Origin of the sequence: Cellulomonas sp. H30R-01 (assembly GCF_010119915.1) — a bacterium.
Lineage (GTDB): Bacteria > Actinomycetota > Actinomycetes > Actinomycetales > Cellulomonadaceae > Cellulomonas > Cellulomonas algicola.
On record NZ_CP048210.1, the window covers coordinates 2,191,226 to 2,248,896 of the forward strand.

44 protein-coding genes (2 of these 44 running past the window's edge) are annotated in these 57,671 nt (G+C 74.2%); 23 read left to right on the top strand and 21 right to left on the bottom strand.

Annotation, left to right across the window (positions count from 1 at the left end; all coding sequences use genetic code 11):
- The 4 genes from GXP71_RS09755 to GXP71_RS09770 form a co-directional block, all read right to left on the bottom strand.
- Positions 1-918 carry the 5' portion of a glycosyltransferase family 4 protein gene (locus GXP71_RS09755; protein ID WP_238402706.1) on the bottom strand. Its footprint begins 474 nt before the window's first position, so only the first 918 of its 1,392 coding nucleotides appear in the window; the start codon lies at positions 916-918; its stop codon lies beyond the left edge, outside the window.
- Complete coding sequence (locus tag GXP71_RS09760) at positions 915-2,132, bottom strand: ABC transporter ATP-binding protein (protein WP_162352494.1); 1,218 nt, start codon at positions 2,130-2,132, stop codon at positions 915-917. Before GXP71_RS09760 ends, GXP71_RS09755 begins: the two co-directional genes overlap by 4 nt.
- Entirely contained in the window at positions 2,132-2,965 is an 834-nt protein-coding gene (locus GXP71_RS09765) for an ABC transporter permease (RefSeq protein ID WP_162352495.1), read from the bottom strand. Before GXP71_RS09765 ends, GXP71_RS09760 begins: the two co-directional genes overlap by 1 nt.
- A 123-nt stretch (positions 2,966-3,088) precedes the next feature.
- On the bottom strand, positions 3,089-5,869 hold the full coding sequence (locus GXP71_RS09770; RefSeq protein WP_162352496.1) for an N-acetylmuramoyl-L-alanine amidase: 2,781 nt from the start codon (positions 5,867-5,869) through the stop codon (positions 3,089-3,091).
- A gap of 239 nt (positions 5,870-6,108) precedes the next feature.
- Between GXP71_RS09770 and gmd the strand changes: the two genes are divergently transcribed.
- From gmd to GXP71_RS09810, 8 genes are all read left to right on the top strand, one after another.
- A complete protein-coding gene (gene gmd, locus GXP71_RS09775; RefSeq protein WP_162352498.1) occupies positions 6,109-7,155 on the top strand; it encodes a GDP-mannose 4,6-dehydratase in 1,047 nt (348 codons plus the stop codon).
- The gene (locus tag GXP71_RS09780; protein ID WP_162352499.1) at positions 7,152-8,096 is read left to right on the top strand and encodes a GDP-L-fucose synthase; all 945 of its coding nucleotides are present in this window, start codon (positions 7,152-7,154) and stop codon (positions 8,094-8,096) included. Before gmd ends, GXP71_RS09780 begins: the two co-directional genes overlap by 4 nt.
- Positions 8,093-9,289, top strand: a complete 1,197-nt coding sequence (locus GXP71_RS09785) for a DegT/DnrJ/EryC1/StrS aminotransferase family protein (protein WP_162352500.1) — start codon at positions 8,093-8,095, stop codon at positions 9,287-9,289. Before GXP71_RS09780 ends, GXP71_RS09785 begins: the two co-directional genes overlap by 4 nt.
- Entirely contained in the window at positions 9,286-10,413 is a 1,128-nt protein-coding gene (locus GXP71_RS09790; RefSeq protein ID WP_162352501.1) for a glycosyltransferase family 1 protein, read from the top strand. The genes GXP71_RS09785 and GXP71_RS09790 overlap by 4 nt, the downstream gene beginning before the upstream one ends.
- Positions 10,410-11,651, top strand: a complete 1,242-nt coding sequence (locus GXP71_RS09795; protein ID WP_162352503.1) for an oligosaccharide flippase family protein — start codon at positions 10,410-10,412, stop codon at positions 11,649-11,651. Before GXP71_RS09790 ends, GXP71_RS09795 begins: the two co-directional genes overlap by 4 nt.
- 133 nt (positions 11,652-11,784) lie before the next feature.
- A complete protein-coding gene (rfbB, locus tag GXP71_RS09800) occupies positions 11,785-12,780 on the top strand; it encodes a dTDP-glucose 4,6-dehydratase (RefSeq protein ID WP_162352504.1) in 996 nt (331 codons plus the stop codon).
- Between the two features lie 134 nt (positions 12,781-12,914).
- Positions 12,915-14,177, top strand: a complete 1,263-nt coding sequence (locus tag GXP71_RS09805; RefSeq protein WP_238402707.1) for an LCP family protein — start codon at positions 12,915-12,917, stop codon at positions 14,175-14,177.
- 607 nt (positions 14,178-14,784) lie between these two features.
- Positions 14,785-15,684, top strand: a complete 900-nt coding sequence (locus GXP71_RS09810; protein WP_162352505.1) for an LCP family protein — start codon at positions 14,785-14,787, stop codon at positions 15,682-15,684.
- Positions 15,685-15,772: 88 nt separating this feature from the next.
- Here the strand turns inward: GXP71_RS09810 and GXP71_RS09815 are convergent, their stop codons facing one another.
- From GXP71_RS09815 to GXP71_RS09825, 3 genes are all read right to left on the bottom strand, one after another.
- Positions 15,773-17,041 (bottom strand): acyltransferase, encoded by a 1,269-nt coding sequence (locus GXP71_RS09815; protein WP_162352506.1) that lies wholly within the window; start codon positions 17,039-17,041, stop codon positions 15,773-15,775.
- A 175-nt stretch (positions 17,042-17,216) separates the two neighbouring features.
- Positions 17,217-17,726: a 5-(carboxyamino)imidazole ribonucleotide mutase gene (purE, locus tag GXP71_RS09820; RefSeq protein WP_162354290.1), complete on the bottom strand. Its 510-nt coding sequence runs from the start codon at positions 17,724-17,726 to the stop codon at positions 17,217-17,219.
- A gap of 88 nt (positions 17,727-17,814) precedes the next feature.
- On the bottom strand, positions 17,815-18,975 hold the full coding sequence (locus GXP71_RS09825; RefSeq protein ID WP_162352507.1) for a 5-(carboxyamino)imidazole ribonucleotide synthase: 1,161 nt from the start codon (positions 18,973-18,975) through the stop codon (positions 17,815-17,817).
- A 153-nt stretch (positions 18,976-19,128) separates the two neighbouring features.
- Here GXP71_RS09825 and GXP71_RS09830 point away from each other — a divergent pair, with 153 nt between their 5' ends.
- Positions 19,129-19,638: a GtrA family protein gene (locus tag GXP71_RS09830; protein WP_124341176.1), complete on the top strand. Its 510-nt coding sequence runs from the start codon at positions 19,129-19,131 to the stop codon at positions 19,636-19,638.
- An 18-nt stretch (positions 19,639-19,656) separates the two neighbouring features.
- Here the strand turns inward: GXP71_RS09830 and manA are convergent, their stop codons facing one another.
- From manA to GXP71_RS09845, 3 genes are all read right to left on the bottom strand, one after another.
- Entirely contained in the window at positions 19,657-20,853 is a 1,197-nt protein-coding gene (gene manA, locus GXP71_RS09835) for a mannose-6-phosphate isomerase, class I (protein ID WP_162352508.1), read from the bottom strand.
- 130 nt (positions 20,854-20,983) lie between these two features.
- A complete protein-coding gene (locus tag GXP71_RS09840; RefSeq protein WP_124341174.1) occupies positions 20,984-22,306 on the bottom strand; it encodes an ATP-binding protein in 1,323 nt (440 codons plus the stop codon).
- Positions 22,307-22,309: 3 nt separating this feature from the next.
- Positions 22,310-23,002, bottom strand: a complete 693-nt coding sequence (locus tag GXP71_RS09845) for a response regulator transcription factor (protein ID WP_124341173.1) — start codon at positions 23,000-23,002, stop codon at positions 22,310-22,312.
- A gap of 211 nt (positions 23,003-23,213) precedes the next feature.
- Here GXP71_RS09845 and GXP71_RS09850 point away from each other — a divergent pair, with 211 nt between their 5' ends.
- From GXP71_RS09850 to GXP71_RS09870, 5 genes are all read left to right on the top strand, one after another.
- Entirely contained in the window at positions 23,214-24,575 is a 1,362-nt protein-coding gene (locus GXP71_RS09850) for a sensor histidine kinase (RefSeq protein ID WP_162352509.1), read from the top strand.
- On the top strand, positions 24,572-25,285 hold the full coding sequence (locus GXP71_RS09855; protein WP_162352510.1) for a response regulator transcription factor: 714 nt from the start codon (positions 24,572-24,574) through the stop codon (positions 25,283-25,285). The genes GXP71_RS09850 and GXP71_RS09855 overlap by 4 nt, the downstream gene beginning before the upstream one ends.
- Before the next feature lie 187 nt (positions 25,286-25,472).
- Complete coding sequence (locus GXP71_RS09860) at positions 25,473-26,291, top strand: ABC transporter ATP-binding protein (RefSeq protein ID WP_370521006.1); 819 nt, start codon at positions 25,473-25,475, stop codon at positions 26,289-26,291.
- The gene (locus GXP71_RS09865; protein ID WP_162352511.1) at positions 26,291-28,816 is read left to right on the top strand and encodes an FtsX-like permease family protein; all 2,526 of its coding nucleotides are present in this window, start codon (positions 26,291-26,293) and stop codon (positions 28,814-28,816) included. Before GXP71_RS09860 ends, GXP71_RS09865 begins: the two co-directional genes overlap by 1 nt.
- A gap of 99 nt (positions 28,817-28,915) precedes the next feature.
- Positions 28,916-33,838 carry an FtsK/SpoIIIE domain-containing protein gene (locus tag GXP71_RS09870; protein ID WP_162352512.1) on the top strand — a complete coding sequence of 1,641 codons (4,923 nt, stop codon included), beginning with the start codon at positions 28,916-28,918 and terminating at the stop codon, positions 33,836-33,838.
- Here GXP71_RS09870 and GXP71_RS09875 read toward each other — a convergent pair.
- Positions 33,802-34,128, bottom strand: coding sequence for a hypothetical protein (locus GXP71_RS09875; RefSeq protein WP_238402708.1), 327 nt, complete (start codon positions 34,126-34,128; stop codon positions 33,802-33,804). The two genes, GXP71_RS09870 and GXP71_RS09875, sit on opposite strands and share 37 nt — an antisense overlap.
- 396 nt (positions 34,129-34,524) lie before the next feature.
- Here GXP71_RS09875 and GXP71_RS09880 point away from each other — a divergent pair, with 396 nt between their 5' ends.
- Positions 34,525-34,773 carry a WhiB family transcriptional regulator gene (locus GXP71_RS09880; protein WP_013771685.1) on the top strand — a complete coding sequence of 83 codons (249 nt, stop codon included), beginning with the start codon at positions 34,525-34,527 and terminating at the stop codon, positions 34,771-34,773.
- Between the two features lie 297 nt (positions 34,774-35,070).
- Here the strand turns inward: GXP71_RS09880 and GXP71_RS09885 are convergent, their stop codons facing one another.
- Positions 35,071-36,555 (bottom strand): sensor histidine kinase, encoded by a 1,485-nt coding sequence (locus tag GXP71_RS09885; protein ID WP_162352514.1) that lies wholly within the window; start codon positions 36,553-36,555, stop codon positions 35,071-35,073.
- Positions 36,556-36,723: 168 nt separating this feature from the next.
- Between GXP71_RS09885 and GXP71_RS09890 the strand changes: the two genes are divergently transcribed.
- From GXP71_RS09890 to GXP71_RS09910, 5 genes are all read left to right on the top strand, one after another.
- Positions 36,724-37,245 carry a DUF2505 domain-containing protein gene (locus tag GXP71_RS09890; RefSeq protein WP_235843426.1) on the top strand — a complete coding sequence of 174 codons (522 nt, stop codon included), beginning with the start codon at positions 36,724-36,726 and terminating at the stop codon, positions 37,243-37,245.
- Between the two features lie 285 nt (positions 37,246-37,530).
- A complete protein-coding gene (locus tag GXP71_RS09895) occupies positions 37,531-38,838 on the top strand; it encodes an ABC transporter substrate-binding protein (protein WP_238402709.1) in 1,308 nt (435 codons plus the stop codon).
- Between the two features lie 84 nt (positions 38,839-38,922).
- Complete coding sequence (locus tag GXP71_RS09900; RefSeq protein WP_162352515.1) at positions 38,923-39,933, top strand: carbohydrate ABC transporter permease; 1,011 nt, start codon at positions 38,923-38,925, stop codon at positions 39,931-39,933.
- Positions 39,930-40,844 (top strand): carbohydrate ABC transporter permease, encoded by a 915-nt coding sequence (locus GXP71_RS09905; protein WP_162352516.1) that lies wholly within the window; start codon positions 39,930-39,932, stop codon positions 40,842-40,844. The genes GXP71_RS09900 and GXP71_RS09905 overlap by 4 nt, the downstream gene beginning before the upstream one ends.
- Positions 40,845-40,992: 148 nt before the next feature.
- Entirely contained in the window at positions 40,993-42,036 is a 1,044-nt protein-coding gene (locus tag GXP71_RS09910; protein ID WP_162352517.1) for a LacI family DNA-binding transcriptional regulator, read from the top strand.
- 225 nt (positions 42,037-42,261) lie between these two features.
- Here GXP71_RS09910 and GXP71_RS09915 read toward each other — a convergent pair whose 3' ends face one another.
- Entirely contained in the window at positions 42,262-45,765 is a 3,504-nt protein-coding gene (locus GXP71_RS09915) for a bifunctional proline dehydrogenase/L-glutamate gamma-semialdehyde dehydrogenase (RefSeq protein ID WP_162352518.1), read from the bottom strand.
- A 285-nt stretch (positions 45,766-46,050) separates the two neighbouring features.
- On the opposite strand from GXP71_RS09915, the gene GXP71_RS09920 reads away from it, so the two are divergent.
- The 3 genes from GXP71_RS09920 to GXP71_RS09930 all read left to right on the top strand — a co-directional run bounded on the left by GXP71_RS09920 (position 46,051) and on the right by GXP71_RS09930 (position 48,989).
- Positions 46,051-46,461 (top strand): hypothetical protein, encoded by a 411-nt coding sequence (locus GXP71_RS09920; protein WP_162352519.1) that lies wholly within the window; start codon positions 46,051-46,053, stop codon positions 46,459-46,461.
- An 87-nt stretch (positions 46,462-46,548) separates the two neighbouring features.
- The gene (locus tag GXP71_RS09925) at positions 46,549-47,817 is read left to right on the top strand and encodes a Glu/Leu/Phe/Val dehydrogenase (RefSeq protein WP_162352520.1); all 1,269 of its coding nucleotides are present in this window, start codon (positions 46,549-46,551) and stop codon (positions 47,815-47,817) included.
- Positions 47,818-47,912: 95 nt separating this feature from the next.
- Positions 47,913-48,989 carry an LLM class flavin-dependent oxidoreductase gene (locus GXP71_RS09930; protein WP_162352521.1) on the top strand — a complete coding sequence of 359 codons (1,077 nt, stop codon included), beginning with the start codon at positions 47,913-47,915 and terminating at the stop codon, positions 48,987-48,989.
- A 71-nt stretch (positions 48,990-49,060) separates the two neighbouring features.
- Here the strand turns inward: GXP71_RS09930 and GXP71_RS09935 are convergent, their stop codons facing one another.
- The 8 genes from GXP71_RS09935 to GXP71_RS09970 all read right to left on the bottom strand — a co-directional run.
- The gene (locus GXP71_RS09935; RefSeq protein ID WP_162352522.1) at positions 49,061-49,420 is read right to left on the bottom strand and encodes an META domain-containing protein; all 360 of its coding nucleotides are present in this window, start codon (positions 49,418-49,420) and stop codon (positions 49,061-49,063) included.
- A gap of 70 nt (positions 49,421-49,490) precedes the next feature.
- Positions 49,491-50,192 carry a hydrogen peroxide-dependent heme synthase gene (gene hemQ, locus GXP71_RS09940; protein WP_124342792.1) on the bottom strand — a complete coding sequence of 234 codons (702 nt, stop codon included), beginning with the start codon at positions 50,190-50,192 and terminating at the stop codon, positions 49,491-49,493.
- Between the two features lie 95 nt (positions 50,193-50,287).
- On the bottom strand, positions 50,288-51,499 hold the full coding sequence (locus tag GXP71_RS09945; protein ID WP_370521007.1) for a ferrochelatase: 1,212 nt from the start codon (positions 51,497-51,499) through the stop codon (positions 50,288-50,290).
- Positions 51,500-51,592: 93 nt separating this feature from the next.
- Entirely contained in the window at positions 51,593-52,576 is a 984-nt protein-coding gene (locus tag GXP71_RS09950) for a carbohydrate ABC transporter permease (protein WP_162352523.1), read from the bottom strand.
- Positions 52,573-53,541 carry a carbohydrate ABC transporter permease gene (locus tag GXP71_RS09955; protein WP_162352524.1) on the bottom strand — a complete coding sequence of 323 codons (969 nt, stop codon included), beginning with the start codon at positions 53,539-53,541 and terminating at the stop codon, positions 52,573-52,575. Before GXP71_RS09955 ends, GXP71_RS09950 begins: the two co-directional genes overlap by 4 nt.
- A 125-nt stretch (positions 53,542-53,666) precedes the next feature.
- Positions 53,667-55,046: an ABC transporter substrate-binding protein gene (locus tag GXP71_RS09960; RefSeq protein WP_162352525.1), complete on the bottom strand. Its 1,380-nt coding sequence runs from the start codon at positions 55,044-55,046 to the stop codon at positions 53,667-53,669.
- A gap of 87 nt (positions 55,047-55,133) precedes the next feature.
- Positions 55,134-56,783, bottom strand: coding sequence for a glycoside hydrolase family 13 protein (locus tag GXP71_RS09965; RefSeq protein ID WP_202924355.1), 1,650 nt, complete (start codon positions 56,781-56,783; stop codon positions 55,134-55,136).
- Between the two features lie 511 nt (positions 56,784-57,294).
- A protein-coding gene (locus GXP71_RS09970; RefSeq protein WP_162352527.1) for a LacI family DNA-binding transcriptional regulator crosses the window boundary here: on the bottom strand, positions 57,295-57,671 show its final stretch. It continues 643 nt past the right edge of the window; the window shows 377 of its 1,020 coding nt (coding positions 644-1,020); the start codon falls outside the window, past its right edge; its stop codon occupies positions 57,295-57,297.

Here is a 57,671-nt window from a genome sequence, read left to right on the forward strand (position 1 = left end):
GACACCGAGGTCGGCGTCGAGCAGGTAGTCGGCGCGGCGCTCGTACGGCACCCAGTCCTCGTTGAAGAAGACGTGCGTGCCGACCAGCCCGAGCTCGTCGGCGAGGTCCCGCAGCCGGACCGCCATCCGCATCTCGGGCACGTCGGGGTTCGGGTGCCGCATGCCGAGGAAGTAGAGGCGCAGCCGCGGCACGCGCTCCTTGAGCTGGTCGACGGCGCGCACGAGGGTCAGCGGGTCGAACCAGTTGTAGACCCCGCCGCCCCACAGGACGACGAGGTCGTCCTCGGCGATGCCCGGGACAACGCCCTTGATCGCGGGACCCGTCCGGCGGGGCTCGTCGTCGGCCACGCCGAACGGCACGACGCGCACGAGCTCCCGGAGAGTCGGGTCGGCGTCGTACGTGAGCGGGTTGAGGCGTCCCGCGGCGGCGAGGTGGCCGATCCACAGGTCGCGCTGCCGGCTCGACGCGCACAGGAACACGTCGCCGCGGCGCACCTGCGCGTCGAGCTCGCGCAGCGCGGACGCGAGCGACGCGTCCCGCTCCGGCAGCGGCCGGTCGCGCAGGACCTCGAGGCTCTCGATGTGGAAGGGGTCGTAGAGGTCGACGACGAGCACGACGTCGGCCTGCTGCAACCACGGGAACGTCGCCGCGACGTAGCCCTGCAGGACGACCACGTCCGCCCAGTCGACGGCCGCGCGGAAGTCGCCGATCTCGACGTGCGCGGCCTCGAACGTCGCGGCCGTGCGCGTGCACTCGCCGAACGTCACGAGGCGGACGTCGTGCGCGCCCGACAGGAACGTCGCGATCTCCCACGCACGGATCGCGGGACCCGCCATCTGCTCGGCGACGCGGTCCAGCGTCACGACCAGGACGCGGCTGCGCGACCCGCCCGTCGCGGGCGCGGGGACCGCGCTCACGCCCGACCGTCCGCGCCGTCACGCGCGGGGACCGGCTGCGTCCAGCGCGCCGGGAGCGCGAGGTAGCCGCCGGACCAGTGGCCGGCGCCCGGGTCGACCGTGAAGCGCGCGATGCCGCGCACGTGGTCGATCGAGTGCGTCGTGCTCGCGTCCGTCACCGCGGCGGTCACGATGTACTCCCCCGGGTGCAGCAGCACCGACGGCAGCTGGCACTCGAGCACGCCGTCGCCGCTCACGCGTCCGAGCGGTGCGCCGGCGTCGCGCGTGTTGGTCGCCGCGAGGTACGTCCCGTCGCGCGCCTCCACCGCGATGCCGATGACCGGTGCCTCGACCGGGGTCTGCGCCGTCCAGTGCAGCCGGACCCGCGCGGGCTCCCCCACGACCAGCCGCTCGTCGCCCGACGGCCGGCTGACCTCGGCCCGGGTGATCCGGATCTCGCCGCTGCCGGTGTGCTCGAGGCCGTCGACGAGCGCGAGGCCGGCCGCGGACCGCGTCGACCGCTCGTACTCCTCGAGGACGTCGACCGCGGACCCGGAGTCGCGCAGGTGGCCCTTCTCGAGCCACGCCGCGGCGTCGGCCATCGCCTTCACGGACGGCAGGGAGTGCGACACGATCACGACCGTGCGGCCCTCGCGGTTGAGGCTGCTGAACTTCTCCATGCACTTGGCCTGGAAGGCCGCGTCACCGACCGCGAGCACCTCGTCGACCAGGAGGATCTCCGGGTCCACGTTGATCGCCACCGCGAAGCCGAGCCGGACGTACATGCCCGACGAGTAGTTCTTCACGGGCTGGTCGATGAACTGCTCGACGCCGGAGAAGTCGACGATCTCGTCGAACTTGCGGTCGATCTCCTGGCGGGTCATGCCGAGGATCGAGCCGTTCAGGTAGACGTTGTCGCGCCCCGACAGCTCGGGGTGGAAGCCCGAGCCGACCTCGAGCAGCGCCGCGACCTTGCCGTGCATCGTGATCTGCCCGGCGTCCGGGACGAGGATCTGCGCCATGCACTTGAGCAGCGTGGACTTGCCCGACCCGTTGTCCCCGACGAGCGCGAAGGTCGACGACTCCGGGATCGCGAGGCTCACGTCGTCCAGCGCGAGGAAGTCCTCGTACGAGCCGCGCGAGCGGCGCATGACGGCCGACTTCAGGGTCTGGTTCCGCTCGTGGTAGACGCGGAAGCTCTTGGTGACGCCCTCGACGACGATCGCGTCGGTCATCAGAGGACCTCCGCCAGCCGGCGCTGGTGGCGGGTGAACACCCAGGAGCCCGCCGCGAGGGCGACGACCGCCCAGACGACGCACTCGACGGCCGTCCCCCACTCCGGCAGCCGGTTGTCGTACAGGAGGTTGCGGAACACCTCGGAGAAGCCCTCCATCGGGTTGAGCTTGTACAGGTCGAGGATCGTCACGTCGCCGAACACCGGGCCGGCGTCCTCCGCGCGGCGGGCGACCTCCGACAGCGGGTACAGGATCGGCGTCAGGTAGAACCAGACCTGGAACAGGATCGTCGTGAGGTGCTGCATGTCGCGGAAGTAGGCGTTCGCGATCGAGGCCAGCAGCGCGACGCCGAGCGAGAACGCCGCGAGGACGACCATCGCGACGAGCACGAGCGGCAGGTACAGGAACGGGCTCCCGCCGAACAGCACGATCGCGACGACGAGCACCGCCATCTCGATCGCCCACGTGTAGCTCAGCGCGAGCGTGCTCGAGACCACGAGCGCGGACCGCGGGAAGTACACCTTCTTGATGAGGTTCTCGTTGCCGACCAGCGACGCCATGCCGTTGGTCACCACGCCCGTGAAGAACGACCACGGCAGGAGCGCGCACATCAGCCAGATCGCGAAGACGTCGAGCCCGCTCGGGTCGCCGACGCCCGGCTGGATCCGGATGATGACCGAGAACACGAGCGTGTAGACGAACATCTGGGCGAGCGGGTTGGCGAGCGACCACAGCTGCCCGAGAGCGGTCCGCTTGTACTTGCCCTTGACCTCGCGGCGCGTCAGGTTGACGAGGAGCTCTCGCGACGCGCGCACGTCGGCGATCAGGCTCACAGGACCTCCGGGGAGTCGGCTTCCCGTCCGGCGCTCGACGACGTCCGGCGCCCGGGACGGCAGCCCAGGTTACCCGACTGCCGCGCACGGTCGGACGAGGTCGGACGGTACGCGGCAGTCGGGTCAGCCGAACCAGCCCTGCACGTCGACGATCACCTGGCTCGAGCCCTTGTCGTTGTACACGCGCACCTGACGGTCCGAGCCGAGCGGCACGACGGTCATCGCCGCCTGGTCCCGACCGCGCCCGGTGTTGAGGTCCGACGCCGTGGGCCGTGCGGTGCCCGGTCGCCACGCCGTCAGGAACGTCATGGGCGCGGTCTGCTGGGTCGCGGCGAGGGACAGGACGGCCGACTTCGCCTGCGCGGGCAGGGCCACCGAACCCAGCGGGAGGTCGCGTGCCTCGCCCTCCTGCAACGGGCTCGACGCGCGCGTGTCCGCCGCGCGGGCCGGGTCGATCGGCGTGAACCGCTGCGTCGCCGACGGCCCGAACCAGCCGATGACGTCCACGACGACGTCGGCGCGCGCGCCCTGCAGCGTGAGCGCGAGCCGCCCGTCGGCCGACAGCGGCACCACCGTGCGGTTGCTCACGTTGTCGCCGGGCAGGTGGTTGACGCTCGCGATGGTCGGGACGGTGCCGCCCGCGGGGTACGCGATGACGTTGCCGACCCCGCCGGGCATCACGGAGCTCACGTTCGCGAGGACCGCCGTGGCACCCGCGGGGACACCGCCGCGACCCGTGACCTGCACGGTGCGCGTGGTGCCGGCGCTCAGCGCGCCGCCGTCGCTGCGCGTGTCGATCATCCGCGCGCCCGCCGGCAACGGCTCGTAGCCGACGCCCGAGGAGCCGTCGACGAAGTAGCCGCTGACGTCGACGACCAGGTGCGTCGACCCGCTGTTGTTGTAGAGGCTGACCTTGCCCTGCCCACCGACGCCGACCAGGACGCCGGACGCGGCGGTGAGCCGCGGGTCCGCGTTGAAGGTCGACGACGAGGGCATCGGGCCGCCGGCCGGCCACACGCGCACGAACGTCATGGCCGACGGCGCGACGGCGGTCACGTTGAGCGCGACCGCCTTCGCGTCGGCAGGGACGCCGGCAACGCCCGCGACGGTGAGGTCGACGCGGCCGCCGGCACCGAGCGAGGCGCCCGCGGGACGCGTGTCGAGCAGGCGCGTGGGCGTCACCGGGACGAACCGCAGGTCGCCGGTGAGCGGCACCGACGGGACGGTCGGCGGGTTCGACGTGCCGGTGACGTCCACGCGGCCCGTCCACCCGACGGCGGGAGAGCCGTTGGCGGCGTCGACCACGTCGAGCGTGAGCCGGTACGGGCCGGGGCCGACCGGCGTGCCGGCGTCGTTGCGGCCGTTCCACGTCGCGATCGCGGTGCCGCCCGACGGCGGCGTCGCACCCGTGACCGTGCGCACCAGGACGCCCGTGCGCTCGTCCACGACGCGCAGGGTCCACGCCATCGTCGACGTGGTGCCGCCGTTGACCGAGACGGACCCGCCGACGGGGATGCTCGTGGCCGTGAGCGCGGGGTTGACGATCTGGCCGCCGATGAGGTCCCGTGCGCGCTGCTTGATCGCGCCGAGCACGGCGTACCCGCGCTCGCCGGGGCACGCCGTGAAGGCGACGTCGCGGTGCCCGATCACGACCGGGAGCGCGAGCCACGTCCCGGCGGGGTACCGCGAGTTCTCGCCGCCGAGGGTCGTGTAGCCGATCGTGCTGCCCGGGTCGCGGTGGTAGGACGCCATGCGCCACGCGATGAGCCGCGCGACGCTCTCCTGGACGCCGGCCGACGGCGTGATGCTGCTGTAGTCGCCGAGCATCGAGATGCCGACGGTCGCGGTGTTGAAGCCGCCCGCGTGCACGCCGATCACCGGCTGCGTGCCGGAGTTGTCGCGGCCCTCGTAGATGTTGCCCCACTTGTCGACGAGGAAGTTGTAGCCGATGTCGCACCAGCCGCGGGCGTCCTGGTGGTACTGCTGGTCGCCGCGGATCTGGGCCATCGCCTGCTCGACCGTCGAGTAGGTGTTCGGCCCGGCGGTGTGGTGCACGACCGTGGCCAGCAGGGTCGAGGCGACGTCGAGCGTGCAGCGCTGCGGCGCGGCGCCCCACCCCTCGCGCGTGATGATGGCGGGCTGCGCGACGGCGGTCGTCACCGCGGCGGGAACCGGGGTCGTCACCGCCGGCAGCACGGCGGTCGCCGCCCGGGCGGTGCTGCGCGACGACCTGTCGACGGACCGGTCGGTCGTGTCGCCGGTCGTGGCGGTCCGCGCCTCGTCGACGGGGCCGACCAGGGCGAGCCGCACGTCCTGCGCGGCCTCCGCCCCCGCGCCGAACGACAGCTGCACGTCCTCGGCACCGCCGATCCACACCGACTCGGTGCCGGCGCGCACGTCACGCGCCGCCTCGGCGGTGCCGGGGTCGGGCGCGACGCCGTCGCTCTCGAGCGGGACCCACCCGGACCACTCGCCGTCGGTCCGCGTGCGCACGCTGACCTCGACGTCCTGGGGTGCCGACGTCCACGACCAGGTCACGCCGAGCGTCTGGTAGGGGTCGACCGGCACGGAGTCCGTGACGGCGCGCGCGCCCACCTCGTCCGCCACGACGACGTCGGGCAGGGCCGCGGACACCTCGGGCTCGGCGACCCCGTCGGTCGGGGCGGGCGTGCCCGCCACCGCGACGGGCACCTCGTCGACCGCGAGGTCGACGAGCTCGGCGGGCGCGGGCGCGGCCGGGGCCGCAGCCGGTGCCGGCGCGGCGGCCGCGGGCAGCGTCCCGGCGGCAGGGAGCAGCAGCGCGACGCCCAGCACCCCGACGACGACGGGCCGCAGACGCCCCCGGCGGACGGGGACGCGACGGTCGGCACGTGCGTGCCCTGGGCTGCTGAGACGTGCGGACAACGGTTCCTCCTGGCGATCCCCCGGTCGCACCGGACACGGATCGGGTCCGCCCGGGCACTGCGGGCAGTCTCGGCGGCCTCCGCGGGCGGGTCAAGGACCGGCCCCGCGTGGCGGGCACCGCTCCCCCCTGCACCGGGCCGCGGCGTCCTCGCCGCCCACCGGCTCGTGGGAGGATCTGTGGCTGGTCTCGGGTCCGACGGCCCGGACGACCCCACCCGCGACGTAGATAGGCTGCCGCCATGAAGAAGGCACTGGTGACCGGTATCACCGGGCAGGACGGCTCGTACCTGGCCGAGCTGCTGCTCGGCAAGGGCTACGAGGTGCACGGGATCGTCCGCCGGTCCAGCACGTTCAGCACCGACCGCATCGAGCACGTCTACAAGGACCCGCACGACCCGGAGGCGCGCCTGTTCCTCCACTACGGCGACCTGAGCGACGGCACGGGCCTGCGGCACATCATCGAGAAGGTCGAGCCGGTCGAGGTCTACAACCTCGCCGCGCAGTCGCACGTGGGCGTGTCCTTCTTCCAGTCCGAGTACACGGCGGACGTCGACGCGCTCGGCACGCTGCGCCTGCTCGAGGCCATCCGCGACTACTCGCAGCGCACGGACCGGCAGGTCCGCTTCTACCAGGCCGGCACCTCGGAGCAGTTCGGCTCGACCCCGCCGCCGCAGTCCGAGACCTCGGTCATGCACCCGCGCAGCCCCTACGCGGTCGCGAAGCTCTTCTCGTACTGGCAGACCATCAACTACCGCGAGTCGTACGGGCTGTTCGCCTCGAACGGCATCCTGTTCAACCACGAGTCGGAGCGACGCGGCGAGACGTTCGTGACCCGCAAGATCACGCGTGCCGCGACCCGCATCTCGCTCGGCCTGCAGGACAAGCTGTACCTGGGCAACCTCGACGCCAAGCGCGACTGGGGCCACGCGCGGGACTACGTCGAGGCGATGTGGCTGATCCTGCAGCACGACACCCCCGACGACTTCGTCGTGGCGACCGGCCAGATGTACTCGGTCCGCGAGTTCGTGGAGAAGGTCTTCGGCCGCCTCGACCTCGACTGGGAGAAGCACGTCGAGATCGACCCGCGGTACTTCCGCCCCGCGGAGGTCGAGGCCCTGCAGGGCGACTCGACCAAGGCACGCACCGTGCTCGGCTGGGAGCCGAAGGTCGGCATCGACGAGCTCGTGCAGCTCATGGTGGACAACGACCTCGAGCTCGCCCGCCAGGAGCGCACGCTGCGCGACGCCGGGCACGTCGTGACCGGCCGGTCCGGGGCCAACGATTGACCCGTCGCGTCTACGTCGCCGGTCATCGTGGCCTGGTCGGCTCGGCGCTGGGTCGTGCGCTGCAGCGTCGTGGTGACGCGAGCGTCCACGGCACCGAGCGCGTCGACCTGCGCGACCGTGAGCAGACCTTCGCGGCCCTCGCCGCCGCCCGGCCCGACGTCGTGGTCCTCACGGCCGGGCGGGTCGGCGGCCTCGGCGCGAACCTCGCGCAGCCGGTCGAGTTCCTCGACGACAACCTGCTGATCCAGTCGAACGTGCTCGCGGCGAGCCTCGCGGCGGGCGTCGAGCGGCTGCTGTTCGTCGGCAGCGCCAACGCCTACCCCGCCGACGCGCCCCAGCCGATCACGGAGGCCGCGCTCGGCACCGCGGCGCTCGACCCGTCGACGCGGTCGTACGGCCTGGCGAAGCTCGTGGGCACCGCGCTGTGCGACGCGTACAGCGCGCAGCACGGCGTCACGTACCACTCGGTCATGCCGTGCAACCTGTACGGGCCCGGCGACCGGTTCGACCTGCGCACCGCGCACGTCGTCGCCGCGACGCTCCGCCGCTTCGGCGACGCGGTGGCGTCCGGCGCGCGCGAGGTCGTCGTCTGGGGCTCGGGCAACCAGCGCCGCCAGCTGCTCCTCGCCGACGACCTGGCGGAGGCCTGCCTGCTGCTGCTCGACCAGGAGCAGCCGCCGCCGGTGGTCAACGCCGGGCCGCGCGGCGACACCGCGATCCGCGAGATGGCCGAGCTCGCCGCCGGGATCGTCGGATTCGACGGTGCGATAACCTTTGACACCGCCAAGCCCGAGGGTGTCCTCCGTCGTGAGCTCGACACGACCCTCCTGCACGACCTCGGCTGGAGCCCTCGGCACTCGCTCGAGGACGGCATGCGCTCGACGTGGCAGTGGTACGTCGAGCAGGAACGACGAAACCCCGTAACGGAGAGCCCCGCATGACCACGCCCCAGCCCGAGACCCGCTATTCCCTGTCGCAGTCCTCGTGGGACGACGCCGAGTACGCCGCGCTGCAGCGGGTCATCGCGAGCGGTCAGTTCACCATGGCGGCCGAGACGGCCGAGTACGAGCGCGTGTTCGCGGAGTACCTCGACTCGCCGTACTGCGTGGCGGTGAACTCGGGCAGCACCGCGAACCTCCTCATGGCCGCCGCGCTGCGGTACCGCCAGGAGAACCCGCTCCAGCCGGGCGACGAGGTCATCGTGCCGGCGGTGTCGTGGCCGACGACGTACTACCCGCTCAGCCAGTACGGGCTGCGCCTGAAGTTCGTCGACATCGACGCCGAGACGCTCAACTACGACCTCGACGCGCTCGAGGCGGCGATCACCGACCGCACGCGCCTCGTCATGGTCGTGAACCTCCTGGGCAACGCGAACGACTTCGACCGCGTGCGCGCGATCTGCGAGCCGCGCGGCATCGAGTTCATCGAGGACAACTGCGAGTCGCTCGGCGCGACGTTCCAGGGTCGCCAGACCGGCACGCACGGGCTCATGGGCAGCTTCAGCGGGTTCTTCTCGCACCACATCTCCACGATGGAGGGTGGCGTGATCTGCACGGCCGACGAGGAGCTGTACCACATCCTCCTCACGCTGCGGGCGCACGGCTGGACGCGGAACCTGCCGAAGTTCAACCGCGTGACGGGCGAGAAGAGCGACAACCCGTTCGAGGAGTCGTTCAAGTTCGTCCTCCCCGGGTACAGCGTCCGGCCCCTCGAGATGAGCGCGGCGGTGGGCATCGAGCAGATCGCGAAGCTGCCCGGCTTCATCGCGGACCGCCGGCGCAACGCCGCGCAGTTCCTCGAGCTCATGGCGCGCTACCCGCAGCTCATGACGCAGCGTGAGATCGGCGAGGCCAGCTGGTTCGGGTTCAGCATGGTCGTGCGACCCGACGCCCCCTTCTCGCGCGCCGACCTGGTGCGGGCCTTCCAGGCCGCGGGCATCGAGTGCCGGCCCGTCGTCGCCGGCAACTTCGCGAAGAACCCCGTCATGCGGTGGCTCGACCACGAGGTCCACGGCGAGCTGACGAACGCCGACCTCATCGACACCAACGGCCTGTTCATCGGCAACCGCGAGGGCGACCTCGGTGCCGAGCTCGAGCTCCTCGGCTCGGTCCTCGACGAGCTGGTCGGGGCGTGACCGTGGCGACGCGTCCGCACGTCCTGGTGGACATGCTGTTCTGGACCGGTACCAAGGGCGGGATCGAGACCTACGCCCGGGAGCTGTACTCCGCGCTGCGGGACACCGACCGCTTCACGTTCACCGCGCTCGCGAGCACCGAGTTCGCCGCGTCCGACCCGACGTGGTTCCCGGGCCGGGTCGTGGACTCGGGGATCAGCGGCAACATCGCCGGTCTCAACCGGCTCCGCTGGTCGTGGGCCGAGCTGCAGGGCGTGTCGCGCTGGGCCGACCGCCTCCACGCCGACCTCATCCACTGCCCGTCGCTGCTCGGGCCGCGCGCGTCGCGCGTCCCCACGGTCGTGTCGATGCACGACCTGCTCTACTGGACGAACCCCGAGCACATGCCCTCGCAGGTCTTCGTCAAGCCGGCGCAGTGGATGGAGTCGATGGTCGCGAAGAACGCGACCCGGATGATCACCATCAGCCAGTCGTCGGCGCGCGACATCGACCGGTACCTGAAGTTCCCCCGCGAGCGGCTCGACATCATCCCGCTCGCCGGGTCGGTCCGGGAGTCCGCCGCGCGGCTGCGCACCGGCAGCACACCCGAGAACATGATCCTTGCGACGGGCAACCGGCTGGGTCACAAGAACTGGGGCTCGCTCATCCGCGCGCTCCCCCTCGTCCCCGAGGACGTCCGGCCCCGCCTCGTCGTGACGGGCAGCAAGGGCGACGACCCGCTCATCCCGATCGTCCAGGAGACCGGGATGCAGGACTGGGTCGACCTGCGCGGCTGGGTCACCAACGACGAGATGGACCGGCTCCTCGCGAGCGCCGGCGCGCTCGCGATCCCCTCGTTCCACGACGGGTTCTGCCTGCCGGCGCTCGACGCGATGCTCATCGGCCTGCCGGTCCTGCTGAGCGACATCCCGGTGTACCGCGAGGTCGGCGGCGACGCGGCGATCTACGTGGACCCGCACTCCCTGGAGTCGATCGCCGAGGGCATGACCGTCGTCGCGACCGACCCCGAGCGCATGCGACGCGCGGCCGAGCTGGGCCTCGCGCAGGCCGCGCGGTTCTCGTGGGAGTCCACCGCCGCGCGCACGCTCGACGTCTTCGACGAGGCGCTGGCACCCTCCGCATGAGCGACGTCGCGCAGTCGGCCCGGCTGCGCCGGCTCTCGCTGCTGTCGCTGATCGGCGGCGCGGCGTCCGGCGTCGGGATGTTCGCCCTGAACATCGTCGTCGCGCGCTCGACGACCCCGAGCGGCTTCGCCGACTTCGCGTTCTTCCTCGCGCTCTCGCAGGTGTGGTTCATCCTCGCGGTCGCGGGCCTCGAGCTCGCCGCGCCCCGGCTGCTCGCGGGCCGGTCCGACGAGGACCGGGCCGTCGTCATCGGCAGCGTGCTGGCGATCGCGTCGGTCCTGGCGGTCGTCGCGTGCGCGGTCGCGCTGGTCCTGGCCGACCCCCTGGCCGGCCTCACGAAGTCGTCGTGGCTGCTCGTCGTGCTCGCCGCGGCGTTCGGCGTCGCCACCGGGTGGCGTGCGATCGTCGAGCGGCTGACCGCCGCGCGCGGCCGTGTCGGTGCCGTCGCGGTCGTGAAGTTCGTCGAGGCCACGGTCATCGTCGTCGGCGCGGTCGCGGCGGTCCTCGCGCTCGGCGAGCCGTCGTGGAACGTGTTCGCCGGGATCGCCGTCGGCGCGGCGTCCCTCGCGGTGGCGTCCTACCTCGGCCTGCTCGCGCACCGGACCCCGCGCTGGCGCTCCGACGCCGCGACGCGGCGCCAGCTCGTGTCGTTCGCCCGGTACGCCGCGCCGACCACGGTGTTCGCCGTCGCGATCATGTACATCGACAAGTTCGCGCTGCGCATCGGCGCCTCGGACGTCGAGTACGCGCAGTACTCCGCCTACTTCTCCGGCTCGGTGCTGCTCGCCGTGCAGGCCGTCTTCGTCCTGCAGAGCATCGTGCTCCCCGCCACCGTGCGGGCGGAGTCCGGTGCCGAGGTCCGCCGGACGATCGTGCGCGCCCTGCCGCTCCTCGCGGTCGCGCTGCCTGTGCTCTACGTGTGCTCGGGGTGGGTCGTCGTCAAGGTCCTCGGGCCGAACTACCACTACCTGTTCACCGAGGGCCCGCTCTTCGCGGTCTGGGCGACGCTCTACACGATCAACATCCTCGGGATGACCGCGTGCGTGGGCCGCTCGTCGCGCGCGATGCGCCGCGAGTCCTTCGTCCTGGTGTGCCGCGTCGTCGTCGCTGCCCTCGTGCTCGGCACGCTCGTGGCCACCGGCACCATGAGCATCACGGCGGTCGTCCTCGTCATGGTCGCGCTCGAGGTGTGCGAGACGGTCAACGTGATGACGATGATGCGCCGCTACCTCGTCTGACCCGCGACGACGCCGCCGGTCCCCCTGCTGCCGGGGGACCGTCCCGCGGACGCCCCGGCCCTCGGGCCCGTGAGCCCGTCGTCGACCGGCCGCTAGGCTGAAGTCCCCCACCGACCATCCGGAGGTCCTTCCCGTGCACGTGCTCGTCACCGGCGGAGCCGGTTTCATCGGCTCGAACTTCGTCCACCAGACGGTGCGCGAGCGTCCCGACGTCCGCGTCACCGTGCTCGACGCGCTGACCTACGCGGGCGACGAGCGGAGCCTCGACCCGGTCGACGGCAAGGTCGTGTTCGCCAAGGGCGACATCGCGGACCCCGACATCGTCGACAGCCTCGTCAAGGACGTCGACCTCGTCGTGCACTTCGCGGCCGAGTCCCACAACGACAACTCGCTGCACGACCCGTGGCCGTTCCTGCGGACGAACGTCATCGGCACGTACCAGCTGCTGGAGGCAGTCCGCCGCCACGGCGTGCGCTTCCACCACATCTCGACCGACGAGGTCTACGGCGACCTCAAGCTCGACGACCCGGCCAAGTTCACGCCGGAGACGCCGTACAACCCGTCGTCGCCGTACAGCTCGACCAAGGCGTCCTCCGACCTCCTGGTGCGGGCCTGGGCGCGCAGCTTCGGCGTGCAGGCCACGATCTCGAACTGCTCGAACAACTACGGGCCGTACCAGCACGTCGAGAAGTTCATCCCGCGCCAGATCACGAACGTCATCGACGGCGTCCGCCCCAAGCTCTACGGCAAGGGCGAGAACGTGCGCGACTGGATCCACGTCGACGACCACAACAACGCGGTGTGGGCCATCATCGAGCGCGGCCGCATCGGCGAGACGTACCTCATCGGTGCCGACGGCGAGGAGAACAACAAGACCGTCGTCGAGGACATCCTCGAGATCATGGGACAGCCCCGCGACGCGTACGACCTCGTGAGCGACCGCCCCGGGCACGACATGCGCTACGCGATCGACGCGACCAAGCTGCGCGACGAGCTCGGCTGGACGCCCCGGTACGAGAACTTCCGCGCGGGCCTCGAGGCGACCGTCGCGTGGTACCGCGAGAACGAGGCCTGGTGGCGTCCGCGCAAGGACGCCACGGAGGCGAAGTACGCCCAGCTCGGCCGCTGATCGCACGGCCGCGCCGCCATCGCCCGCAGCCCGGGGTGGCGGCGCGGTCGCGGGCCGATGATCTGCACAGATCCTCCACGGCACGCGTGCGACGGCTCTGCGCCGAGCGCCTGCGACGCACCTAGCATGACGGGGTGACCAGTCGCCACGTCGCCGTCCCGCGCCCTCGTGCGGCCCGGCACGCCCGCAACCCGCGCACGCACCGGGTCATGCGGGGCGTCGCCCTCACGACCGTCGCGCTCCTCGCCTTCGGCGTCGCCGGCGCTGCCGCGGCGTTCACCCGCCTCCAGGGCAACATGGACCGCGTCGACATCTCGGCGCTCGTGGGCCCGACCCCGCAGGTGACCCGCACGCCGGACCCGGACGACCCGAACAAGGGCCTGCCGGTCAACATCCTGGTGCTCGGCTCCGACCAGCGCGACGGCGTGAACGCCGAGATCGGCGGCTCCGTCGCCGGCATGCGTTCCGACACCACGATCCTCGTGCACATCTCCGCCGACCGGCAGCGCGTCGAGGCGATCTCGATCCCCCGGGACTCCCTCGTCGACATCCCGTCCTGCACGATGTCCAACGGCAAGACGTCGCGCGCGACGCACGGCATGTTCAACACCGCGTTCGCGACGGGCTGGGACATGGGCGGCGACATGGCGTCGGCGGCGGCCTGCACGATCCGCACGGTGCAGGAGAACACGGGCGTGCCGATCGACCACTTCGTCGTCGTCGACTTCGCCGGCTTCCAGAACATGATCAACGCCATCGGCGGCGTGGACATCTGCATCCCCAACGCGATGACGTCGAAGGACGCGGGCCTCAACGTCCAGGCCGGCCAGCAGCGGCTGGACGGCGCGACGGCGCTCGCGTTCGCCCGCGCGCGCAAGGGCAAGGGCGTGGGCGACGGCTCCGACACCAACCGCATCGGCAACCAGCAGCGCCTCGTCGCGGCGATGGCGACCGAGGTCCTCTCGAAGAACGTCCTGAGCGACCTGGGCCAGCTGGTGTCGTTCCTCGACGCGGCGACGAGCTCGCTGACCACCGACTCGGGCCTGTCCCTCACGGCGATGACCGGCCTCACCTACAACATGCGGTCCATCCGGGGTGGCAACATCACGTTCATGACCGTGCCGTGGGCGCCCGCCAAGAGCGACCCGAACCGCGTGGAGTGGACGTCGGAGGCCGACACGCTGTGGGAGAACGTCGCCGCGGACCGACCGGCGCTGGGCGAGCCCGAGACGCCCGCGACCCCGACGGCGCCGACGACGGCCGCACCCCCGGTGGCGGGCGCGACGACCCCGCCGGACGCCGGAGCGGCGCCGGTGCAGCCCACGCCGGCCCCGACCAAGCACGCCGGCCGCGAGGCGTTCACGGCCGAGGACACGACCGCGGTGTGCCCGGCATGACCGAGGCGGTCTCGTGACCCGCGACGGGCGCCCCTCGGCGCCGCCGTCGTTCACCCCCGCGGCGCCGCCCAGACGCCCGGCGGCAGGTCCGGACGGCGACGCGATCGTCGTCGGTGACGACGCCGCGGGACGGCGGCCCGCACCCGCACGGCCCGCCGCACCCGCCGGCTCCGCACCGTCGACGCCGCCGCGCGGGAGCACGTCCGTCGGGCGCGCACCCTCCGCCTCGCGTCCGGCGTCGTACTCGCCGGCCGGCAGCGCGTCGCGCCCCGCGGGCGACGGGCCCGCGATCCCGGTGGGCGGCGCGCGCACCGGCTCCGCACGCCCCACGCCGCCGCGCCAGGGCGCCGCTCGCCCCGGCGCGCCTCGCGCCGCCACGCCGGCGAGCGGGACCTCGGTGCCCGGTGCTCGTCCGGCGGTCCCAGCCGCATCGCGCTCGACCACCTCGCGCGCGGGCGCCGCAGCCCGTCCCGCGCCCGTCGCGGCCCCCCGCGCGCGCCCCGGCGGCCCGAGCGGCCCCGGGGGCGCGCCCGCCACGGGTGCACCCGGCACCGGGGCGCGACGTCGGCGCGGCCGGCTCGCGCTCGCCGCGGTCGCGGTCGTCCTCGTGGCCCTCCTCGCGTGGCCGATCGGGCTCGTGCTGTGGGCGAACGGCAAGGTGCAGCACACGCCGGCGCTGTCGGGCGCCGCGAACACGCCCGGCACGACGTACCTGCTCACCGGCTCCGACTCGCGCGCAGACGGCGGTGTCGCCGCCGACGGCACCGAGGGCGCACGGACCGACACGATCCTGCTGCTGCACGTCCCGGAGCACGGGCCGACGGCCCTCATCTCGCTCCCCCGCGACACGTACGTCGAGATCCCCGAGCACGGCGCGTCGAAGCTCAACGCCGCGTTCGCCTGGGGCCAGGCGCCGCTGCTGGTCCGCACGGTCGAAGGGCTCACCGGCCTGACGGTCGACCACTACGCGGAGATCGGCATGGCGGGCGTCGGGAACGTCGTCGACGCCGTCGGCGGCGTGCACCTGTGCCACGACGCGGACGTGAACGACGCCGACTCGGGCATGGTGTGGACCGCCGGGTGCCACGACGTCGGCGGGCCCGAGGCGCTCGCGTTCGCGCGCATGCGCAAGTCCGACCCCAAGGGCGACGTGGGCCGCGCCGAGCGGCAGCGCCAGCTCGTCAGCGCCGTCGTGGCGAAGGTCAAGCCGTCGTCGCTCGTGTGGCACCCCGGGCAGCAGGTGACGCTCGTGGACGCCGGGACAGGCGCGCTCACCGTCGACGACGGCTCGGGGATCGTCGACATGGGGCGCCTCGCGCTCGCGTTCCGTGCCGCCACCGGGCCCGAGGGGATCACGGGCACGCCGCCCATCGCCGACATGGACTACCGCCCGGGCGACGTCGGGTCGACGGTCCTGCTCGACCCCGACCAGGCGCCCACGTTCTTCGCCGCGATCCGCGACGGCTCGCTGCCGCCGGGCGCGGTGGGCGGCGTCCCCGGGTCCTGACGCCGGCACAGCCGCGCCCGCCCCGAGGGTCTGCGGTGGTCCGCACTCTCAGCGTCCGGTGACCGACGGGGACGCCGTCGAGGCCGCGTCAGCCGGGGACGCGGACCTCGTCGAGGCCGCGCACCAGACGCGGCCCGCGGTTGACGCGGTCGAGCACCACGCCGCGCACCCGCACGAGCGCCTGCTCGGACCAGCGACGCACCCGCGGCCCGCACGGCAGCTCGACGCACCGGTGGACCAGCCACGCGAGCGCGAGCGCCGCGCCGACGGCGAGCGCGAGGGCGACGGCCGTCGGCACGTACGGCGCCGTCAGGTGGACCACGTACAGGCCCCAGTAGTCGTGCACCAGGTAGACGGGGTACGTGAGCGCACCGAGCGTCACGCACCACGTGGCCCGCGCCCGTGCGAGCGGCGTCAGGACGGCGCACGCGACCAGCGCGACGCACACCACCACGCCGACCCCGAGCAGCAGCTCCGACGGCTCGTAGCCGGTCGTCCGGGCGAGGACCGCGGCGCGCGACGGGACGACGAGCAGCACCGCGAGGACGGTGTTCGTCGCGACCACGAGCCACGCGTCGAGCCGGTGCCCGTCGCGGTGCAGCACGTACAGCGCCATGCCGGCCGCGAACAGCGACGCGTAGTCCGCGACGAGCGCGGTCGCGAGGCCCGTGAGGCCGTGGTGCAGCGCGAGCTGCGCGAGCCACGGCCAGACGAGTGCGACCGCGAGCACCCGGCGACGGGTCAGCCCGACGAGCGACAGGAGACCGACCAGCAGGTAGAAGCGCAGCTCCGCCCACAGCGTCCAGTAGACCCCGTCGACGTGCGGCACCCCCAGCGCGGACTGCACCATCGTGAGGTTGACCAGCACCTGTGCGGGGGTCACGTCCTTGCCGTCGGGCCACAGGACGAGCAGCAGCCCACCGGTGAGCAGCACGCCCGCCCAGTACGCCGGGTAGAGGCGCGCGAGGCGCGAGGCGACCAGCCGGACCGTCGGGCGGCCCCAGGCGGTCAGCAGCACCACGAACCCGCTGATGACGAAGAACAGCTCGGGACCGAGCGACCCGTAGGACGTCCACCGCGGCACGTCGCCGAGGCGCTCCACCTGGTCCGGTCCCCAGGCCGACGTCTGCCGACCCGCGAGGTGGTACGCGACGACCGCGGCCGCGGCGAGGAACCGGAGCCCGTCGAGCAGCATGAGCCGGGGCGGTGGCGGGCCCGCCGACGCGTCACGGGTGACGGCGGTCCGGGTGCCGGCCCCGTCGGCAGGGGCCGCAGGCGCTGCGGTGCGGGAGACGCTGCGGACGGCGACGCTGCGGACGGCGACGGTGCGGTCGTCGACGGAGGGGACGGAGGTCATCACCTCGACGGTAGGCACGCTCCCGCCGCCCCCGCGCGCCGAGACGGCCGGGGTGACGTGTCGTGCACGGGGCCTTCACACGAGGTCCCGGACCGTCGCCCGGGACCTCCACGCCCCCCGACCAGGCCGGGAGCGACGGACAAGGGGGGCACGACACCCGGCCGGGAGCGACCGGTCAGGCGGAGAACCCGGTCGCCGGTCGGCCCGCCGCGCGCGCCCTCAGACGTTCGCCCTTGGCGTCCGCCTGCGCGCGCAGGCCGTCCTGGAACCGCGCCATCGCGTCGCGCAGCCGGGCCGCGTCCTCGTCGGCGCCGGCCGCCAGGATGCGCACCGCGAGCAGCCCCGCGTTGCGCGCACCGCCGACCGACACGGTCGCGACGGGGACACCCGCGGGCATCTGCACGATCGACAGCAGCGAGTCGAGACCGTCGAGGTGCGCGAGCGGCACGGGGACGCCGACGACGGGCAGCGTCGTGACCGACGCGAGCATGCCCGGCAGGTGGGCCGCTCCCCCGGCGCCCGCGACGACCACGCGCAGCCCGCGCCCAGCGGCGGTCCGCCCGTAGTCGAGCATCTTGTCCGGCTGGCGGTGGGCCGACACCACGTCGACCTCGTAGGGCACGCCGAACTCGTCGAGCGCGAGCGCGGCGGCCTCCATGACGGGCCAGTCCGAGTCCGAGCCCATCACGATCCCGACCAGGGGCTGCGTCGTGGTCACGGTGTCTCCGTCCGTGCGGTCCGCGGCGCGCGCCGGGACGAGGGGGTGGGGGGCGTCAGGGCCGCTCGCCGCGCAGGCGCGCGGCCGCGTCCCGGGCGCGGCGACGCACCTCGTCGAGGTCGTCGCCGCTGACGTTCACGTGCCCGAGCTTCCGGCCCGGGCGGACCTGCTTGCCGTACAGGTGGACCTTCGCCTGCGGGTCCGCCGCGGCGACGTCGTCGAGCGCGTCGGTCAGCTCGTCGAGCGCGCTGCCGAGCACGTTGGCCATCACGGTCCACGGCGCGCGGGCGGACGTGTCGCCCAGCGGCAGGTCGAGGACCGCGCGCAGGTGCTGCTCGAACTGGCTGGTGACCGCGCCGTCGATCGTCCAGTGACCCGAGTTGTGCGGGCGCATCGCGAGCTCGTTCACGAGCACCGTCGGCGCGCCGTCGTGCCCGGCGACCTCGAACAGCTCGACCGCGAGGACGCCCACGACGTCGAGCCCCTCGGCGACGCGCACCGCGACGTCGAGCGCCTGGTCGCGGGTCGCGGGGTGCAGGTCGGGTGCGGGCGCCACGACCTCGGCGCACACGCCGTCGCGCTGCACGGACTCGACCACGGGCCAGGTGCGGACCTCGCCGCTCGGCCGCCGCGCCACGAGGACCGCGAGCTCGCGCGTGAACGGCACCTTCTCCTCCGCGATGAGGGCCGCGCCCGACCCGTCGGCGGCGGCCGCGAGCCAGTCGGCGGCCTCGGCGGCCGACCGGACCACCCGCACGCCCTTGCCGTCGTAGCCGCCGCGCGTGGTCTTCACGACCGCCTGGTCGCCGTTCGCGGCGAGGAAGTCGCGCAGGTCGTCGGCGTCCGCGACCGGTGCCCAGCGCGGGCACGGCACCCCGAGCGCGGTGAGGCGGCGCCGCATGACGGCCTTGTCCTGCGCGTGCCGCAGGGCGCCCGCGGCCGGCCGGACCGCGACACCCGCGTCGGCGAGCCGCTCGAGCAGGTCGTTCGGCACGTGCTCGTGCTCGAACGTCAGCGCGGTCGCGCCGTCGACGATGCCCTCGATCGCCGCCGCGTCGGACGCCGCCCCGACGGGCGCGTCGACCACGACCAGCGCGGCGGACGACGACGCGTCCTCCACGAGGACGCGCAGGTGGACGCCGAGCGCCGTCGCCGCCGGCGCCATCATCCGTGCGAGCTGACCGCCGCCGACCACCGCCACCACAGGAGCTGCCACGGGCGTCGAGCCTAACCGAGCGGACGTCGCGCCCTGCGCGGCGTCCACCGCGCACGTCGAATCGCTTCAGCGCGGACCGCCGGCGCCTTCACCCTGCCGGTTCCCAGGTGGCCCCGCTATTCTCGCGGCAGCCCAGGCGAGGAGACCACCACCGTGAGTGCCACCGACGAGCGCCGCCTCGCGGACGTGCCGCGCACGTCCGGCACGCGGCCGCAGCCAGCGCTCCGCCTCGCGGCGCTGCGCGCGCGTGGTCTCGAGGTCGCCCGGTTCCTGTCCGTCGGCGGCGTCGCGTTCGTCGTGGACATCGGCGTCTTCAACCTGCTCCGGTTCGGTCCCGGCGAGCTGCTCGAGGCGAAGCCGATCACCGCGAAGATCGTCTCGATGGCGCTCGCGACCGTCGTCTCCTGGCTCGGCAACCGCTACTGGACCTTCGCGTCGCACCGCACCGAGCGGCACGGTCGCGAGCTCGTCGTGTACGGCGCGATCAACCTGGTCGGGGCGGCCGTGCCGATCCTCACGCTCGCGTTCTCGCACTACGTGCTGCAGCTCGACACCCCGCTGGCCGACAACGTGGCGACCGTGGTCGGCATCGCCGTCGGGACCGTCCTGCGGTACGTCGGCTACAAGCGCTGGGTGTTCACCGGGCACCGCACCGCCGCCTGAGCAGCGGTCGACCGGCCGTCAGGGCACGTCGGCCTGGATGAGGACGCCGTCGCCCCACGCCGTCAGCACCCCGTCGCTCGCCGGCGCGAACGCCGCCTGCCCCCGCGTCAGCACCATCGGCTCGCCGTCCTGCGCGCGCACCTCGACCTCCCCCTCGAGGCACAGGAGCACGCGCGGCCCCCGCCCCGGGATCCGCGTCGCGCCCTCGTCGGTCAGGCGTGTGACGGACAGCTCGAAGTCGTCGACGGGTGCGTAGAAGATCTCCGTCGACGTGAACACGCGCTCGGGCGCGATGCGGATCGGCGGGGCCGCGACGACGTCGAGGTTCGCGAACAGCTCCGGCAGGTCGATGTGCTTGCCCGTCAGGCCGGCCCGCAGCACGTTGTCGGAGTTGGCCATGATCTCGACACCCACGCCGTGCAGGTACGCGTGCACCGCGCCGGCCGGCACGAAGAGGGCGTCGCCGGGCTGCAGCGTGACCGGGTTGAGCAGCACCGACGTCACCGCGCCCGCGTCGCCCGGGTACGCCGCCGCGAGGCGCATGACGGTCCGGTCCGTCCGCGGCGAGGGCGACCCGTCGGCCAGCCGCTGCGCGCACGCGTCCGCGAGCTTCTGCACGTCGCCCTGGCCGGGGCGGGTCTCGGGCGACAGCAGCCACTCGAACGCCGCGCGCACACCCGCCGACGTCGGGTCCGCCATGAGCAGCCCGCGCAGGTCCGCGGCCAGCGGCGCGTCGAGGCCGTGCAGGAGCTCCGCCGCACGCCGCGGGGCCCGGAACCCCACCATCGCGTCGAAACGCGTGAGCGCGTACACGAGCTCGGGCTTGTGGTTGCGGTCCCGGTAGTTGCGGTGGTCCACACGCAGCGGGACGCCCGCGGCGTCCTCGGCCGCGTACCCCCGGCGGGCGCGCTCGCGGCTCGGGTGCACCTGGAGCGACAGCGGCGAGTCCGCGGCGATCACCTTGAGCAGGTAGGGCAGCTCGCCGCCGAACCGGGTCGCGACGTCCTCGCCGAGCGTCGCCGTCGGGTCGTCGGCGATCACGCGGTCCAGCGGCACGTCGAGCTCGTCGTCGTGCACCACGGCGGGAGCGCTCGGGTGCGCCCCGAACCAGGCCTCGGCCACGGGGCGGCCGTCCGGGACGCTGCACAGCAGGTCGGGGATGGCCGTCGTCGAGCCCCAGACGTAGTGCTGCGTCGCGGGCGTGATGCGGCGCACGAGCTCGCCTTCCTTCCGGGTGCGGGGATCACGGGCGGCGGTGCCGGTCCGTCCACGGAAGGGTACGCGAGCCGTCGGCGCAGACCCCCGACTCAGGGCCCGAATCGCGACATTTCGCCCGCTCGGCCGATCAGCGTCGGCGACGGTCGGGCCGTGCCGACACCACGGCGCCGAGCGGCAGGACCACGTCCGGGCGCATGGACGCGGGCACCCCGGACAGGAAGAGCGCGAAGACCGCCGGACGGCGCTGCGCGAGCTCGAGGCGGCCGCCGTCGGCGCTGGCGAGGTCGCGTGCGAGCGCGAGGCCGAGCCCCGTTCCCGCACCCGACGTGACCTCACGCTCGAAGATCCGGCCCGCGAGCTCGTCGGGCACGCCCGTGCCCTCGTCGGCGACCTCGACCACGACCGCCCCCGACGGCCCGCCCGTGCGCGACCGCACCGTCGTGGTCCCCGCCCCGTGCTTGAGGGAGTTCTCGATGAGCGTCGCGAGCACCTGCGCGAGCGCGCCGGGCGTCGCGAGCACCTGGGTCTGGGGGTCGACCTCGACGACCAGGCGCCGGCCCGCCGCGGCGAACGTCGGGGCCCACTCCTCCTCCTGCTGGTGCACGACGTCGACGAGCGGGACGGCCTCGGTCGTGCCGCCCTGCGCGCGGCGCGAGCTCGTGAGCAGGTCGTCGACGACCCGCACGAGGCGCTCGACCTGCTCGAGCGAGATGCGGGCCTCCTCGCGCACCTGCGGGTCGTCGGTCGCGAGCGTGATCTCCTCGAGCCGCATGGACAGCGCGGTGAGCGGCGTGCGCAGCTGGTGGGACGCGTCGGACGCGAACTGCCGCTCGGCGGCCAGGCGCCCCGCCATGCGGTCGGCGGACCGGGCGAGCTCGGCCGCGACGAGGTCGATCTCCTCGACGCCCGACGGTTCGAGGCGCGGCCGGACCTGCCCCGACCCGAGCTGCTCGGCCGACGCCGCGAGGTAGACGAGGGGTGCGGCGAGCCTGTTCGCCTGCCAGATCGCCATCGCGATGCCCGCCGCGAAGGCCACGACCGCCGCGACGACGACGAGCGCGATGACGCGGGCGCTCACCCAGAAGACGTCCCAGAACGAGACCGACAGCACGACCACGGCGTGCGAGTCCGTCGTGGTCTCGAGCGTGAGCGCGCGGCCCTCGACCGGGGTGCCCGCCTCGTAGATCTCGCCGTCGGTCGTGCGGACGACGACGTTCGCGGGGATCTCGTCGACCCGGCCCGCCGCGGGCTCGAGCATGCGGTCGGTGTAGGCGATGCCGGAGTCGGCGCGGAAGTCGACGGTCTCGGCCGCCGAGTCCAGCCGTGCCTCGAGCCGGCGCAGCTCGTTCTCACGGACGAGCTGCGCGCCGAGGAACGCGAGCGGGAAGCCCAGCAGGACGACCGCGACGGTGACCGCCGCGATCGTCGCCTGGAGGACGCGACGGCGCACGCGTCAGACCCGCTCGCCCGCGCCCGTCTCGAACCGGAAGCCCATGCCGCGCACCGTCGTGACGTAGCGCGGGGCGCCCGCGTCGTCGCCGAGCTTGCGACGCAGCCACGAGACGTGCATGTCGAGCGTCTTGGTCGAGCCCGTCGGGTCGGAGCCCCACACCTCCCGCATGAGGGTCTCACGCGCGACGACGGTCCCCGCGGCGGCGACGAGCACGCGCAGCAGGTCGAACTCCTTGGCCGTCAGGTGCAGCTCGCGCTCGCCCTGGAACGCGCGGTGCGCCGCGACGTCGACGCGCACGTTCTGCGCGTGCAGCTCGTCCTCGTCCGCGGGGTCGCCCACGCTGCGACGCAGGAGCGCCCGCACGCGGGCGAGCAGCTCCGCGAGCCGGAAGGGCTTGGTGACGTAGTCGTCGGCACCCGCGTCGAGCCCGACGACGAGGTCGACCTCGTCGGCGCGCGCGGTGAGCACGAGGACGGGGGTCGTGAGGCCCTGGTTGCGGATCGCGCGTGCGACGTCGAGCCCGTCCATGTCGGGCAGCCCGAGGTCGAGCACGACGAGGTCGGCCGACGAGGCACCGTCGATCGCACCTTGACCCGTGCCTTGCACGCGCACGTCGTAACCTTCACGCCCGAGGGCGCGGGCCAAAGGCTCGGCAATCGCGGGATCGTCCTCCGCCAGCAGCACCTGGGTCATCGCCCCATGCTAGGTCACGGGACGGTCTGGTCCGCCAGTGCCCACGCGATGTCGGTCGAGGTCGGCGCGGCGCGCACCCTCCGCGCGTGCCGGGGCGCCTCCTCGGGGGCACGCCGACGACGGACGGGTCCTCCCGCGGTCGTGCCCCGAACCCGCAGGGGTCCGACCGCGGGTGCACGACGCACGGCACCGGCCCGCCTAGGCTCGTCGCGTGAGCTGGTGGGACCGGGTGCTGCGCTGGGAGGACTCCCACCGGTTCGTCGTCGACCTGGTCGGCACGCTCTTCGTGCTGCTGATCGGCCTCACGCTCAACGTCAACTTCCTCGACGGCTCGTCGGCGCGCGCGGTGCCCGACCTGCTCGTGGCATTCCTGCTCATCGCGCCGCTGGCCTGGCGACGCGTCCGGCCCGCGGCCTCGGCCGCGACCGTCTACTCGGTCGCGCTGCTGCAGATGCTGTTCGTCACGCCGCTGATGATCCCCGCCGACTTCGCGGTGCTCGTCGCGCTCTACTCGGTCACGGTGCACGGGCCCCGCTGGGCCCATCGTGTCGCGATGGTCGGCGCGCTCGTGGGCGGCGTGCTGCTCCCGATCACGCTCGTCACCTGGTGGAACCCGCCCTCGGCGGTGGCGACGACGATCTTCGTGTGGTCCGTCGCCGCGGCCGTGTGGGCGTTCGGCCTCGCCCGCCGCTCGCGTCGCGAGACGCTCGAGGCGCTCGTCGACCGTGCCGCCCAGCTCGAGCGCGAGCGCGACCAGCAGGCCCAGATCGCGACCGCCGCCGAGCGCGCACGCATCGCGCGCGAGATGCACGACATCGTCGCGCACTCGCTCACCGTCATGATCGCGCAGGCCGACGGGGGCCGGTACGCCGCGAGCGCCGACCCCGCCGCCGCGACGCGCGCGCTCGGCACGATCGGCGAGACCGGGCGCGCGGCCCTCACCGACATGCGCCGCCTGCTCGGCGTGCTGCGCGAGGGCCCGCCGACGCCCACCGGGAGCATCCCCGTCGTCGCACCGCCGGCCGGGACCGCCGCGGCGCTCGGCACAGCGGTCCCCGCGGGCGGCGGACCGGCCGCACCGACACCCTCCGGACCTGCCGTCACGCCGCAGCCGTCCGTCGACGACGTGCCGCACCTGGTCGAGCAGGTGCGCGCGAGCGGCCTGCGCGTGTCGCTCGTGCGCACCGGGACCCCGCGCCACCTCCCGCCCGGAGTCGGGCTCACGGCGTTCCGCATCACGCAGGAGGCCCTCACCAACGTGCTCAAGCACGCAGGCCCCGACCCGTCCGTCACGGTCGTGATGTCGTGGCGTCCCGACGCGCTCGCGCTCGAGGTCTCCGACGACGGGCGCGGCGCGTCCGCGGGCACGGACGGGCTCGGCCACGGCCTGCTCGGCATGCGCGAACGTGCCGCGTTGTTCGGCGGCACCGTCACCGCGGGCCCGCGACCCGGCGGCGGCTACCGTGTGCGCGCGGAGCTGCCCACCGGCCCGGCCGTCGCGGCACCCCCCTCCGCCACCAGCACGCTCGACGCTCCCCCGCCCGCCGCCTCCTCCCGACAGGACGACCGATGACCGAGACCACGACGCCCCCGGTGCGCGTCGCGCTCGTCGACGACCAGCAGCTCGTGCGCGCGGGCTTCCGCATGGTGATCGACTCCCAGCCCGACCTCGAGGTCGTCCTCGAGGCCGGCGACGGCGCACAGGCCGTGCAGGCGCTCACGCGCGCGACGGGTCAGGTCGACGTCGTGCTGATGGACGTCCGGATGCCCACCATGGACGGGCTCACCGCGACCGCGCACCTCACGGCCGGTGCGTCCGAGGCGGTGCCCGCGCCGCGCGTCATCGTGCTCACGACCTTCGACCTCGACGAGTACGTGCTCGCCGCGATCCGCGCGGGGGCCAGCGGCTTCCTGCTCAAGGACGCGCCGCCCGAGGAGATGCTCGCCGCGATCCGGACCGTGCACCGCGGTGACGCGGTCATCGCACCGTCGAGCACGCGCCGCCTGCTCGAGCACCTCGTCACCGTCCTGCCGCCGGACCGGCCGGGCGCGCCGAGCGACCCCGCCCGCGCGGCCGTGGCCGAGCTCACCGACCGCGAGCGCGAGGTCCTCGTCCTCATGGCCAAGGGCCGCTCCAACACCGAGATCGGGCAGGACCTGTTCGTCGCCGAGGCGACCGTCAAGACGCACGTGGGGCGGATCCTCGCGAAGCTCGGCGCGCGCGACCGCGTGCAGGCCGTCGTCATCGCCTACGAGACGGAGCTCGTCCGCCCCGGCGAGTGACGTCCGTCCTGACGGGCGTCGCGGCTGCTCCGGCGGTCGCACCGCACCGTCGCGGGCGTCCGTCCCAGGGCGTACGACACCGGTCCGTGGTCGCGACCCGGGCCCGACGCGGGCGGCGCACCGGCCGACCTACCGTCGAGGTGTCGTCGACCGACGTCGTCCGTCCCACCCTCGAGGAGCCCTTGTCGTGGACACGACCGTGTACGTACCGTCCGGACCTGCCACCGGTCCCGACCCCCGGCGCGAGGACGCGGTCGCGTCACGGGCGCGCGGTCTGACGAAGGTGTACGGCCAGGGCGCCGCCGCGGTGCGCGCGCTCGACGGCGTCGACGTCGACTTCGCCGCGGGGGCCTTCACCGCGATCATGGGCCCGTCCGGGTCGGGCAAGTCGACGCTCATGCACCTGCTGGCGGGGCTCGACCAGGCCACGTCGGGCGAGGCGATGCTCGGCACGACCCGCCTGTCGGGGCTCGACGACGGTGCGCTCACGCGGCTGCGCCGCGACCGCGTCGGGTTCGTGTTCCAGTCGTTCAACCTGCTGCCGATGTTCACCGCGGAGCAGAACGTCCTGCTGCCGCTCGAGCTCGCTGGGCAGAAGCCCGACCCGGCGTGGCTCGACACGCTCGTCGACACCCTCGGCCTGCGGCAGCGGCTCACGCACCGCCCGAGCGAGCTGTCCGGCGGGCAGCAGCAGCGCGTCGCGATCGCCCGCGCGCTGATCGCCAAGCCCGAGGTCGTGTTCGCCGACGAGCCGACGGGCAACCTCGACTCGCGCTCCGGCGCGGAGGTGCTGAGCTTCCTGCGTCGCTCGGTGCGCGAGCTCGGCCGCACGGTCATCATGGTCACGCACGACCCGACCGCCGCCGCGTACGCCGACCGCGTGGTCCTGCTGGCCGACGGGCGCATCGCGGGCGACATCGTCGACCCGACGCCCGACGCCGTCCTCGCCGGGCTCGACGCGCTGCGGACCCTCGAGACGCCGACCGGCTCGGCGGTGAGCGCCTGATGCTGCGCCTCACCCTCGCGCAGATGCGGCGCAGCGTCGGCCGGCTCACGGCCGCCGCCGTCGCGATCGCGATCGGCACCGCGTTCCTCGCCGCGACGCTCGTCGCCGGGAACGTCCTGCAGCGCACCGGGTACGACTCGGTGACCGCGCAGTTCGGCGACGCGGACCTCGTCGTGACGTCCGGGGCCGCGGTCCAGGACCTCGACACCGTCCGCGACGTGCCCGGTGTCTTCGCGGCCGACCCGCTCCTGCTCGGCGGTGCCGAGCTGTCGAACGGCGCGCGCACCACCTACCAGATGCTGCTCGCGCAGCCGGGCGACGAGCGGCTGGCGTCGGTCGTCGCCCCGACCGGCCGCGTCCCCGCGGCCGCGGGCGAGGTCGCGCTGCCCGCGACGACGCTCGACCGGCTCGACGCGGCGGTCGGCGACACCCTCGAGGTGCGCTGGTCGTCGCCGTCCGACGACGGCGAGTGGACCGAGCACGAGGGCGACGTGACCGTCGTCGGCCTGGCCGACGACCCCGCGGGCGCCTGGTCCGCCTACGGCGGCGCGGGCCTCGCGACGACGTCCGACGTGCTCGAGTGGTCGGGCGAGGCCGCGCAGGACAGCGTGCCCGCGCAGATCCTCGTCGTGACCGACGGTTCGTCGCAGGTCCAGGCCGACGTCACCACGGCGCTCGACGACGCCGACGTCCTCACCAAGCGCGAGGCCGCCGAGGCCGCGGTCGAGCAGATCACCGGCTCCGGCAACGCGCTCGTCATGGTCGTGCTCGGCTTCGCGGCGGTCGCGCTGCTCGTCGCCGCGCTCGTCATCGCGAACACCTTCCAGGTGCTCGTCGCCCAGCGTGCCCGCACGCTCGCGCTGCTGCGGTGCGTGGGCGCCGTCAAGCGCCAGCTGCGCCTGTCCGTCCTGTTCGAGGCGACGGTCCTCGGGATCGCGGCCTCGGTCGGCGGCGTCGTGCTGGGGCTCGGCCTCGCGCAGGCCGCGCTCGCGGTCCTCGCCCGGGCGGACACGGGCACGCCGCTGCCCTCGACGATCGCCGTGACGCCGACCGTCGTGCTCGTGCCGCTGCTCGTCGGCACGCTGGTCACCGCCGTCGCGTCGCTCGTCCCGGCCCGCGAGGCGACCCGCGTCTCCCCGGTCGCGGCCCTGCGTCCGGTCGACGCGCCGTCCGTGTCCGCACGCGGCGGCCGCGTCCGGCTCGCGCTGTCCCTGCTGCTCCTCCTCGGCGGAGCCGCAGGCCTGCTGGTCGCGGTCGCCGCGAGCGCCGCCCAGGTCGGCGAGCCCGTCCTGCTGCTCGGGCTCGGCGTCCTCGGCGGGGCGCTGTCCTTCGTCGGCGTGCTGCTGGGTGCCGTCTTCTGGATCCCGCGGGTCGTCTCGCTCGCGGGCCGTGCGCTCGCGACGACCGGCACGAGCGCTCGCCTCGCCGCCGCGAACACGCTGCGCAACCCCCGGCGCACCGCCACGACCAGCACCGCGCTGCTCATCGGCGTCACGCTCGTCGTGCTCATGAGCACCGGCGCGGCGAGCGCACGCCGCTCGATCACCGCCGGGCTCGAGGACCACTACCCCGTCGACGTCGCGATCAGCGCGGTCGGCGGCGCGGGCGACGAGTCCGTCCCGGCGTCCGTCGTCGCGGAGGTCGCCGACGTCCCCGGCGTCGAGCAGGTCGTCGAGGTGCCCACCGCCTCCGTCGTCCTGGGTGACGGGACCTTCGTCGTGCTGCGGGCACCCGACCCGGCCGAGGCCGCCGCGGTGCTGCGCGACGCCGACGCGCTCGACCGGCTCGAGGACGGGACGGTCGTCCTGCCGGCCGCGCGCGAGGACACGGTGACCGAGGGTGACACGACGGTCGAGGCCGTCGGCACCGACGGAGAGCCGACGGGCGAGTCGGCCACGCTGCGCGCCGTGCACTCGTCGCTCGGCGGCGTCGACGCCGTCGTCACGCCCGCGACGCTGCGCGGGCTGGTCGGCGACGCGCCCGTGCAGACGTTGTGGGTGAGGCTCGACCCCGACGTCGACGCCGCGACGACCGCGCTCGCGATCAACGACGCGGTGTCGTCCGACGCGGTGCTCGTCGAGAGCGCCGGCGCCGAGCGCCAGCAGTACGAGAACCTCATCGACGACCTGCTCGCGGTCGTCGTCGGGCTGCTGGGCGTCGCGGTCGTCATCGCGGTCGTCGGGGTTGCGAACACGCTGTCCCTGTCCGTGATCGAGCGGCGGCGTGAGTCGGCGACGCTGCGCGCGATCGGCATGTCGCGGCGCCAGCTGCGGTGGATGCTCGCCTACGAGGGGATGCTCATCGCCGGCATGGGCGCGGTGCTCGGCACGCTGCTGGGGCTGCTGTACGGCTGGGCCGGGGCCGCGATCATCCTCGCCGGGATGGGCGAGATGCAGCTCGCGCTGCCGTGGGACGACCTGCTGATGGTCCTGGCCGTGGCGCTCGCCGCCGGGCTGCTCGCGTCGGTGCTCCCCGGTCGGTCCGCGGCCCGGACGTCACCCGTGGCGGCGCTGGCCGTCGACTGACGACCGCGAGCCGACCGGCGGGCCTGTGGGTGGTGGCGACGTCCACAGCTCCCACGGGCCCGCCGATCGCGGCGCACCCGCACGCGGCACCCTCGCCGGGTGCGCCTCCTCGCCGTCCACCCCGACCCGGCGCGCGGCCCTGCGCCGTGCACGACCGAGGTCGACGTCGACCCCGGCACCACGGTCGGCGCGCTCCGGCCGCACCTCGCCCGGCTCACCGGCTGGTCCGGCTGGGCGAGCAGCGCCGTCCGGCTGGCCGTCGACGACGCCGTGCTCGACGAGACGCACCCCGTCGGCCAGCACCCGCTCCTCCCGGGGGCCGTCCTGCGCGCCGGTCCCGGGCAGCCGCCACCCGAGCGGCTCGCCGTCCAGGCGGGGCGGCACGTCGCCGTCGTCGCCGGACCCGCGGGCGGTGCGCTCGTCGCGGTCCCCGACGACGGTGTCGTGACGCTCGGGACCGACGGCGACCTCGCCCCCCGCGACCTCGACGACGCGGGCGACCTCGGGGAGGGGCGCCACGGCAGGACGGCCGCCGGGGGCCCTCCCGGGGCCGACGTCCCCCGGGCGGGTGTCGTCGAGGTCCGCGGGCGCGGACGTCGCGTCCACGTCCGGGTGACCGCGTCGTCGACCTCCCGCCGCACGCCGGTCACCGGTCCGCGGCGGTGGCGGACGGGTGACGCGCCGCGCACCGCTGTCACGGGCCGGACCACGCCGGCCGGCTCGCTGCGCGCGAGGGGCGCCGCCGCACGACCGGGCCGCGTCCCACCGGACGTGGGCCCGGGCGCCTCGGGCGCGGCGCTCGTCGCGTCGCGCACGTCCACGTCCGCGGCCGGGGTGCGCCGCCGCACGCACGTGCTCCCACCGGGCCGCTGGGTCCGGTGGCGGGCCGACCACGTGCTCGTCATGGGCCGCGCGTCGCTCGCCCTGCGCGTCGGACCGGCTCCGTGGGGCGAGGACGACGGTCCCGACCGCACCCGTCACCCAGCGCCCGAGCACGGGCGCAGCGACACCGAGCAGGTGGTGACCTGGCTCGCGCCGCTCGCAGGCAGCGTCGCGCTCGCGCTCGTGCTGCGACAGCCCGCGCTGCTCGTCGTCGGGCTCGTCGTGCCGCTCGTCGGCCTCGGCGTGCACCTGGCGCGACGTCGGCGCCGACGCGGCGGGACGGACCGCGCAGGGCACGGGCGGGACGGGACCGACCGCTCGGCGCACGCGCACGACCTCGGGCAGAGGCACGGGCAGGGGACGGGCGGTGCCGCGCCCGCACCGGAGCGCGCACCGCGCGACCCTGCCGACCTCACGTTCGTCACGACCGCGGCGACGCTGGGGCGCGGCGGCCGCGTACGCGGCGGCGTCCCGTGGTCCGCCGACGGCTGCCTCGCCGTGGTCGGCGACCCGGAGGACACGGCCGCGAGCGCGCGGGCCGTCGTGCTCGCGGAGCTCGGCAGCCACGCGGCCGCCGACCTCGTCGTCGTCTCCGGCCGACCGCAGGCCTGGGGCTGGACCGCCCCCGTCGAGCCGCGAGAGCCGCTGCCGGCACCCGACGACCCCGGAGCCCTCGTCGTGTGCGACGACCCGGAGGCCCTCGGGAGGCTCGCCGCCTGGCGCACCGGTACCCCGGGACGGCACCGCCTGCTGCTCGTGCTCGGTCGCCGCGCCGAGGTGCCCGCCTGGTGCCGCCACGTGCTGGAGGTCGCGCCCGACGGTGCACGGCTGCACGCCGCGGGCGCAGCACCTGCCGTCGTCCCGTGGCACGCCGTCACCGCGGAGCGCGCCCGTGCGCAGCTCCTGCGTGCCCGCACGCTCCGCGACCTCTCCGGTGCACGGCCCCCGGTCGACGCGCCGCCCGAGCACGTCGCGCTCGGCGACCTCCCCGGCGTCCCCGCCGCTCGTCCGGACGCGGTCCTCGCGGCCTGGTCGACCGCGGGGACGGGACTCCTCGCACGCCTCGGGCGCGGCGCCGGTCGCGAGGCGGTCGCGGTCGACCTCGTCACCGACGGCCCCCACGCGCTCGTCGCCGGCACCACCGGCGCGGGCAAGTCGGAGCTCCTGACGACCCTCGTGCTCGCGCTCGCCCTCACCCACGGGCCCGAGCGCCTCGCCGTCCTGCTCGTCGACTTCAAGGGCGGCACCGGGCTCGGTGCGGTCGCCCGTCTCCCCCACGTGCTCGACCACGTCACGGACCTCGACGCCGCCCGGACGCGGCGCGTGCTGACAGGGCTGCGCGCCGAGACCCGGCGGCGCGAGCGGCTGCTCGCCGCGCGCGGCGCGCAGGACGTCGCCGACCTCGACCCGCGCGACGAGGCGACACCACCCCGGCTCCTCGTCGTCGTGGACGAGCTGCGGGCGCTCGCCGACGACGTCCCCGACGCCGTCGCGACGCTCGCACGGCTCGCCGCGCAGGGCCGCGCCCTCGGGATCCACCTCGTGCTCGCCACGCAGCGGCCGGCGGGCGTCGTGACCGCCGACCTGCGTGCGAACGTCGAGCTGCGCGTCGCGCTGCGGGTCGCCGACGACGCGGACTCACGCGACGTCGTCGACGACCCCGGGGCCGCCCGCCTCGACCCGCGCACCCCTGGCCGCGCCGTCCTGCGTCGCGGGTCGCTGCCCACGGAGGTCGTCCAGGTCGCGCGCCCACGTCCGGGCACGGGCGCGCCGCCCGCCCGGCTCGCGCCCGTCGGACGTGCCGGCGCCCCCGCCGGCTGGGTGCCCCGGCCGGTCGTCGACCTCCCGAGGCGGGCCGGCGACCCCGGGCCGCAGACCACCCGCGTGTCGGCGGACGACCCGGGTCCACGCGTCGCGGTGATCTCACCGGCAGCCGACGGCACGGTGGGTGTCCGAGGCAGCGGCCGTGACCCGGGCGTCCGCGCCTGGGTCGAGGCCGCCGTCGCCGCTGCCGTCGGCCGGCGCGCCGGGCACGTCCCGTGGGTGCCCGCCCTGCCCGCACGCGTCGACGTGCGCGACGTGCCCGACGGACCTGGCCTCGCGGTCGCGCTCGGCGACCTCCCCGAGGAGCAACGCCGGTGCCCGGTGCGCTGGGAGCCCGGCCGCGGTCACCTCCTCGTCCTGGGCGGACCCGGCTCGGGCCGCACGACGACCCTCACGACGCTCGGCGTGCAGGCGCTGGCCGCGGGCGTTCCCGTGCACGCCGTCGGGCTCCCCGCCGCCGCGGTGGCACGGCTGCGACAGGCCGACGCGCACGGCCGCCTCGGCACCGTCGTCGCCGTCGACGAGGTCCGCCGACTCGCACGCCTGCTCGAGCTCCTCGCCGCGTCGAGGTCGCCCGCGCTGCTGCTCGTCGACGGCCTCACCGACGCGCTCGACCGCCTGGCGACCCTCGCGCGCGGCGCCGGCGCCGACCGCCTCACCGCGTGCTGGCGCGGCGACGGTCACATCGCCGTCGCCGCCACGGCAGACGTGACGACCGCGGCCCTCCACCACGCCGCGGCCTTCCGCGACCGGCTCGTGCTGCCGGTCGGCGACCCGTCGCTCGACGCCCTGGCGGGCGTGCCCGCGGCTCTCACCGGACCGCGCGGACCTGCCGGGCGGGGCGTGCACCTGCGCGACGGTGACGCCGTCCTCTGCCACGTCGTCGTGCCGCCGGAGCACACCGTCGCCGTCGTCGTCGCGACGGCCGAGCGCTCGCACGCGTCAGCCTGCGCCTCTGCACCCGCGACGACCGCCCTCGTGCCTGCGGACGCGCCTCTGCCCGCGCCAGCGCCCGTGCCCCTGCTTGCGGGTGCGGATGCGGATGCGGATGCGGGTGCGGGTGCGGGTGCGGGTGCGGGTGCGGGTGCGGCTGCGTCCGCGCCTTCACCGGTGCCCGCGCCCGTGCCTGGGACTGGGACTGGGACTGGGACTGGGACTGGGACTGGGACTGGGCCGCTGCCACTCGACCCTTCCGTCGTGCGGGTCGCGCCCCTCCCCCACTCCGTGCGTCTGCCCCCGCCCGCCCCCCTCGCCGCCGTCGCGCCCGCTGGGCCGACGTCACCCGCGTACCCGAGCGAGGTGGTCTCCTTCACGCCGCACGTGCGGCGTGAAGGAGCGGCGGAGCGTGCGAGGGCAGCACGCGCGACGGCGGAGACAGCGACCGCGGCACGCGCGACGGCGGAGACAGCGACGGCAGGACGTCCGACGACGGGACGCGCGACCACGAGACGTGACACGACGGGACCCGCGTCGGCGGGACGTGACACGACAGAAACGGCGTCGGCAGGACGTGACGCGACGGGACCCGCGCCGGCGGAGCACGCTCCTTCGCGACGTGCCGTGGGCTCCGCCGTCCCGATCGGCGTGGGCGGCGACGACGCGGGCGAGGTGCTCGTCGACACCGCGCGGCCTCTGCTCGTCGTCGGACCGCCAGGCTCGGGTCGGACCACGGCGCTCGCCGTGGTGGTTGCGGGGCTGCGAGCGGCAGGAGCGCGCGTCGTACGGCTCGTCGACGAGCGCGACGGCTCCATCCCGTCGCACCGGCCCGGCGCACTCGTCCCGTCCGGACCTCCGGGCGCACGCGTCCCGTCCGGACCTCTCGGCGCGCACGTACCGCCCGGACCGCCCGCCGCGCCCGTACCGTCCGGACCGCCCGGCGGGCACGACCCGCTCGGACGTCGCGACGAGCACGCCCCGTCGGGACTGTCCGACGTGCCGGGCGTCGCGCCTGGCGCGGTGCCCGACGACGCGGTGCTCCTGGTGGACGACCTCGACGAGCTCGAGCGCGTGTCACCGGAGGGTGCCGACGCGGTCGAACGGCTCGTCCGCGAACGGCGCGGGGCGCGCGTCGTCGCCGCGTCCACCGCCCACGCGGCAGGCGCGTTCCGCGGGCCGCACGCCGCGCTCGTGCGTGCGCGGCAGCTGCTGGTGCTCGACGCGCACGACCCGGCCGGCGCGGAGCTGGTCGGACCCTCGGCGCCCTGGCTGGTCGACCCGCAGGAGCGCCCGCCGGGGCGCGCCGTCCTGGTCGTCGACCGCCGGACCGTCCCCGTGCAGGTCTACGACGCGCGGTCGGACCCGTCGGCCGCACGGTGAGCGGTCGCGGCGACGACCGGCGGCAGGACGAGCAGGACCCCCACGGCCACGGCCACGGCGAGGACCGCGACGGCCCAGGCCGTGACCTCCTGACCGAGCCACCCCACGGCGAGCACGACGAGCAGCACCTGCCACGTCATCACCGGCGACCGCGCCCACCGGCGACCCGCCCACAGGCCCCGCGCCGCGAGCACGAGGAGCGCCGCGATGCCCGCGCAGAACGCGACGAGGAACGCCGTCGGCGCCGCGAGGGCGGTCGCGCCGCGCACGAGCGAGACCACGAAGGCCACCCCGAGACCCGCCACTACCACGGATTCGAGCAGCACTAGGACACAGGTCACAGCGAGGAGGCGCGGGCGGGGGGTCACGGACCCGAGCCTAGGCGGCCCGGCGCTCACGAGGGGCGCGTCGGAGGCGACGGCTCCCGCATGCTGATCAGGTGCTCTGACCTGGACAAACGTTCGGCAATCCGGCATCGTGACCGCGGCGGCGCCCACAGGCCGCGCACAGATGTGACCAACGCCTCAGTCGTTACCCAAGCGAAACGTTCTCGTAACCCCTTGTGCGCCGTCGACCGTGATGTGACCCTAGATGGAGCACGTCCCCCCCACCCCGATCACACCCGGCAGTCGCGCGCCCTCAACCCCAGGGCGTCGGGCAGCCGTGTGCCCAAGGAGAGATCTGTCATGGATTGGCGCCACCGCGCAGCGTGTCTCGACGAGGACCCCGAGCTGTTCTTCCCGATCGGCAACACGGGTCCGGCGCTGCTGCAGATCGACGAGGCGAAGGCCGTGTGCCGTCGCTGCGACGTCGTCGACACGTGTCTCAAGTGGGCGATCGAGACCGGTCAGGACGCGGGCGTCTGGGGCGGCCTGTCCGAGGACGAGCGCCGCGCGCTCAAGCGCCGCACCGCTCGCCAGCGCCGCGCCGGCTGAACCGGCAGCACCGCAGCTCACCGAGCCGGTCGCACCCCTCAGGGTGCGGCCGGCTCGTCGTCTGTCCGGACGTCGCACGTCGCTCGCGCCCGTCGCCGTGCGGCCGGCACGTCGCCCGTCTGGACGTCGCGCGTCGCTCGCGCCCGTCGCGGTGCGGCCTGGTCGTCGGCCGTCCGGGCGTCGCGAGCCGCTCACGCCCGTGGGGGTGCGGTCGGCTCGTCGTCGCGCCGGTCGAGCGCGTCGGTCGTGACCCGGGTCCGAGCGGCTCGTCGTCCTTCCAGCGCGCGCGGGACCGGCTCAAGGGACGACGGCCGCGCCGTCCCGGCCATGCCGCAGCCGCGCCTCGATGACCACCGACGTCCCGCCACCGTCACGTGCGCCCCACGCGATGGTGCCGCCCATCTCGTTCGTGACCAGGGTCGAGACGATCTGCGTGCCCAGGCCCGTGCCTGCGCCGCGGTCGGGCGGCAGGCCGGCGCCGTCGTCGGCGACCTCGACGCGCAGGTCGTCGCCGTCGCGGTCCACGACGATCTCGACCGTCCCGGTCTCGCGCCCGTCGAAGCCGTGCTCGACCGCGTTGGTGACGAGCTCGGTGAGCACGAGCGCGAGCGCGGTCGCGTCCTCGGCGGGGACCGACCCGAACGAGCCCTTGACGACGGTCCGCACGTGCGCGCCCGCGGTCGCCACGTCGGCGGCGAGACGCAGGCTGCGACCGACCAGGTCGTCGAACGGGACGCTCTCGTCGAGCGTCTGCGAGAGCGTCTCGTGGACGAGCGCGATCGTCGCGACGCGGCGCATCGCCTCGCCGAGCGCCTCCTTGGCCTCGGGCGAGCTCATGCGCCGGGACTGCAGCCGCAGGAGCGCGGCGACGGTCTGCAGGTTGTTCTTCACGCGGTGGTGGATCTCGCGGATCGTCGCGTCCTTGGTGATGAGCTCGCGCTCGCGCCGCCGCAGCTCGGACACGTCGCGGCACAGGAGCACGGCGCCGAGCCGCTGCCCGTGCTCGGTCAGCGGCACGGCACGCAGCGAGAGCGCGACACCGCGCGCCTCGACGTCGGTACGCCACGGCGCCCGCCCCATGAGCACGAGCGGCATCGACTCGTCGACCGTCGCGCTCTGCTCGACGAGGTCGGCAGTCACCTCGACGAGCGAGCGGCCCACGAGGTCGCCGAGCGCGCCGAGCCGGTGGAAGCACGAGAGCGCGTTGGGGCTCGCGTAGAGGACCTCGCCCTCGGAGTTGAGGCGCACGAGGCCGTCGCCGACGCGGGGGGCGCCTCGACGCGGACCCGTGGGTGCGTCGGTCGCGGGGAACTCGCCGCGCGCGATCATGCCGAAGATCTCGTCGGCGGCCTCGACGTAGTTCAGCTCGAGCCGGCTGGGCGTGCGGGCACCGCCGAGGTTCGTCTGGCGTGCGATCACGGCGATCGCGCGCCCGCGCCGCACGACGGGCACGGCCTCCTCGCGGACGGCGTACGAGCCGAACCAGCGGGGCTCGCGCGAGCGCTGCGGGGCCCGCTCCTCGAGCGCACGGCGCAGCTGCGGTCGCTGGCCCTCGGGCGCGAGCGACCCGACGACGTCGTCATAGTGCACGGTCGCGCCGGTCGACGGGCGGCACTGCGCGACCGCGACGAAGTCGTCGTCGGCGGTGGGGAGCCAGAGCACGAGGTCGGCGAACGCGAGGTCGGACACGACCTGCCAGTCCCCGACGAGCAGGTGCAGCCACTCGAGGTCGGCGACGTCGAGCGTGGCGTGGCGGGCGACGAGCGTGCTCAGCGTGGACACGACTCCAGGGTAGGTGCCGCCGCAGGACCCGAGACGCGTCGGGGCCCACGGGTGCGCCCTCCGCGCCGCCGGGCGACGGGGCGACTAGCCTTCCAGCACACGACGCGACGCGGCCGCACGCCCGTCGCCGGCCGCCGAGGCGGCCCATCACGGACGGGGAGGACCACGGTGCTGCACCTGAGCGTCACGCTCGACCTGGCCACGGACGCGACGTCCGCGGGACACATGCTGGCCGACCCGCGCTACGTCGAGCAGAAGGTGGTCGCGAGCGGCGCGATCGAGCACCAGGTCGACGTCACGGGCACGGCCGACGAGGCCTTCACCGTCGCGACGCGGCGCGCGCTGCCCTCGGACCAGATCCCCGCACAGGTGCGCGGGTTCGTCGGCAACCGCATCGACGTCCGGCTGGTCGAGGCGTGGGAGGCACCGCAGCCCGACGGCGGGCGCGCGGGGACGGTCGTGGTCGAGATCGCGGGCGCGCCCGTGCGGCTCACCGGGCGCTGCTCGCTGCAGCCCGTGGGACCGGCCGCCAGCCGCCTCGTGTACGACGGCGACCTGCAGGCGCAGATCCCGTTGTTCGGGTCCGCGGTGGAGGAGGCGGCGGCCCGGGCGATTCGTGGTGCTCTGGGGGTCGAGCAGCAGGTCGCCGAACGGTGGATCGCAGATCACGGACGGGCCGAGCAGCCGTAACGATTCGGTAACACGGAGCGGGGTCAGCAGGCCGCTGACCTGCGCAAACGCGGGTGTGGGATCGCTACCACACATGTTTCGGCCGCGCACGTCCTTGACACTCAACCAGCAGCGGGCGACAGTTCATGCAGCGCGTGGGAACGCTCCTACATTCTGCGGAAGGACGGTCCTGCGCGGGGTCCACCAGACCCACGTCCGACGCCCGTCAGCGCCCCCTGCGGCAGACGGTCCGAGGATGCCCCAGGGGTACGGCGAGGACGCCGTCCGACTGACAAGGGAGTCATAGTGCGCAAGACCACACGCAAGATGTGGGCGGCTGCGGCCGGGGTCACGGGCATCGCCCTCCTCGCCACCGCCTGCTCCTCCGGCTCGGGTGAGAACTCGGACGACGACGCGTCCGAGGGCGGCAACATCACCCTCACGGTCGCGACGTTCAACGAGTTCGGCTACACCGACGAGCTCTTCGCGGAGTACGAGGCCTCGCACCCCGGCGTCACGATCGAGCACAAGAAGGCCGCGACCTCGAACGAGGCCCGCGAGAACCTCAACACGCGTCTCGCCGCGGGCTCCGGCCTGTCGGACATCGAGGCCATCGAGGTCGACTGGCTCCCCGAGCTCCTGCAGTACCCGGACAAGTTCGTGGACCTGAACTCCGCCGACGTCGAGGGCCGCTGGCTCGACTGGAAGGCCGCGCAGGCCACGACGGCCGACGGCAAGCTCATCGGCTACGGCACCGACATCGGCCCCGAGGCCATCGCGTACCGCTCCGACCTGTTCGCCGCCGCCGGCCTGCCGACGGACCGCGCCGAGGTCGCCGCGCTGCTCTCCGAGAACGGCGGCGGCTGGGACCAGTACTTCAAGGTCGGCAAGCAGTACGTCGACGCGACGGGCAAGCCGTGGTTCGACTCGGCCGGCGCCATCTGGCAGGGCATGATCAACCAGGAGGAGGCCCCCTACGAGGACCCCTCCGACAACACGGTGACCGCGGCTGACAACCCGCGCATCAAGGAGATCTACGACCAGGTCGTCCAGGCTGCGGCCACGGACAACCTGTCGGCGCACCTCCAGCAGTGGAGCGACGACTGGAACGCCGCGTTCCAGAGCCCGGACAACGCGTTCGCGACGATGCTCGCCCCGGGCTGGATGCTCGGCGTCATCGAGAACAACTCGGCCGGCGTGACCGGCTGGGACATCGCCGACGTCTTCCCCGGCGGTGCCGGCAACTGGGGCGGTTCCTTCCTGACGGTGCCCGAGCAGGGTGCGCACACGGAGGAGGCGAAGGAGCTCGCCGCGTGGCTGACGGCTCCCGAGCAGCAGCTCAAGGCCTACGCCGACAAGGGCACCTTCCCGAGCCAGCTCGAGGCTCTCGAGTCGGACGAGCTCCTCTCCTCGACGAACGAGTTCTTCAACAACGCCCCCGCCGGTGAGATCCTCGCGAACCGCGCGAAGGGCATCACGACGGTCTACAAGGGCCCGAACTTCTTCGCCGTGAACGACGCGTTCAACAACGCGCTGGTCGAGGTCGACGTCAACGGCGGCAACCCGGCCGAGCAGTGGGACGCGGCCATCCAGGCCGTCTCGGCTCTGGGCTGACGCTGACGAGGCCGGGCCGATGGACCTCCATCGGCCCGGCCTCCGCCGCGTAGGCTTCGCCCCAACAGCACCGAAGGACTATCGATGGCCACCTCCACCACGCCGCCGAGACTCGACCGGCGCGCCGCCAGCAGCACCCCTCCGAGGGCACCCCGTCGGGTCGGCTTCAGCCAGAACCTCGGTCGCTGGGACGTCAAGCTCTCCCCGTACCTCTACATCTCCCCGTTCTTCATCCTCTTCGGGGTCACGGGCCTCTTCCCGCTGATCTACACGGCGTGGGTGTCGATGCACGACTGGCACCTCATCGCGGGCCAGGGTGACTTCGTCGGCCTGAAGAACTTCGGGTACGTCCTCCAGGAGCCGAACTTCTGGAAGGCGATCCGCAACACCTTCTCGATCTTCCTGATCTCGACGATCCCGCAGCTGATGATCGCGATCGTCCTGGCCGCGCTCCTCGACGCGAACCTGCGCGCGAAGACGTTCTGGCGCATGGGTGTCCTGCTCCCCTACGTCGTCGCCCCCGTGGCCGTCTCCCTCATCTTCGGCCGCCTCTTCGCGGACCAGACCGGCATCATCAACACGATCCTCAAGGACATCGGGCTCAACCCGATCGGGTGGCACTCGCAGGTGTTCCCGAGCCACGTCGCGATCGCGACCATGGTCAACTTCCGCTGGACCGGCTACAACACGCTGATCCTCCTGGCGGCCATGCAGGCCATCCCGCGCGACCTGTACGAGGCCGCGGTCATCGACGGCGCCTCGCGCGTCCGCCAGTTCTTCTCGATCACCGTGCCGATGCTGCGCCCGACGATCATCTTCGTCGTCATCACGTCCACCATCGGTGGCCTCCAGATCTTCGACGAGCCGCGTCTGTTCGACCAGCTCGGCCAGGGTGGCCCGAGCCGCCAGTGGATGACCGCGACGATGTACATCTACGAGGTCGGCTGGGGCAACCAGAAGAGCTTCGGCCGCGCGGCCGCCGTCGCCTGGATCCTGTTCCTCATCATCGTGGTCGTCGGCCTGATCAACTTCTCCCTGACGAAGAGGATCGCCTCCGACAACACGTCGAAGTCCCGAAAGAAGGTCCGGCGATGAGCGCCCCCTCCGTTCCCGTCATCTCGCAGACCGCGGGCAAGGGTGCCGCTCGGGCCGCGTCGCGCAGGCGCAGCGTCGCCCAGGGTGCGGACCGTCGGCCGGGCTGGGTCACCTACGTCCTGCTGACCGTCGCGGTCCTCGCGTCGGCCCTGCCGCTCTACTACGCGTTCCTCTTCGCGTCGTCGACGGCGCAGGACATCGCCCAGAACCCGATCCCCTCGCTCATCCCGCAGGGGCACTTCTGGGACAACGTCAACCGCGTCCTGTCCTCGGACATCCAGTTCTGGACCGCGCTCGGCAACTCGATCATCGTCGCCGTCATCACGTCGGTGTCGGTCGTGCTGTTCTCGACGCTGGCCGGCTTCTCCTTCTCGAAGCTGCGGTTCCGCGGTCGCGGTCCGCTGCTCGTCTTCGTCATCGCGACCACGGCCGTCCCGACGCAGCTCGGTGTCGTCCCGCTGTTCATCCTGATGTCGAAGCTCGGCTGGGTCGGTCAGCTCACCTCGATCATCGTGCCCGGCCTGGTCACGGCGTTCGGCGTGTTCTGGATGACCCAGTACCTCGAGTCGGCGCTGCCCTACGAGCTCATCGAGGCCGCCCGCGTGGACGGCGCGTCGATGATCCGGACGTTCTGGCACGTCGCGCTCCCCGCGGCACGTCCGGCGGCGTTCATGCTCGGCCTGTTCGCGTTCGTCGGCTCCTGGACGGCCTTCTTCGGCCCGTTCATCTTCCTCGGACCGGCGAACCCGACGCTCCCCGTCGCCGTGCAGCTGCTCCAGGCGTCCTACTTCAAGGACATGTCGCTCATCATGGCGGGTGTCACGCTGTCCGTGATCCCGCTGATCGTGATGTTCTTCGTCGCCGGCCGCCAGCTGGTGGCGGGCATCATGCAGGGTGCCGTCAAGGGCTGACGGCACGACCCGAGCTCGAATCGGAGGCCTGACCCCGCACCGGGACAGGCTCCGACGGACAGGAGGGCGGGGTGGTCCCCACCCCGCCTTCCTGTCGTCAGCACGTCATCGCTGCCGCCCCCGGCAGCCACAGGAGGGAAGACCAACGGTGGTCGACAACATCCCCGCCCGCACGGAGCCCGTCCGTCCCCCGGCGCCGACGCTCGAGCAGGTCGCCGAGCGCGCCGGAGTGTCACGCTCCACCGCGTCCCGCGCCATCAACGGGGGCCTGCGCGTGTCCCCGGAGGCGCTCGCGTCCGTCGAGGCCGCGGTCGCCGACCTGGGCTACACCCCGAACCGTGCCGCGCGTTCCCTGGTGACGAAGCGCACCGACTCGATCGCGCTCGTCGTCCCCGAGCCCGACGAGCGCGTGCTGTCGGACCCGTTCTTCGCCGGCACCCTCAACGGGCTGTCGAGCTCGCTCGCCGACTCCGACATCCAGGTCGTCCTCGTCATCGCCCGCCCCGGCGAGAGCGAGCGGACCGTGCGCTACCTGCGCAACGGGCACGTGGACGGCGCGATCGTCGTGTCGCACCACCGCGACGACGAGCTCGACCGGACGCTGCTCGCCTCGCGCGTCCCCAACGTCTTCGTCGGCCGCCCGCTGTCGGCGGACGAGCGCGACGTGCAGTACGTCGACACGGACAACCACGAGGGCGGGAGGCTGGCGACGCAGCACCTCATCGACCTCGGTCGACGACGCATCGGCACGATCGCCGGTCCGGAGGACATGTCCGCCGGCATCGACCGGCTTGCCGGCTGGCGTGACGCGATGTCCGCCGCGGGGCTGTCGCAGGACGCGGTCGTCTACGGCGACTTCACCATCGCGTCGGGCGCGATCGCGGCGCGCGAGCTCCTCGCGCGGCACCCCGACCTCGACGCGATCTTCATCGCGTCCGACCTGATGGCCGCGGGGGCGCTCGGCGTCCTCACCGAGCACGGCAAGGACGTGCCCGGGGACGTCGCCGTCGTGGGGTACGACAACCTCGGCGTGGCCGCGTCCACGACGCCGCCGCTCACGACGGTCGTGCAGCCCGTCGTCGCGATGGCGCGAGCGGCGGGCGCCCGCCTGCTCGACCAGCTCGCGGGGGTGCCCGCGCCGACCGAGCCGCTGATCTTCGCGCCCGAGATCGTCATCCGCGCGTCCGCCTGACGTCCCGCGCGTCCGCCTGACGTCCCGCGCGTCCGCCTGACGTCCCGCGCGCCCGCCTGACGACCCGCGCGTCCGCCTGACGCCCCGCGCGCCCGCCTGACGACCCGCGCGTCCGCCTGACGCCCGCCGGACGTCCGCCGCCTGACGCCCGCGGTCATCCGCCGGACGCAGCGCGCCCCGCCCGACGTCCCCGCGCTCCGCTCGCCGTCGTCCCGGGGCAGCGGGTCAGGACGGGGTCGTCGGCGGGAGGTGGCCGAAGCGGTGGCGCGTGCGGCTGACGGCCTGCTCGCGGACGACGCTGAGCAGCTCGCGTGACGCGGACGCGAGGACGGGCCCGTCGAGCACGGTGACCTCTCCGGCCCGCCCCGCAGCGGCGGCCCGCAGTCCCGGCGCCCGGCCCACCACGCGCACGCGTCCGGACACCGCGCCGGACGCCACGCGCTCGGCGAACGCGTCGTGCGGCTCCGCGGCGACGTCGCTCACGGTCGTCGGGACGCCCGCGGTCGACGCCGCGTGGAGGACGCGCTGGACGGCCGCCTGCCGTGCGTGGTCCCCCACCCGGACGGTCAACGCCGGCAGGGGTCGGTACCGGAGGACGTTCTGCTCGACGGCGAGGCCGCTCGGGTCGTGCTCGCGGCCGAACGTCTCGTCCCACGCGCGCCGGTCGTCGGCCCGCGCCCAGGCGAGCCACCCGGCGTCGTCCGGGGGGACGTCGGGCGCGTCGGACCAGGTGCCGAGCTGCGCGACGTAGTGCGGCCCGCCGGCCTTGGCGCCCGGTCCGACGACGGACGCCTTCCAGCCGCCGAACGGCTGGCGCCGGACGATCGCGCCGGTCGTGCCGCGGTTCACGTACGCGTTGCCGACCTCGACGCGGTCGAGCCAGGTCGTGATCTCGTCCTCGTCGAGCGAGTGCAGGCCGCCGGTGAGGCCGAACGCGACGGCGTTCTGCCACGCGATCGCCTCGTCGAGCGTGCGCGCGCGCATGACGCCGAGGACCGGGCCGAAGCACTCGGTGGTGTGGAACCACGATCCGGGCGCGACGCCGTGCCGCACGCCCGGCGTCCAGAGCCGGCCCGAGACGTCGAGCGGTCGGGGCGCGACGAGCCACTCCTCCCCGGCGTCGAGCGTCGTGAGCGCGCGCAGCAGCTTGCCCGACGCGGGCTCGACGAGGGGCGGCACGCTCGTGGCGAGGTCGTCGCTGTGCCCGACGCGCAGGGACGACACGGCGTCGGCGAGCTGCCGTCGCAGCCGGTCGTCGGTGCCCGCGGACCCGACCAGGATCGCGAGCGAGGCGGCGGAGCACTTCTGGCCTGCGTGCCCGAACGCGGACCTCACGAGGTCGGCGACGGCCAGGTCGACGTCGGCGGACGGCGTGATGACCAGGGCGTTCTTGCCGGACGTCTCGGCGAGGACGTCGAGGTCGTCGCGCCAGCCGGCGAACAGGCGCGCGGTCTCGATCGAGCCGGTGAGGACGACGCGCGCGACGTCGGGATGGGTCACGAGGCGCCGGCCGACGTCACCCTCGGGGCTCAGGACGACGGTGAGCGTCCCGGCGGGAGCGCCCGCGTCCTCGAGTGCGCGGAGGATCGCCGCCATGGCCACGCGTGCGCAGCGGGGCGTCGCCGGCGCGGGCTTGATCAGGACCGGGCTGCCGGCGGCGAGCGATGCGAGCACCGACCCGACGGGGATCGCGACGGGGAAGTTCCACGGCGGCGTCACGACGGTCACGCCGGACGGACGGTGCACGGCGCCGGGCACGGACCCGTCGGCGAGCTCCTCGGCGCGGTCGGCGTAGTAGCGCGCGAAGTCGACGGCCTCGCTCACCTCGGGGTCGGCCTCGGCGACCGTCTTCGACGCCTCGTGCACCATGGTCGCGACGAGGTCGCCCCGGGCCTGCTCGAGCGCGACCGCGGCGGCACGGAGGGCGGCCGCGCGGCGGGCCGGCGGCGTCCCCGCCCAGGTGGGAGCCGCGGCGACGGCGCGCGCGACGACCTCGTCGACGTCGTCGATCGTCGCGACCTCGACGGCTCCCGATGGCGGTTCGACGTCGTGCGCGACGAGTCGCCGCGCCCACACCCTCGCCTCGGCCGCCGCGGGATCGGTGTCGGGCGCGTTCGCGAACTCGCGTCGCTCGACGCTGCTCCCGTCCTCGCGCGCTCTGTCGTCCTGCGGCCCGTCGACGTGCGACCCGTCGCCCCGGGGCCGGTCGTCCGCCAGCCCGCCGACGTGCACCTCGTCGTCCTGGGGCCGGTCGAGGTGCGAGCCGTGCACTCGCGGGCCGGCTCCCGGTGCCGCCCGGGCGACACGCCGCGGCGCCGTGCTCGGATCCTCGCGACCCGCCCACGCGGTGCGGAAGGCCGACTCCTGCGCGTCCATCGCGTCGTCGCCGCCGGCGAACGCGGCGTGCAGGAAGTTCTCCCCCGCGGCGTTCTCCTCGAGGCGGCGCACGAGGTAGGAGACGGCGACGTCGAACTCGCTGCGGGCGACGACCGGCGTGTAGAGCAGGACGCTGCCGACGTCGTCGCGCACGGCGCGGGCCTGTGCGGGCGCCATGCCCTGGAGCATCTCGACGTCGAGCGCCTCGGAGACGCCGCGCCCCTCGGCCAGCAGGTGGGCGACGGCGACGTGGTAGACGTTGTGGCTCGCGACGCCGACGCGCAGCGCACGCGTGCGGGACGGGTCGAGCGCGCGGTCCACGAGCCGCAGGTAGGCGGCGTCGACGAGGGCCTTCGACGGGTACGGCGCCTGGTCCCAGCCGTGCAGCTCGGCCTCGACGCGTTCCATCGCGAGGTTCGCGCCCTTGACCAGCCGGACCTTGAGCCGCGCTCCCCCGGCGTCGACCCGCCGGGCGGCGATGCCGGCGATCTCGTCGTACGCGTCGGCGGCGTCGGGCAGGTAGGCCTGGAGGGCGATCCCGGACGGCGCGCCGCGCAGCGGCGGGTGCGCGGCGAGCTGCTCGAAGACCCGCACGGTCAGCGCGAGGTCGCGGTACTCCTCCATGTCGAGGTTGACGAACGTGCCGTGCTCCGCGGCGGCCTCGTAGAGCGGCAGGAGGCGTTCGACGACACGGTCGGCACTGCCCTCGGTGTCCCAGGTGGACAGCTGGCTCGCGACGGCGGACACCTTCACGGACACGTAGTCGACGTCGTCCCGCTCGACGAGCGCGCGCACCCGGGCGAGTCGCGCGGCGGCCTCGTGCTCGCCCAGGACGGCCTCGCCCAGCAGGTTGAGGTTGAGCTGGTAGCCGGCGGCGCGCGTGGCGGCGAGGTGCTTGCCGAGCGCCGCCTCGTCGACGACGAGGTGCCCGACGAGCGAGCGCAGCCGTTCGCGTGCGGCGGGCACGACGACGCCGGGCAGCGCCGTCGCGACGCGCGTGCCCGTCGCGAGGAGCGCCCGGTCGACGGGCCCGAGGAAGTCGGCGGCGTCGGCGGTCTGCGCGAGCGCGGCGAGCTCGCGCGCGGCGACGTGCAGGTCGCGGGGCCGCGCGACGCGGTCGACGAACCGCACGGCCAGCTCGAGGCCGGCCGGGGACCCCACGAGGGCGGCGAGCCGCCGGGTCGTGGCGCGCTCACGGCGCGTCTCGTCGGCGGACGTGCGGTCGAGCCACTGCCGCGCGAGCCGCACCGCGTCCTCGACGAGGTCGGGCGGCTCGAGTCCGGCACCGGGGCGGGACCCGCCGGGCTCGGGGGCGTCGTGCCGTGCGGGTCGGTCGTCCGGTGGCGTGGCCATCGCACCTCGCTCTCGTCGCGGGCGGCCACGGGTGGGTGGCCACGGCCGGGCGCGTGGGGTGGTGCGTCCGGCACGTCTCACAGTCTGGGCCAGCGGGCGCGACCGCGCCGTGCGACCGCGCCGTGCGCGACCTGCACCGTCGTCCCGCCGACGGCGCGGGGCGACCTGGTGACGTGCGGCGACGCGCCGCGGCGGAGGTTTGCCTGGAGCGGGGCTGACCACGATCCTGGGCGCGTCCGCCGCCGCGGACCCCCGACACCGTCGTCGACCCGCCCAGGGGGCAGCATGCACGTCCGTCGTCTCGTCCGCGCCCGTCTCGTCCGCGCCGCCGTCGGCCTGGCCGTCGCGACGGGCGGTGTCGTCGTCGCCGCCCCCGCGCTCGGCGCGGTCACGCACGACCCGGGGACGTCGGCGACGCTCACCCCTCCCCGGGGGGCGGTCGACGACGGCACCGTCGGCATCCTCGCGACCATCGAGGACGCGGAGGAGTTCTGCGGCCCGGTGCTCGGCGGCGTGTACGTCTTCAAGCCGACGCCGTACACCGTGCGGTCGGTGAACTGCCGGGACACCGACGTGTTCGTCAAGGGCCGCTACAGCAACGGCTCGTACGGCACGTGCGTGCTGGTCCCGGCGCGGCACTCGCGGCACCTGGGCGGCTCGGTGCTCAAGCCGATGGCGGACGCCCAGCTCTGCTGACGACGTCCGCGGCGCTCGGGTGACCGGGCGGGTGATCCCGGCGTGCGTCGCGGTGGCGCGCACAGCGAGCGGTGGCATGGTGGGCACGTGACCGACTCGGCAACGACGCCCCGTCCCTCGTCCCCGCTGGCGACCGCGCAGGCCCAGCTCGCGGACGCCGTCCAGATCCTCGGCTACGACGAGGGCATGCACCGGATGCTCGCGACGCCACGTCGCGAGATGAACGTCGCCGTGCCCCTGCGTCGGGACACCGGGGAGATCGTGCTCTTCACCGGGTACCGCGTGCAGCACAACATCTCGCGCGGGCCGGGCAAGGGCGGCCTGCGCTACTCGGCGTCCGTCGACCCGGACGAGGTCCGCGCGCTCGCGATGTGGATGACGTGGAAGTGCGCGGTCGTCGACGTGCCGTACGGCGGCGCGAAGGGCGGCGTGACGATCGACCCGCGGCTGTACTCGCAGTCCGAGCTCGAGCGCGTCACGCGCCGCTACACGAGCGAGATCATGCCGATCATCGGCCCCGAGCGGGACATCATGGCGCCCGACATCGGCACGAACGAGCAGACCATGGCCTGGATCATGGACACCTACTCGGTCAACCTCGGCTACACGATCCCCGCGGTGACCACGGGCAAGCCGCTCACGGTCGGCGGGTCGCTGGGGCGCCCGACGGCGACGTCACGCGGCGTGGTGCACGCGGCCGAGGCCGCGCTCGGCGACGCGGGCGTGCGGCTCGACGAGGTGTCGGTCGCCGTGCAGGGCTTCGGCAAGGTCGGCGCGCCCGCGGCGCGCATCCTCGCGGAGTCGGGCGCACGCGTCGTGGCCGTGAGCGACGAGCACGGCGGCGTGCGGTCGTCCGACGGGCTCGACGTGCCCGCGCTGCTGCGGCACGTCGCGGCGGGCGGGGCCGTCCACGAGTTCGAGGGCGGCGATCCCGTGGACAACGCCGAGCTGCTGTCCCTCGACGTGGACGTGCTCATCCCGGCAGCCGTCGAGGGCGTGATCGACGCGGACACCGCACGCCAGGTCAAGGCGCGCTGGGTGGTCGAGGGCGCCAACGGCCCGACGACGACCGAGGGCGACGCGGCCCTGGCCGAGCGCGGCGTCGTCGTGGTGCCGGACATCCTCGCGAACGCGGGCGGTGTCGTCGTGTCGTACTTCGAGTGGGTGCAGGCGAACCAGGCCTACTGGTGGACGGAGAACGAGATCGCGGAGCGGCTCGAGCACAGGATGCTCGCGTCCTACCGGGCCGTCGCGTCGCTCGCGCACGCCGAGGGGGTGTCGCTGCGGGACGCGGCGCTGACGATCGGGGTCCGACGGGTCGCGGAGGCGCACAAGATCCGCGGGCTGTACCCCTGACGGGCCCCTGACGGACGCCGCCCGCGCCCGCTGACGACGGCGGCGCCGGGGCGTGCGGCGCGGCGTGCGTCGCGTCACGGTCGGACGTGCGCGGGATGACGACGGCCCGGTCCGGCGTTGCCGTCGACGTGACCATCCCGCTCTCCGTCCTCGACACCGCCCCGCTCAGCGCGGGCCAGACCAGCGCCGACGCGCTCGCCGCGACGACGCGTCTGGCGCGCGCCGCCGACGCGCTCGGCTTCCGCCGGTTCTGGGTCGCCGAGCACCACGCGATGCCGATGGTCGCCTCGACGTCGCCCGGCGTCCTGCTCGCGCACCTCGCGGCCGCGACCCGGTCGATCCGCGTCGGGTCCGGCGGCGTCATGCTGCCCAACCACCCCGCGCTCGTCGTCGCGGAGCAGTTCGCGATGCTCGAGGCGCTGCACCCGGGCCGCGTCGACCTCGGCATCGGCCGCGCTCCCGGCGCCGACCCGGCCACGGCGGCGGCGCTGCGCCGGACCGTCGACGGCCTGGGCGCGGACGACTTCCCGGCCGAGCTGGTGGACGTCCTCGCGATGCTGGGCGTCCCGCTGGGCCCGGTCGCACCGTCCGCGGCGGCGCGCCGTCTGACCGCGACGCCCGTCGCGACGTCGAGCCCTGAGCCGTGGCTGCTCGGGTCGAGCCTGTTCTCCGCGCAGCTCGCGGGCGAGCTCGGCCTGCCGTACAGCTACGCGCACCACTTCGCGACGGGTCGCACCGCGCAGGCCGCGCAGACGTACCGCGACGCGTTCCGGCCGTCGCCGCTGCTCGACGCGCCGCGTCTCATGGTGTCGGTCTCGGTCCTCGTCGCGGACACCGAGGAGGAGGCGCAGCACCTCGCCGGTCCGAGCCGGGTCATGACGCTGGCCCTGCGCACCGGCCGGCCGCTCGCACCCGTCGTCGCGCCCGACGAGGCGGCCCGCATCCTGGCCGGGCTCGACCCGCGCGCGGCCGAGGAGTTCTTCGCGCAGTCGCCGGGCACGCAGGTCGCGACGACGCCGGACCGCGCCGTCGAGGAGCTCGCGGCGCTCGCCACGCGCACCGGCGCCGACGAGCTCATGGTGACGGGCACGGCCTACGACGTCGCCGACCGCGAGCGCACGCTCACCGAGCTCGCCGCCCGCTGGCCGGGTCTCGGGACGCCCGCGGCCTGACGCCGTCGGCCGCGAGCCGAGGTCGACGCCGCGGCCGGGCGGAGCCGCGCGACCGCCGCCGACCCCGGTGCTCAGGCGGGCGTGTCGCCCGCGTGGTCGTCGCGCACGAGCGTCGCGCCGGACGTCCCGTCGAGGCGCAGCTCGAGGCGGTCGCCGTCGGCGTGCACGTCGAGCGCGCTGTTGAGCAGCTCGACGACCTGCCGCTCGCACGCCATCGCCTCGTCGGGACCGGCCATGAGCGTCGAGACGACAGGTCCGAAGGTCAGGCGCGACCCCTCGAGCTGCCACGTCCCGCGGACCCGGTTGACGCCCGCGAGCCCGTAGACCTGCCCGTCGCCGTCGAACGTGAGCCACGGTGCGTGCCGCACCTCGTCGGGCAGCGGTGCGCCGCCGAGCGTCTCGAACCGCCACGTGCCCTGGAGGGTCGCCATGTCCCGATCATGGCACCGGCGCCCGTCCCCGGGGAGGGACGGGCGCCGGTCACGCGGACGCGAGCGGGGGTCAGCCGCGCGGCTGGCGGTCCGCCCAGGCCTCGAGCGTGGTGCGGGGGCCGGTGTAGAACGGCACCTCCTCGCGGACGTGGAGCCGCGCCTCGGTCGCCCGCAGGTCGCGCATGAGGTCGACGATGCGGTGCAGCTCGCCGGCCTCGAACGCGAGGATCCACTCGTAGTCGCCGAGGGCGAACGCGGACACGGTGTTGGCGCGCACGTCCGCGTAGTCGCGCGCGGCGTGCCCGTGCTCGACGAGCATGCGCCGGCGGTCGTCGTCGGGCAGCACGTACCAGTCGTAGGACCGGACGAACGGGTAGACGCAGAGGTAGTCGCCGGCGTCCTCGCCCGCGAGGAACGCGGGGACGTGGGACCGGTTGAACTCGGCGGGGCGGTGCAGGCCGACGACGGACCACACGGGCAGCAGGTGGCGGCCGAGGTCGCTCGCGCGCAGCCGCTGATAGGCGCCCTGCACCTCCTCGACGGTCTCGGCGTGCCACCACACCATGAGGTCGGCGTCGGCGCGCAGACCCGCGACGTCGTACCAGCCGCGCACGACGAGTCCGTCGGCGGCGACCGCGTCCTGCGCGGCGGCGATGAGCTGCGCGCGCTCCGCGTCGTCCTCGGGCAGCACCTCCTCGAGCGCGAAGACGGTCCACATCGTGTAGCGGACCGTGGCGTTGAGGGCCTCGGCGTCGGGGCTGGCGTGGCTCACGTGGTCGTCCTTCCGGGACTGAGGGTCACGACTGAGGGGTCAGGACTGAGGGGTCAGGACTGAGCGGTCAGGACTGAGGTGTCAGGACTGAGGCGTCAGGACCAGGGGTCGGCCGAGCAGGCCGCGGGGATGCCGGAGTCGACGCCCGCGCGCTGGCGGCAGCAGCCCGGGCGGCACACGTCGCGCCAGGCGGGCAGGCTGCCGACGGCGGTCCCCTCCGGCGCGGGCGCCCCCGCGTCGAGCGCCCGCGCAAGGGCCGCACGCTCGAGCACGAGGTCCACGAGCCCGCGGACGAACGGCTCGCGGGTGCCGACGGAGTCGGCGCGCACGGCGGTGAGGCCGAGCTCCCGCGCGGTCTCGAGCGCCTCGGTGTCGAGGTCGAACGCGACCTCCATGTGGTCGGAGATGAACCCGATGGGCGACAGGACGACCGACCGCACGCCCTGCCCGTGCAGCGCCTCGAGGTGGTCGTTGACGTCGGGCTCGAGCCACGGCTGGCTGGGCGGGCCGGAGCGCGAGCAGTACGCGAGGTCCCACTCGACCGGGCGGCCCAGGCGCTCGCCGACCGCGGTGGCGACGGTCGCGGCGACGTCGAGGTGCTGCGCGCTGTACGGCGCGCCGCTCACGGCCGACGCCTCCTCCATCGTCGTGGGGATCGAGTGCGTGACGAACACGAGGCGCGCCGCCGGGTCGCCGATCTTCTCGTAGGCCTCGGCAACGGCATCGACGTTCGCCTGCACGAAGCCGGGGTGGTTGAAGTAGGGGCGGATCTTGTCGGCGACCAGCGGGTGCTCGCCGTCGGGCAGGCCGAGGTCGACCGCGAGCTCGTCGAGCGAGCCCCACAGGTTCTCGCGGTACTGGCGGCAGCCCGAGTACGACGCGTAGGCGCTGGTCACGAGCGCGACGATGCGGCGGGCACCGTCGGCGTGGGCCGCGGCGAGCGCGTCGCGCGTGTACGGCTCCCAGTTGCGGTTGCCCCACACGACGGGCAGGTCGACGCCGCGGCGCGCGAGCTCCGCCTGCAGCGCCTTCTGCAGCGCGAGGTTCTGGGCGTTGATCGGGCTCGCGCCGCCGAAGTGGTGGTAGTGCTGGGCGACCTCGGCGAGCCGCTCGTCGGGGATGCCCTTGCCGGCCGTGACGTTGCGCAGGAACGGCAGCACGTCGTCGGGGCCGTTGGGGCCGCCGAACGAGAACAGCAGGAGCGCGTCGTACGGGGCGGCGGGGTGCGCGTCGGCGGGGACGGGAGCGGTGCGGTCGGTGGGACCGGCAGCGGGCGCGGGGGTGCTCAGCGAGATGTCGGGGGCCACCCGTCGATCATCGCACCGCGGCGGCGACCCTTCCCTCCCGGGCGGGGTCGCCGCCGCCGTGATCCTGATCCGACAGCGCGTCAGAAAACGTCGTCAGCCCTTGACCGCTCCCCCGAGCCCTGCGCCGCGCAGGAACATCCGCTGGAAGACGAGGAACATGGCGATCGGGATGAGCGTGGAGATCGCGAGCGCGGCCATGAGCGTGCCCTTGTCGACGTTCGCCATCGACTGCAGGTAGACCGACAGCGGCTTGACCGTGTCGGACTTCAGGACCAGGAAGGGCCACAGGAAGTCCTTCCACGACGCGATCACCGCGAACACCGAGACGACGCCGATGATCGGCTTGCTCATCGGCAGCACGATGCTGCGGAACAGCCGGAACGGTCCCGCGCCGTCCATGCGGGCGGCCTCGAAGATCTCCCGCGGCAGCGAGTCGAAGAACCGCGCGACGAGGACGACGTTGAACGCGCTCGCGCCCGCCGGCAGCCACACCGCGAGGTAGTTGTCGATCAGGCTCGGACCGACCGGCGGGTCGACGACGATCTTGTAGAGCGGCACGAGCAGCACGACGGCCGGGACGAACAGCGTCGCGAGCACCGCCCAGCTGAGGGCCCGCGCCCACGCCGGCCTCAGGACCGACAGCACGAAGCCGCCCGTCGTCGCGACGAGGACCTGCATGAACCACGAGCCCACGGCGACCCACACGGTGTTCATGAAGAACTGCCCGATGTGGTACCTGTTCCACGCCATCTCGACGTTGTGCGTCGTCGCACCGTTCGGGAAGAACGCGAGCGGGGTGCTCTGGATGTCCTGCGTCGGCGTGAACGCGAACTTGCCGAGCAGCAGCAGCGGGCCGAGGCACCACACGACGAGCAGGACGAGCAGCAGGAGGTGCATCGAGCGCCAGGTGTGCTTGACGAGCGGACGGCGCCAGTCGGCGGTCGACAGCGCGCCACGCTCGCCGGAGTCGACGACGAGCCGCCGCCGTCCGAGCCGCCGCGGGGGTGCGTCGACGGGAGCCGGCGCGACCACCGCCTGCGTGGGGTTCGGGGACGACGGGGTCTGCACGGTGGTCACGACTGGCTCCAGCTGCGGGTCAGGCGGAAGTAGACGAGCGACAGCACGGCGAGGACCACCGCGAGGAGCAGGCTCAGCGCCGTCGCCTCCCCGAAGTTGTTGCCGATCGACGTGAACGCGAGCTGGTAGACCCACAGCATCACGGTCAGCGTCGCGTGGTTCGGGCCGCCGTTGGTGAACAGGAACGGTTCGAGGAAGACCTGCGCGGTGCCGATGACCTGCAGGATCAGGGTGATGAAGAGCACGCCGCGCAGGTGCGGCATCGTCACGTGCCACACCTTGCGCCACACCGAGGCGCCGTCGACCTCGGCCGCGTCGTAGAGCTCCGACGGGACGCCGATGAGGGCCGCCAGGTAGATGATCACCGTCCCGCCGGCGGCGGCCCAGGTCGCCTCGAGCACGAGCGACGGCATCGCCATCGTCTGGTCGTTGAGCCACGAGTACGGGCCCAGCCCGACCCAGCCGAGGATCGTGTTGAAGACGCCCTGCGGCCTGGGGTCGTAGAAGAACTTCCACAGCAGCACCGCGACCACGGGCGGCACGACGACCGGCAGGTACGCGAGCACCGAGTACAGGCCCTTGCGGCGGCGCAGCTCGCTCATGAGCACGGCACCGACGAGCGGGATCGGGTAACCGAACACCAGCGCGAGCAGTGCGAACCACGCGGTGTTCCGGACGACCTTCGGCAGCAGCGGGTCCGCGAAGATCGCCTGGAAGTTCTCCAGCCCCACGAACGTCGGCGGGTCGATGAGGTTGGTCTGCTGGAAGCTCATCACGACGGCCGAGACGATCGGCCACCACGAGAAGACGCCGAAGACCAGCAGCAGCGGCAGCGCGAAGACGAGGGCGGACAGCCCGCCGCGGCGTGCCCACGTGAGCGGGCTCCGGCTCGGCACGCGAGCTGCGGGGCGCCCGGGCGCGGCGCCGCGCGGGCGGTCGGTGAGGACGGCGTCGTCCGTGGTCATGAGGCCCTTCCTGGTGGTCCGGGGCGGTCCGGGTCGGTCCCGGGTCCGACGACCCGCGGGTCCGGGTCCCGCGGCGGTGCCGCCGGGTGACGGGATGCGTCACCCGGCGGCACACGGGGTGACGGTCAGCCGTCGATCGCCGACTGACCCGCGTCGTTGGCCGTCGCGAGCAGTGCGTCGATGTCCGCGTTCTCGTCCGAGATGACGGCCTGCACGACCGGGAACAGCTGCGCGTACAGGTCCTGCACCGCGGCCGACGCCTCGGGCACGAGCTCCTGGTCGAACATGACGTCGGTGTAGCCCGTCATGTTCTCGAGCGGGACGTTGACGTAGTCCGCGACCCACTCGAGGGACTGCTCGTAGTTCTCCTTCGAGAAGATCGGGAGCACGGGCGTCCCGACGGCCTGCGCCGGGTCCGCCTCGGCGCGCGTCTTCGCGTCGGCGACCGCCTGGTCCTGGTCCTGCAGCTTGCTCAGGTACCACCAGTCGATCCACTTGACGGCGGCGTCCTTCTGCTCGTCCGTCGACTGCTTCGTGACCGCGGCCATCGTGCCGCCGGTCAGCGCGCCACCGTCGCCCGACGTCGGGATCGCGGTGAGGCCGTAGCCCCAGTCCGCGGTGACGCCGTTGGCCTCGACGAGCGAGTTGTAGACGTCGGAGCCCGACGTGTACATCGCGAGGTTGCCCGCCGCGAACTCGGTGTTGATGTCACCCCAGCCGAGGTCCGTGCGGTCGAGCAGCGAGCCGTCCTCCCACTTGAGGTCGTGCAGCCACTGCAGGTGCTCCGCGACCGCCGGGTCGTCGAGGGTCGCGGTGTACGCGTCGCCGTCGAACGTCTCGATGACGCCGCCGCGCGAGTTCGCGCCCGCCGCGAGCTGCCAGCCGCCCGCGTTGTCGAGCGCCATCATCGCGTAGCCCGCGACGCCGGTGGCGTCGTGGATCTGCTTGGCGTACTGGCGCACCTCGTCCCACGTGGTCGGCGGCTGGTCGGGGTCGAGGCCCGCCTGCTCGAACAGGTTGCGGTTGTAGTGCAGCGCGACCGCGTAGATCGACTTGGCCGGGACGGCGTAGATCTTGCCGTCGTCGCCCGTGCCGTTCGCGATGAGCGCCTCGTTGAACTGGTCGCCGTACGGCAGCGCCTTGACCTGCGCGTCGATGTCCGCGAGCTGGCCGTTCTCGATGAGAGTCTTGCCGTCGGTCAGCGGGATCTCGAAGACGTTCGGCAGCGTTCCGCCCGCGAGCTGCGTCGTGAACGTCGACGCCTTCCACTCGTAGTCCTCGGTCTCGACGTCGATGTCGGGGTACTCCTCCTCGAACGCGGCGACGCGCTCGGCGAGCTGCTCCTTCGCGGCGTCGTCGGCCGTCGGCAGCAGGCCCGCGACCGTGATCTTGACCTTGCCGTCCTCGCCCGTGGGCGAGTCGGAGTCGTCGGTGCTGCACGCGGTGAGCAGACCGATCGAGAGCACACCGGCCAGGGCCAGTGCGGTGGGACGCGAGGACCTCATCGTCACTCCTTCGGGGATGCGGTCGACGGCGGGCGCCGGCCGCGGGGCGGGACTGCGGGTTCGGTGTCGGGGCGGTGCCAGGGCGGGTCAGGTGCGCAGCCACGCGGCCGTGTCGCGCGGCAGCAGGCCTGCGTCGAGCGGGTCGCTCGTCAGCAGGACGTCGGTGTGGGCGGGCAGCGGCACCGGGTCGGTGCCGAGGTTGACGACGCACGTGACGTCGCCGCGGGCGAACGCGAGGACGTCGCCGGTCGTCTCCACCCAGGTGAGCGGCCCGTCACCGAGCGCGGGCTCGGCCCGGCGCAGCGCGAGCACGTCGCGGTAGAGGCGGAGCATCGAGGTGGGGTCGGCCTCCTGCGCCTCGACGGTCAGGTCGGCCCAGTCGGCGGGCTGCGGCAGCCACGTCGGCGCGGGCACGCCGCCCTCGGCCGGGGCGGTGCTGAAGCCGTACGGCGCGGTCGTGCCGGCCCACGGCAGCGGCACCCGGCAGCCGTCGCGGCCCGGGTCGACGCCGCCCGAGCGGAAGTGCATCGGGTCCTGCAGCAGCTCGCGCGGCAGGTCCTCGACCTCGGGGAGACCGAGCTCGTCGCCCTGGTACACGTACAGCGAGCCGGGCAGGGCGGCCGTGAGCAGCGCGGCGGCGCGGGCCCGACGGCGGCCGAGCGCGAGGTCCGTCGGGGTGCCGAACCGCTTCGCCGTGAACGCGAACGACGAGTCCTCACGGCCGTAGCGCGTCACGGGACGCGTCACGTCGTGGTTGGAGAGCACCCACGTGGCGGGGGCGCCCACCGGGCCGTGCGCCGCGAGCGTCACGTCGATCGACTCGCGCATCTGCTTGGCGTCCCACGGGCGCGCCATGAAGTCGAAGTTGAAGGCGGTGTGCATCTCGTCGGGACGCAGGTACTGCGCGAACCGCGCCTTGTCCTGCAACCACACCTCGCCGACCAGCACGCGCGTGCCCTCGTAGGTGTCCGCGACCGCGCGCCACGCGCGGTAGACGTCGTGGATCTCGTCGCGGTCGACGTGCGGGTGCTCCCCCGGCCCCGGCTGCGCGGGCACCTCGGGGAGGTCGCCGTCCTTGACGAGCAGCGCGGCCGAGTCGATGCGGATGCCCGCGACGCCGCGGTCGAACCAGAACCGCAGCACGTCCTCGAACTCCGCGCGCACGTCCGGGTGCGACCAGTTGAGGTCCGGCTGCTGCGGCGCGAAGAGGTGCAGGTACCACTCGCCGGGCGTGCCGTCGGGGTTCGTCGTGCGCGTCCACGTCGTGCCCTGGAAGTCCGACACCCAGTGCGTCGGCATGACGTCGCCGTGCGCACCCTTGCCCGGGTGGAACCAGAACCGTGCCCGCTCCGGGCTGCCCGGACCGGCCGCGAGCGCCGCGCGGAACCACGCGTGCTGCTCGGAGACGTGGTTCGGGACGATGTCGATGATGGTCCGGATGCCGAGCGCGAGCGCCTCGGCGATGACCTGCTCCGCCTCGTCGAGCGTGCCGAACGCCGGGTCGATCGCGCGGTAGTCGGCGACGTCGTACCCGCCGTCGGCGAGCGGCGACTGGTACCAGGGCGTGACCCAGATCGCGTCGACGCCCAGGTCGTGCAGGTACGGCAGCCGCGCGCGCAGCCCCGCCAGGTCGCCCGTGCCGTCGCCGTTCCCGTCGGCGAAGCTGCGCGGGTAGACCTGGTAGATGACCGCGTCCCGCCACCAGGTGGGGTCGGTCTGCGGGTGAGCCTGCGTCACTGCACGTCTCGTCTCTCCTCGGCCCGACGGCGGCGTCGGGTGGATCGGCGCGTCGGACGCGCTGGCGCGTCCTCGCGATGGCAGGACACTAAAGGCCACGACGACATCAACGCAAGAACTCGACAGTCGCGTTACCGAAGTGTGACCGATCGGTGCCCGAAGTCGACGCGCAGAGCCGGGCGGCCGCCAGCGTCAGCGCACCCACGCGCTCGCACGTCGAGGCCGTGACGTCGCGGCGGGGCCGTGACGGGCGAGGCTCACGACCTCACCACGGAGCCGCGGCCTCGGGGGCACGAGGGGCGGGTCGTGGCGGGGGCGGCACGCCTGACGAGGGCGCGTGGCGGCAGGCGTGCAGCACGGGACTCGCGGCCGGACCCGGCGAGACGCGCCGGACAGGTCGGGCCACGCCCGACGCGGCAGGCGGGGCGGGACGCGGCAGGCGGGGCGGGACGCGTGAGGCGGGGCGGGACGCGTCAGGCAGGGCGGGACGCGTCCGGCAGGGCGGGACGCGTCAGGCGGGGCGGGACGCGGGGGCCGGGGCGGTCGAGCCGCGCACGACGAGCTCGGGCTCGAAGAGCAGCTCCTCCTGCGGCACCGACGCACCGTTGATCTGGTTGACCAGCAGGTCGATCGCCGCGCGGCCCATGGGTTCGATGGGCTGCCGCACCGTGGTGAGCGGCGGCTCGGTGCAGTTCATGAAGGCCGAGTCGTCGTACCCGACGACGGAGATGTCGTCCGGCACGCGGAGCCCGGCCCGGCGCGCCGCACGGATGGCGCCGAGCGCCAGCGGGTCGCTGGCGCAGACGATCCCGGTGACGCCGGCCTTGATCAGGCGCGTCGCGGCCGCCTGGCCGCTCTCGAGCGAGTACGCGGAGCGCACGACCTGGT

Coding starts and splice junctions, on each gene's coding strand:
- GXP71_RS09760 (WP_162352494.1), bottom strand. CDS start 2,132: ATGACCGACGCGATCGTCGTCGAGGGCGTCACCAAGAGCTTCCGCGTC.
- gmd (WP_162352498.1), top strand. CDS start 6,109: ATGAAGAAGGCACTGGTGACCGGTATCACCGGGCAGGACGGCTCGTAC.
- GXP71_RS09785 (WP_162352500.1), top strand. CDS start 8,093: ATGACCACGCCCCAGCCCGAGACCCGCTATTCCCTGTCGCAGTCCTCG.
- GXP71_RS09795 (WP_162352503.1), top strand. CDS start 10,410: ATGAGCGACGTCGCGCAGTCGGCCCGGCTGCGCCGGCTCTCGCTGCTG.
- GXP71_RS09815 (WP_162352506.1), bottom strand. CDS start 17,041: ATGACCTCCGTCCCCTCCGTCGACGACCGCACCGTCGCCGTCCGCAGC.
- purE (WP_162354290.1), bottom strand. CDS start 17,726: ATGGGCTCGGACTCGGACTGGCCCGTCATGGAGGCCGCCGCGCTCGCG.
- GXP71_RS09845 (WP_124341173.1), bottom strand. CDS start 23,002: ATGACCCAGGTGCTGCTGGCGGAGGACGATCCCGCGATTGCCGAGCCT.
- GXP71_RS09855 (WP_162352510.1), top strand. CDS start 24,572: ATGACCGAGACCACGACGCCCCCGGTGCGCGTCGCGCTCGTCGACGAC.
- GXP71_RS09865 (WP_162352511.1), top strand. CDS start 26,291: ATGCTGCGCCTCACCCTCGCGCAGATGCGGCGCAGCGTCGGCCGGCTC.
- GXP71_RS09880 (WP_013771685.1), top strand. CDS start 34,525: ATGGATTGGCGCCACCGCGCAGCGTGTCTCGACGAGGACCCCGAGCTG.
- GXP71_RS09900 (WP_162352515.1), top strand. CDS start 38,923: ATGGCCACCTCCACCACGCCGCCGAGACTCGACCGGCGCGCCGCCAGC.
- GXP71_RS09905 (WP_162352516.1), top strand. CDS start 39,930: ATGAGCGCCCCCTCCGTTCCCGTCATCTCGCAGACCGCGGGCAAGGGT.
- GXP71_RS09915 (WP_162352518.1), bottom strand. CDS start 45,765: ATGGCCACGCCACCGGACGACCGACCCGCACGGCACGACGCCCCCGAG.
- GXP71_RS09920 (WP_162352519.1), top strand. CDS start 46,051: ATGCACGTCCGTCGTCTCGTCCGCGCCCGTCTCGTCCGCGCCGCCGTC.
- GXP71_RS09930 (WP_162352521.1), top strand. CDS start 47,913: ATGACGACGGCCCGGTCCGGCGTTGCCGTCGACGTGACCATCCCGCTC.
- GXP71_RS09935 (WP_162352522.1), bottom strand. CDS start 49,420: ATGGCGACCCTCCAGGGCACGTGGCGGTTCGAGACGCTCGGCGGCGCA.
- GXP71_RS09955 (WP_162352524.1), bottom strand. CDS start 53,541: ATGACCACGGACGACGCCGTCCTCACCGACCGCCCGCGCGGCGCCGCG.
- GXP71_RS09960 (WP_162352525.1), bottom strand. CDS start 55,046: ATGAGGTCCTCGCGTCCCACCGCACTGGCCCTGGCCGGTGTGCTCTCG.